Here is a 57671-nt window from a genome sequence, read left to right on the forward strand (position 1 = left end):
CACCTCGCTGATCCTGTTCGCCCAGGCCGACGTCTGGCTGATGGTCCCGCTGATCCTCTGGATCATCGGCTATGTCATCGCCCTCTGGTATTTCGTGCCCCAGACCAAGGAGCGTTCGGCCATTGCCTCCGAAGCCCGCTCGCAGCTCTCCGGGCGCATCGTCGACGGCTACACCAACATCTCCACGCTCAAGCTGTTCTCCCACTCGGCCCAGGAGGAGCAATATGCCCGCCAGGCCATGGAAGAGCAGACCGAAAAGGCCGAGCGCGCCGCTCGCCTGATCACCGCCATGGGCGTGACCATCGCCATCCTCAGCGGCTTCCTCATCGCCGGCACCACGGGCCTGGCCCTCTGGCTCTGGCACCAGGGCGTCATCTCCGTCGGGGCCATCGCCCTGGCCACCGGCCTGGTGATCCGCATCAACAGCATGTCCGGCTGGATCATGTGGGTGGTGAACGGCATCTTCGAGAACATCGGCATGGTGCAGGACGGCATGAGCACCATCGCCAAGCCGCGCCAGGTTGGCGACGCCCCGGACGCCAAGCCGTTGCAGGTGACCCGCGGCGCGGTGCTGTTCGAGGACATCGCCTTCCACTACGGCAAGGGCGCCGGCATCATCGAAGGCCTGACCCTCGACGTGGCCCCGGGCGAGAAGATCGGCCTGGTCGGCCCTTCGGGCGCCGGCAAGTCGACGCTGATCAACGTGCTCCTGCGCCTCTATGACCTGGAAGGCGGTCGCATCCTGGTCGACGGCCAGGACATCGCCCATGTCACCCAGGAAAGCCTGAGATGCCAGATCGGCGTGGTCACCCAGGACACTTCCCTGCTGCACCGCTCGATCCGCGAGAATCTGCTCTACGGCCGTCCCGAGGCTACTGATGAAGAGCTGCATGCCGCTCTGCGCAAGGCCAAGGCGGACGACTTCATTGCCCGCATCACCGACGCCCATGGCCGTACCGGGCTGGATGCCCAGGTGGGTGAACGCGGGGTCAAGCTCTCCGGCGGTCAGCGCCAGCGCATCGCCATCGCCCGTACCCTGCTCAAGGACGCGCCGATCCTGCTGCTGGACGAAGCCACCTCCGCCCTCGACTCCGAGGTGGAAGCGGCGATCCAGGAAAGCCTGGAAACCCTGATGGAAGGCAAGACGGTGATCGCCATCGCCCACCGGCTGTCGACCATCTCGCGCATGGATCGCCTGGTGGTCATGGAGCGCGGCCAGATCGTCGAGATGGGCTCCCACGACGAGCTGATCGCCTACAACGGCCTCTATGCCCGTCTATGGCGCCACCAGACCGGCGGCTTCGTCGGTCATGGCGTGCCGGGCAGGCAGCGGGTGCGCAGCAGCTCCAGCTGATGCTGCTGGTCCAGGCCCGGATAGAAGCCTTCGATCTTCTGCAGCCCACCCAGCCAGCTGCGCTTCTCCACCACGCACTCGAACACCGGGCAGGCGGCCTGCCCGGTCTTGCCGCAGTCCTGATAGTAGCCGAGGCGCTGGCTCTTCTGCGCCGTACCCTGGAACGGACCCTGGCGTTCCTGCAGCACATAGAAGTCGATATCCGCGGCGCTGCGATGATTCTCCCATTGGAACGCCAGGGTGCTGGGATAGAAGAGCACCAGCAGGCCCGCCAGCAGCACCCAGAGGATGCCGGCCGTCACCGGCAGCGGCAGCCGTGAACGGAAGCGGCGGCCACCGCGGATGATCAGCGCGGTCACCACCGTGACCAGCGCCAGGGCGATGCACAGCGACGGCAGGCCGGTGATGACCTGCCCCGCCACGCCAATGTCCAGGCCGCTGGGCGACGGTACCGTCCGATAGCCGATCTCCACGCGCTCCCAGCCGACCTGATTGCCGATCAGACCAACGAGACCGAAGACCGCGGCCAGGCCAAGGAGCACCCAGAAGGTACGGGGATTGCTGCTGCGCATAGGGATTCTCGTCCGGACAAAGACCGGGAGACTGCCTAAGCCCGCCGGCGAAGGCAAATCGGAATTCCGCCGGTTCCGGCGCCCGCGGCCGCAGGTTCGGCAAGCCGCTGTCGAGCTGATAGACTGCCGTCCCGCAGCCGTCACATACCGTGGCCCAACGCGAGTGGTTATCGTGGAAATTTTCAAAGAATTCGTTTTCGAAGCCGCACACTTCCTGCCCAATGTTCCGGCCGGGCACAAGTGCGGTCGTCTCCATGGGCATTCCTTCAAGGTAGGCCTGCACGTCGAGGGTCCCATCGATCCCCATACCGGCTGGGTGCGGGATTTCGCCGACATCAAGGCCGTCTTCAAACCCCTGTACGAGCGTCTCGACCATCATTATCTGAACGACATCCCGGGCCTCGAGAATCCCACCAGCGAAGTGCTCGCGCGCTGGATCTGGCAACAGCTCAAGCCTCTGCTACCCGAGCTCAGCCAGGTTCGCGTCCACGAGACCTGCACCTGCGGCTGCATCTACCGCGGCGACTAATTCGCCCCTCCCATTCAAGGTGGCGATGGCGGCAGTCATTTTTCTGCCATAATTCGCGCCTGCCAACTGTCGACGTATCCCCATGTTCGAACTTTTCAGCGGACTCCATGCCTGGGTCGCCATCAGCCTCGTCTTGGCCCTGGCCTTTGTGCTGGCCTTTGAATTCATCAACGGCTTTCACGACACCGCCAACGCCGTCGCCACGGTGATCTACACCAAGGCGATGCCACCGCACCTCGCGGTGTTCTTCTCCGGCATCTTCAATTTCCTCGGTGTGCTGCTCGGTGGTGTCGGCGTCGCCTACGCCATCGTCCACCTGCTGCCGGTCGAACTGCTGATCAACGTCAACACCGGCCATGGTCTGGCCATGGTGTTTTCGCTGCTCGCCGCGGCCATTACCTGGAACCTGGGCACCTGGTACTTCGGTATCCCCGCCTCCAGCTCCCATACCCTGATCGGCTCCATCCTCGGTGTCGGCGTGACCAACGCCCTGCTGACCGGCCTGCCGGTGAGCGAAGGCGTGAACTGGCAGAAGGCGATCGACATCGGCCTGTCGCTGATCTTTTCGCCGCTGGCCGGCTTCGCCGTCGCCGGCCTGCTGCTGCTCGCCCTCAAGCGCTGGCGGCCGCTGTCGAAGATGCACAAGACCCCGGAACAGCGCCGCGAAGTGGATGCCAAGAAGCACCCGCCCTTCTGGAATCGCCTGATGCTGGTCCTCTCGGCCATGGGCATGAGCTTCGTGCACGGCTCCAACGACGGCCAGAAAGGCATCGGCCTGATCATGCTGGTGCTGATCGGCATCGTCCCGGCCAAGTTCGTGCTGGACCTTGACAGCACCACCTACCAGATCGAGCGCACCCGCGATGCGGCCATCCACCTGGGCCAGTTCTACGAGCGCCAGGGCGACAACCTCAAGGACTTCCTCGCCGAAGTGCCCGGCAATCGCGACCTGCCCCAGGAATTCCGCTGCGCCCCGCACATGACCGTGCCGACCCTGCAGGCACTGCTGGCCGATCTGGAAGGCATCACCGACTACCGCGCCATGAGCGACGACCATCGCCAGCAGGTGCGCCGCTACCTGCTGTGCCTGGACGACACCGCCAAGAAGGTGAGCAAGCTGCCGGTGCTGACCGCGCGCGATCGCGACGACCTCAGCCGCCTGCGCAAGGACCTCACCAGCACCACCGAATACGCGCCCTTCTGGGTCATCATCGCGGTCGCCCTGGCGCTGGGCATCGGCACCATGGTCGGCTGGCGCCGCGTGGTGCTCACCGTGGGCGAGAAGATCGGTCGCCAGGGCATGACCTATGCGCAGGGCGTTAGCGCCCAGGTGACGGCCGTGGCCGCCATCGGCATGGCCAACGTCTTCGCCCTGCCCGTCTCCACCACCCACGTGCTGTCCTCGGGCGTCGCCGGCACCATGGTCGCCAACCGCAGCGGCCTGCAGGGCAGCACGGTGCGCAATATCCTCATGGCCTGGGTCCTGACCCTGCCAGCCTCCATGGCTCTCTCCGCCGGTCTGTTCTGGCTGGCCCACCTGTTCCTGTGACCCGTACCGACCGGGCGCCGCGCGAGCGGCGCCCGGTCGGACCCCTCGTCGGGAAAGCCCGAACAAGATAGCTATTGACGAGTCTACTGAAATGTGTCCCAGCAGAGACACCTTTCCGAGACAGCCGTACGGTGAACGTCAATGACTCCTGCGACCTACATCCTTCTCCTGGTACTTGGCTGGCTAGCCCTGGCGCTGGCCATACTCTGGGCCATGCTGCGTCTGGCACGCCGCGCCAGACCCGTGGCGACGTCCGCGCCCAGGGCGCTGCCCACGGCCATTCCCACCTCCCCCGTGAGTCCAGGCAAACACCTGGTCTGCTAGCACTGCGGACGTGACGAGGCCACCTCGACACCTGGGCAGTGCGTGGGGAAAAAGGAAGATTCTTATTGTTTGAAAGGAAGGGATTCGAACCGACGCGAATCAGGTGAGCAGGGTATTTTCCTGAGCGCTGCGGCTCATCTGCTCGAGGATCTGGTCTTGCTGCTGCGGGGTCAGGGTATCCCAGCAGTGATGCTTGACGAACAGCCCGGTGCCAAAGGCGACGTACAGCGACAGGGCGACGATGACGAGCGTTTCCAGCCCGACGATGGCCCAGGAACGACTCTTGGACGTGTTGTCCTTGGTTTTCATAACGACCTCATCAAATTAAGAGGGGCAATAGTTTAGTCCCTTAAGCAACTGCCGTGCAGCGCCAGCCGTCGAATGGTCAAGCCTCTTGACCTGAATCCCCAATGCGGCTGTGCGCTTCTGTCGGATTGATCGCGCCGGCAACATTTCCCCATGGCCCAGCCACGGCGGTGCGAATGCACGCCAGGCGCCGCGCTGGTATACTCCGCCGACTGACGGGTCGCTGCAGGCCCTGCCGGTTCCGCTGGCTGTATCGGCCGATCCCGCAATTTCCGCAGCGACGCTTTGTCGCATCGCACGTCCATCGCCGCCGCGCCTGTCGCGCGGCCCGATAACGCCTTCTTGGGGCGTCTATCGACTCAAGGGTCGATCCTCGCTCGCCCGGCTTCGCGCCACAGCTGTGATAAAGAGGAGTTAAAGCAAGACATGTCCACCACGTCGAAGATCATCTACACCCTGACCGACGAAGCGCCCGCCCTCGCGACCTATTCGCTGCTACCCATCGTCGAGGCCATCACCGCCTCCTCCGGCGTCGCCCTCGAAACCCGTGACATCTCCCTTGCCGGCCGCATCATCGCCCTCTTCCCCGAGTACCTGAAGGAAGAGCAGCGCATCTCCGACCACCTCGCCGAACTCGGCGAACTGGCCACCACTCCCGAAGCCAACATCATCAAGCTGCCCAACATCAGCGCCTCGGTACCGCAGCTCAAGGCCGCGATCAAGGAACTGCAGGGCCAGGGTTACGCCCTGCCGGACTATCCGGACGAGCCCAAGGACGACCAGGAAAAGGACGTCAAGGCGCGCTACGACAAGGTCAAGGGCAGCGCCGTGAACCCGGTCCTGCGCGAAGGCAACTCCGACCGCCGCGCACCGTTGTCGGTCAAGAACTACGCCCGCAAGCACCCCCATCGCATGGGTGCCTGGAGCGCCGACTCCAAGTCCCACGTCGCCCACATGGACGCCCATGACTTCTATGGCAGCGAGCGCTCGGCCACGATCGAGAATGCCGGCAGCCTGAAGATCGAACTGATCGGCAAGGACGGCAGCAGCAAGGTCCTGAAAGAGAAGACCGCGGTCAAGGCCGGCGAGATCGTCGATGCCTCGACCATGAGCCGCAAGGCCCTGCAGAGCTTCATCGCCGCCCAGATCGAAGACGCCAAGGCCAAGGGCGTGCTGTTCTCCGTGCACCTGAAGGCCACCATGATGAAGGTCTCCGACCCCATCATGTTCGGCATCATCGTCGGCGAGTTCTACAAGGACGTGCTGGCCAAGCACGAAGCCGCCCTGAAAGAAGCCGGCTTCGATCGCAACAACGGCATCGGCGACCTCTACGCCCGCCTGTCCAGCCTGCCGGAAGCCACCCAGGCCGCCATCAAGGCCGATTTCGACGCCCAGTACGCCCAGCGTCCGGCGCTGGCCATGGTCAACTCCGACAAGGGCATCACCAACCTGCACGTGCCGAGCGACGTCATCGTCGACGCCTCCATGCCGGCCATGATTCGTGACTCCGGCAAGATGTGGAACACCGAAGGCAACCTGCAGGACACCAAGGCCATCATCCCCGACCGCTGCTATGCCGGCGTCTACCAGGTGGTGATCGAGGACTGCAAGCAGCACGGCGCCTTCAATCCCAGCACCATGGGCAGCGTACCCAACGTCGGTCTGATGGCGCAGAAGGCCGAGGAATACGGTTCCCACGACAAGACCTTCCAGATCCCTACCGACGGCACCGTGCGCGTGACCGACGACCAGGGCAAGGTGGTCTTCGAGCATCCGGTCGAGGCCGGTGACATCTGGCGCATGTGCCAGACCAAGGACGCGCCGATCCAGGACTGGGTCAAGCTCGCCGTCAACCGTGCCCGCGCCAGCGGCACCCCGGCGATCTTCTGGCTGGACCAGAACCGCGCCCATGATGCTCAGGTCATCGCCAAGGTCGAGCGCTACCTCAAGGACCATGACACCAACGGCCTGGACATCCGCGTCCTGTCGCCCGAGGAAGCCACCCGCGTGTCCCTGGAGCGCATCCGCAAGGGCGAGGACACCATCTCGGTGACCGGCAACGTCCTGCGCGACTACCTGACCGACCTCTTCCCCATCATGGAACTGGGTACCAGCGCCAAGATGCTGTCCATCGTCCCGCTGATGAACGGCGGCGGCCTGTTCGAGACCGGTGCTGGCGGCTCCGCGCCCAAGCACGTCCAGCAGTTGGTGCAGGAAAACCACCTGCGCTGGGATTCCCTGGGCGAATTCCTGGCCCTAGCCGAATCCCTGAACCACCTGGGCGAAACCACCGGTAACGCCAAGGCCAAGATCCTCGCCAAGACTCTGGACCAGGCCAACGGCCAGTTCCTCGACAGCAACAAGTCGCCGTCGCGCAAGACCGGTGAACTGGACAACCGCGGCAGCCACTTCTACCTGGCGCTGTACTGGATCCAGGCCCTGGCCGAGCAGAGCGAAGACGCCGAGCTCAAGGCCCAGTTCGCGCCAGTGGCCAAGTCGCTGACCGCCGACGAAGCCAAGGTGGTCGCCGAGTTGAACGGCGTCCAGGGCCAGGCTGTGGACATCGGTGGCTACTACCACCCCGACCAGACCAAGACCAGCCAGGCCATGCGTCCGAGCGCCACGCTCAACGCCGCCCTGGCCCAGCTCAAGGGCTGAACCTGAGGGCTGCGCCCGCAGCCTGAATGGGTGATCACAGCGAACCCCGGCCCTGGCCGGGGTTCGCTGCATTTGGGACCGGCAAAGCTTAAGGCGTATACTGCGCGATTACCGATAGCGGAGTCCGAGATGGATTGGCACGCCCACGTCACCGTGGCCACCGTGGTGGAAGACGCCGGTCGCTTCCTGCTGGTGGAAGAAGAGAAGCAGGGTCGCCTGGTGCTCAACCAGCCGGCCGGGCACCTGGAGCCGGGCGAGAGCCTGATCGAGGCGGCGCACCGCGAGACCCTGGAAGAAACCGCCTGGCAGGTGGAGATCCAGGGCGTGATCGGCATCGGCCTCTATGTGGCGCCAGCCAATGGCGTCACCTACTACCGCACGGCCTTCCATGCCCGCCCCCTGGCCCACGAACCCGGGCGCGCCCTGGACGCCGACATCACCCGCGCGGTGTGGCTGACGCTCGACGAGATCCGCGCCGAACAGGCACGGCTGCGCAGCCCCCTGGTCCTGGACGCCATCGAGAAATATCTGGACGGCCACCGCTATCCCCTGTCGATGATCGTAGATATGAGAGGTTTTTGAAGTGAACGGCACCCGCGTCATCGTCGGCATGTCCGGCGGAGTGGATTCCTCGGTCTCGGCCCTCTTGCTCAAGGAGCAGGGCTATCAGGTCGAGGGCCTGTTCATGAAGAACTGGGACGAGGATGACGGCACCGAGTACTGCACCGCCAAGGAAGACCTGGCCGACGCCCAGGCGGTCTGCGACCGCATCGGCATCAAGTTGCACACGGCCAACTTCGCCGCCGAGTACTGGGACCACGTCTTCGAGCACTTCCTCGCCGAATACAAGGCTGGCCGGACGCCGAATCCGGACATCCTCTGCAACCGCGAGATCAAGTTCAAGGCCTTCCTCGACTACGCCCTGGCTCTGGGCGCCGAGCTGATCGCCACCGGCCATTACGTGCGTCGTCGCGATGTCGACGGCCAGACCCTGCTGCTCAAGGGCCTGGATGCCAACAAGGACCAGAGCTATTTCCTCCACGCCGTGGGCGGCGAGCAGCTGGCGCGCACCCTCTTCCCGGTGGGCGAACTGGAAAAGCCCGAGGTCCGCGCCATCGCCGAGCTGCATGGCCTGGCCACCGCGCGCAAGAAGGACTCCACCGGCATCTGCTTCATCGGCGAGCGCCGCTTCAGCGACTTCCTCAAGCAGTACCTGCCGGCTCAGCCGGGCGACATCGAGACCACCTCCGGCGAGGTCATCGGCCGCCACCACGGCCTGATGTACCACACCATCGGCCAGCGCCAGGGCCTGGGCATCGGCGGCATGAAGGACGCCGGCGACGATCCCTGGTACGTACTGAGCAAGGACCTGACGCGCAACGTGCTGATCGTTGGCCAGGGCAATGCCCACCCCTGGCTGTTCGCCGAGTCCCTGACCGTCGGCGAGATGTTCTGGGTCAATGACCTGGAGCTCGCCCAGCCGCGCCGCCTCACCGCCAAGGTTCGCTATCGCCAGCAGGACCAGCCCTGCCGGATCGAGCGCCAGGGCGCCGGCTACCGGGTGGTCTTCGACGAACCCCAGCGCGCCGTGACCCCCGGCCAGTCGGTGGTCTTCTACGACGGCGATGTCTGCCTGGGCGGCGGCGTGATCGAACACTACCAACCCGCTTGCGCCGAGGCGCCCGCCGCATGAATCGTACCCAGGAACAACTCATCGCCCTGGGCGGCGTCTTCCAGGCCGCCCTGCTGGTGGACCAGCTGGCGCGCACCGGCCAGGTCGCGGAAGAACCCCTGGCCTGCCTGCTTGGCAGCCTGCTGGTACGGGATCCGGGCAGCACGCTGGACGTCTATGGCGGCAGCGTCGCACCCCTGCGCGAGGGCCTGGGTGCCCTCTCCAGCACCCTGGAGCGCAATCCCAACAGCCTGCAGCGCGAGCCCCTGCGCTATGCCCTGGCGATGACCGCCCTGGAACGCAAGCTGGAGAAGCGCGGCGACCTGCTCGACCTCATCGGCCGGCGCCTCACCCAGATCCAGTCCCAGGTCGAACACTTCGGCGTGGCGCACGAGAACGTCATCGCCGCCTGCGGTGGCCTCTACGAGGACACCCTGAGCACCTTCAAGCAGCGCATCCAGGTGCACGGCGAAATGCGCTACCTGCAGCAGTCCGCCACCGCCTCGCGGGTACGCGCCCTGCTGCTGGCCGGCATCCGTTCCGCCCGCCTGTGGCGCCAGCTCGGCGGCCATCGCTGGCAGTTGGTGCTCAATCGCCGCAAGCTGCTCGACAACCTCTATCCCCTGCGCAACGGCTGATCCCGGACTGGCCGGCGGCGGTACTAAAGCGCCGGCCTTTGCGTGTAGAATTCCGCCCCTTTCTCCCCCGCTACCAAGAGAATGCCCATGCAGCTCTCCTCGCTCACCGCCGTATCGCCCATCGACGGCCGTTACGCCGGCAAGACCGCCGCCCTGCGCCCCATCTTCAGCGAATTCGGCCTGATCCGTTTCCGCGCCCAGGTCGAGGTCCGCTGGTTGCAGCGCCTGGCCGCCCACGCCGGCATTCCCGAGGTCGCTCCCTTCTCCGCCGAGGCCAATGCCCTGCTGGACAAGCTGGCCACCGAGTTCAGCGTCGAGCAGGCGCAGCGGGTCAAGGACATCGAGCGCACCACCAACCACGACGTCAAGGCCATCGAGTACCTGCTCAAGGAAGAGGTCGCCGACCTGCCGGAACTGGCTGCGGTGAGTGAATTCATCCACTTCGCCTGCACCTCCGAGGACATCAACAACCTGTCCCATGCGCTGATGCTGCGCGAAGGTCGTGACCAGGTGCTGCTGCCGCTGATGCGCCAGATCGCCGGCGAGATCCGTGCGCTGGCCCACCGCTTCGCCGACGTGCCCATGCTTTCGCGCACCCATGGCCAGCCCGCCTCCCCCACCACCCTGGGCAAGGAACTGGCCAACGTGGTCTATCGCCTGGAGCGCCAGATCGAGCAGATCGCCGCCGTCCGCCCGCTGGGCAAGATCAACGGCGCCGTGGGCAACTACAACGCCCACCTGTCCGCCTACCCGGACGTCGACTGGGAGGCCAATGCGCGCACCTTTATCGAAGGCGATCTCGGCCTGACCCTGAATCCCTACACCACCCAGATCGAGCCGCACGACTACATCGCCGAGCTGTTCGACGCCATCGCCCGTTTCAACACCATCCTGATCGACTTCGACAGGGACATCTGGGGCTACATCTCCCTCGGCTACTTCAAGCAGAAGACCGTGGCCGGCGAGATCGGCTCCTCGACCATGCCGCACAAGGTCAATCCCATCGACTTCGAGAACTCCGAAGGCAACCTGGGTATCGCCAACGCCATCCTCCAGCACCTGGCCAGCAAGCTGCCGATCTCCCGCTGGCAGCGCGACCTGACCGACTCCACCGTGCTGCGCAACCTCGGCACCGGCCTGGCCCACGGCGTGATCGCCTACGAAGCCACCCTCAAGGGCATCAGCAAGCTGGAACTCAACGCCGCCCGCATCGCCGAAGACCTGGACGCCTGCTGGGAAGTCCTGGCCGAGCCGGTGCAAACCGTGATGCGCCGCTATGGCGTGGCCAACCCCTACGAGAAGCTCAAGGAGCTGACCCGTGGCAAGGGCATCAGCGCCAGCGCCCTGCAGGATTTCATCGACGGCCTGGAGATCCCCGAGGCCGCCAAGGCCGAACTGCGCCAGCTGACCCCGGCCGGCTATATCGGCAACGCTGCCGAACAGGCCCGTCGGGTCTGAAGATCATCCTTTTTCTACGCCCGGCCTCGCCGGGCGTTTTTCATTGCGCGAGGTGTGCATGAACCCGGATCAACCCCTGCAACTGCTCGGCGGCCTGACCGCCCGAGAATTCCTCCGCGACTACTGGCAGCAGAAACCCCTGCTGATCCGCCAGGCCCTCCCGGACTTCCAGAATCCCCTGGAGCCCGACGAACTGGCCGGCCTGTCGCTGGAAGAGGAAATCGAATCCCGCCTGATCATCGGCCAGGACCAGACCTGGGAGCTGCGCCGCGGCCCGCTCCCGGAAGACACCTTCGCCGACCTGCCCGAGCGGGACTGGACCCTGCTGGTGCAATCGGTCGACCAATTCGTGCCCGAGGTGGCGGAGGTGCTGGAATCCTTCCGCTTCCTGCCCAACTGGCGCGTCGACGACATCATGGTCAGCTATGCCGCCCCCGGTGGCGGTGTCGGCCCCCACTACGATCACTATGACGTCTTCCTGCTGCAGGGCCATGGCCGCCGCCGCTGGCGCATCGGCCAGCAATGCACCGCCGACAGCCCGCTGATCGACGGCCTGGAGTTGAAGATCCTCGCCGATTTCCAGCAGACCGACGAATGGGTCCTGGAACCGGGTGACATGCTCTACCTGCCGCCGGGCCTGGCCCATGACGGCATCGCCGAAGACGAGTGCATGACCTACTCCATTGGCTTCCGCGCGCCCAGTGCCGGCGAAGTGCTTACCCACTTCACCGACTTCCTCGCCCAGTTCATCCCCGAGGACGAGCGCTACAGCGACGCCGGTTGCACGCCGGCCAGCGAGCATCCGGCGGAGATCCCGCCCGAGGCCATCAAGCGCCTGCGCGGCCTGATGGAACGCCACCTGAGCGATGATCGCCTGCTGCTGGCCTGGTTCGGCCAGCACATGACCGAGCCGCGGTACCCGGAGCGGGTCGCCGGGGAAAACCTCAGCGCCAAGCAGCTGCGCAAGGAACTCGACGAAGGCGCACTGCTGATGCGCAACCCCAGTGGCCGCATCGCCTGGAGCCGCCTGGAAGACGAGATGATGGTCTTTGCCAGCGGTCAGAGCCGCCTGCTGCCCATGCGACTGCAACCGCTGCTCGACCTGCTATGCTCGGCGGAGGTCCTGCACGAGGCCAATCTCGCGCCCTGGCTGCAGGACGACGATGCCATGCGCCTGATCCGCGAACTGCTCCAGCAGGGCAGTCTGATCTTCGCCGGAGAAGACGACGACGAGTGAGAGGGAGCCGCCGTGGACGAGTCCTTTGCCGATCTGACCCTGGGCATCCTGCCCGAACCCCAGCTCGGCCAGGACCTCGCCCTGCGCCTCGAAGGCCTGGACGCCCTGCGTGAGCACAGCGTCCGTCTCATCGCTCAAGCCAGTCGCCAGCTGTGCCTCCAGACGCCCGATCTGGAAGCGCCCCTCTACGACAACCTCGACGTCGAGGCGGCCATCAAGCACTTGCTGCTGGGCCATCCGCGGCATCAGGTACGCATCCTGATCAACGACAGCGCCAGTGCCGTGCGCCAGGGGCATCGACTCATCGCCCTGGCGCAGCGCCTGACCAGCAATCTGCTGATCCGGCGGCCACCGGCCGATCGGCAACCGGAAGGCAGCTGCCTGATCGTAGACGGCCAAGCCCTGCTGCGCCGCACGGGCAGCGCCCCCACCGGCTTCGTCCGCTATGGCGACCGTGCCGCCGTCAAGGTCCAGCAACAGGTCTTCGATCGTCTCTGGGCCATCAGCCAGCCGGATCAGGAATTGCGGAGGATGGTGCTGTGAAGGGCTTGCTGGCGCTCTTGCTGCTGTTGACGGCCACCGCCTGGGCCACGCCTCGTACCGAGGTCATTCCCCTGCAGTACCGCACCGCCGACGATCTCCTGCCCACCCTGCAAGCCGTCCTCGGCGGCGAAGGCAAGGTCAATGTCTATGGCAACCAGCTGATCGTTAACGCCGAGCCGGCCAAGCTCGCCGAGATCAAAAATCTGCTGGCCCAGCTGGATACCCAGCCGCGGCGCCTGCTCATCACCCTGGCTACCCGCGCCGGCAGTTCGGGTGCCAGTCAGGGATACTCGGTAAACGGCAACGGACGCTCGCCCCAGGTGCGCATCATCGAGGACAGCACCGACCAGCGAGAGGATGGCGCCCAGCGCGTCCAGGTCACCGAGGGCTATCCTGCCTTCATTCGCTTCGGCGAAGACGTCCCGGTCACCACCTACCAGACCTCCCCCTATGGGCAGAGCTACGCTCAGACCGATTACCGCCGTCTCGAACGGGGGTTTCAGGTCACCGCCCGTCTGAGCGGCAACCTGGTGCATCTGGACATCAGCAGCGTCGATGATCGCGCCGCGGCCATGCGCCCGGGCGCGGTGCAGACCCAGAGCGCTGCCACCCGCATCAGCGGTCCCCTCGGGCAATGGCTGGATCTAGGGGGCTTCCGGCAGCAGGTCGAGGGCGACCAAAACGGCCTTACGCGCTACTACTCGACCGAGGGTCATGATGACCGCCAGTTGAGCATTCGCGCCGACCTCATCGACTAACCAACCGGCGAACGGGAGAACTCTCGCGGCGCCTGGCAATCTAGGCTTCAGCAGAACATGAAAGTTTATTTGAGAATAATTCCTATATTCATTCTCAAATGAATCTGAAGTTCTGTTTAGTTTGATTCAAAGCAGTCCAATAGAATCTTTTTGGACCAATAAATTTACAGAATGAATCGATAGAGCATAAAATCTGTCTGTCTTGCGACACCGTGTCGCACTGATAGCGCCTGATACCCAATAATTAAGGATTCAAAGCATGTCTGAGTCGATCAGCCTACTGACCCACAACTGGAGCTTCGCGGTATTTCTCCTGGGCGTGGTTGGTCTGATCGCCTTCATGCTCGGAGTCTCGAGCCTGCTCGGCAGCAAAGCCGTGGGCCGTAGCAAGAACGATCCCTTCGAGTCCGGCATCGTCCCCACCGGGGGTGCCCGTCTCCGTCTCTCTGCCAAGTTCTACCTGGTCGCGATGCTCTTCGTGATCTTCGACGTCGAAGCCCTCTTTCTCTTCGCCTGGTCGGTGTCCATCCGTGAATCGGGATGGGCCGGCTTCGTGGAAGCCTCCATTTTCATAGCAATTCTGTTGGCGGGTCTTGTCTACCTGTGGCGAATCGGAGCGCTCGATTGGGCGCCTGCGAGCCGTCGCGAGCGGCAGGCGAAGTCGAAACAATGAGGCTTTGGCAATGCAATACAATCTCACCCGGATCGATCCCGATGCGGCAGTAGACCGCTATCCGGCCGGCCAACGGGAAACCGTTGCCGACCCTATGGAAAGTCAGGTCAACCGCAGCATCTTCATGGGCAAACTTGAGGATGTCCTGCGGGGCGCGGTCAACTGGGGGCGCAAGAATTCCCTCTGGCCCTACAACTTCGGCCTGTCCTGCTGCTATGTGGAAATGACCACCGCCTTCACGGCGCCCCACGACATCGCCCGCTTCGGCGCCGAAGTCATCCGGGCATCGCCGCGTCAGGCCGACTTCATGGTCATCGCCGGCACGCCTTTCATGAAGATGGCCCCGGTCATCCAGCGCCTGTACGAGCAGATGCTGGAACCCAAGTGGGTGATCTCCATGGGCGCCTGCGCAAACTCCGGCGGTATGTACGACATCTACTCGGTCGTTCAGGGCGTGGACAAGTTCCTGCCCGTCGACGTCTATGTGCCCGGCTGCCCGCCTCGCCCCGAAGCCTTCCTGCAGGGCCTGATGCTCCTGCAGGACTCCATCGGTGAAGAGCGCCGCCCCCTTTCCTGGGTGGTGGGCGACCAGGGTATCTATCGCGCCGAGATGCCTTCGCAGCGCGAGCAGAACCGCGAGCGCCGCATCCAGGTCACCAACCTGCGCAGCCCAGACGAAGTGTAAGTCCTCTTCGGGACCTGCACGCTGACGACGATCGATTAGCGACGGAACATCATGACCGCAGACACCGCTCTGTCCGCCTCTGCGCCCGCCCCTGCCGGCGATGCGTCGGTGGTTGGCGAACTCCAGGGCCAATTCGGCGCCGACGCCCTGACCCTGCAAGACACCCGTACCGGCATGCCGGTGATCTGGGTGGCGCGCGAAAGAATCATCGAAGTACTGCGCTTCCTGCGCAACCTGCCCCGCCCCTACGTCATGCTCTATGACCTGCATGGCGTGGACGAGCGCCTGCGGACTCACCGCCGCGGCCTGCCCAACGCGGACTTCACCGTCTTCTACCACCTGCTGTCCATCGACCGAAACAGCGATGTGATGCTCAAGGTGGCCCTGTCCGCCAATGACCTGCGCCTGCCCACCGCCACCGGCATCTACCCCAATGCCAACTGGTACGAGCGGGAAGTGCTGGACATGTACGGCATCCATTTCGACGGCCACCCGCTGCCCAAGCGCATGCTGATGGCCGACAACTGGCAGGGGCATCCGCTGCGCAAGGACTATCCGGCGCGGGCTACCGAATTCGATCCCTATGCGCTGAACGCCGCCAAGCAGGATCTCGAGCAGGAGACCCTGAGATTCAAGCCCGAAGAATGGGGCATGAAGGAACATGCGGAGAATTCCGACTACATGTTCCTCAACCTGGGTCCGAACCACCCTTCCGCCCACGGTGCCTTCCGCATCATCCTGCAGCTGGACGGCGAAGAGATCGTCGACTGCGTGCCGGAGATCGGCTACCACCACCGGGGCGCCGAGAAGATGGCCGAGCGCCAGTCCTGGCACAGCTACATCCCCTACACCGACCGGATCGATTATCTGGGTGGGGTGATGAACAACCTGCCCTACGTCCTTTCGGTGGAAAAGCTCGCCGGCATCAAGGTGCCGTCGCGGGTCGACTTCATCCGCGTGATGATGGCCGAGTTCTTCCGCATCAACAGCCACCTGCTGTACCTAGGCACCTATATTCAGGACGTCGGTGCCATGACCCCGGTGTTCTTTACCTTCACCGACCGTCAGCGTGCCTACAAGGTGATCGAGGCCATCACCGGCTTCCGCATGCACCCGGCCTGGTTCCGTATCGGCGGCGTCGCCCACGACCTGCCGCGTGGCTGGGACAAGCTGGTCCGCGAATTCCTCGACTGGATGCCCAAGCGCCTGGACGAGTACGAAAAGGCTGCGATGAAGAACAGCATCCTCATCGGCCGGACCAAGAACGTCGCCGTCTACAACACCAAGGAAGCCCTGGAGTGGGGTGTCACCGGCCCCAACCTGCGCGCCACCGGTCTCGATTTCGACCTGCGCAAGGCCCGTCCCTACTCCGGCTACGAGAACTTCGAATTCGAAGTGCCCATCGCCCACAACGGCGACTGCTACGACCGCGGCATGCTGCGCGTCGAGGAGATGCGCCAGAGTCTGCGCATCATCGAGCAGTGCCTGCAGCACATGCCCGAAGGCCCGTACAAGGCGGATCACCCGCTGACCACGCCGCCGCCCAAGGAGCGCACCCTGCAGCACATCGAGACCCTGATCACCCACTTCCTGCAAGTGTCCTGGGGTCCGGTGATGCCGGCCGGCGAAGCCTTCCAGATGATCGAGGCGACCAAGGGCGCCAACAGCTATTACCTGACGAGCGATGGCAGCACCATGAGCTACCGCACCCGCATCCGGACGCCGAGCTTCCCGCACCTGCAGCAGATCCCGGCCGTCATTCGCGGCAGCATGGTGTCCGACCTGATTGCCTACCTGGGCAGTATCGACTTCGTCATGGCCGACGTGGACCGCTGAGTATGAGCACCGAAACCCTGATCCAAACCGACCGTTTCGTCCTGAGCGAAACCGAGCGCTCGGCCATCGAGCACGAGATGCATCACTACGAGGACCCGCGCGCGGCGTCCATCGAAGCCCTGAAGATCGTCCAGAAGGAACGTGGCTGGGTGCCGGATGGCGCCATCTATGCCATCGGCGAGGTGCTGGGCATTCCCGCCAGCGACGTCGAGGGCGTGGCGACCTTCTACAGCCAGATCTTCCGCGTGCCGGTCGGTCGCCACATCATCCGCGTGTGCGACAGCATGACCTGCTACATCGGCGGCCACGAATCCGTGGTCGGCGAGATCCAGCGCCAGCTGGGCATCGGCCTGGGCCAGACCACCACCGACAGCCGCTTCACCCTGCTGCCGGTCTGCTGCCTGGGCAATTGCGACAAGGCCCCGGCGCTGATGATCGACGACGACACCCATGGCGATGTCCAACCTGCGGGCGTGGCCAAACTGCTGGAGGGATACGCATGAGACTGACCTCCTTCGGGCCTGCCAACAGCATCGCCCGTACTCCCGAGACCCATCCCCTGACCTGGCGCCTGCGTGAAGACGGCGCCCCGGTCTGGCTGGAGGAATACCAGGCGAAGGACGGCTACGCCGCGGCGCGCAAGGCGCTGACCGAGCTGGCGCCGGACGCCATCGTCCAGGAAGTCAAGGACTCCGGCCTCAAGGGCCGCGGCGGTGCGGGCTTCCCCACCGGCGTGAAGTGGGGCCTGATGCCCAAGGACGAATCCCTCGATATCCGCTACCTGCTGTGCAACGCGGACGAGATGGAGCCCAACACCTGGAAGGACCGCCTGCTCATGGAGCAGCTGCCCCACCTGCTGGTGGAAGGCATGCTGATCAGCGCCCGGGCGCTCAAGGCCTACCGTGGCTACATCTTCCTGCGTGGCGAATACGTCGACGCCGCCGCCAACCTGCGGCGGGCGGTGGAAGAAGCCAAGGCCGCCGGTCTGCTCGGCAAGAACATCCTGGGCAGCGGCTTCGACTTCGAGCTGTTCGTCCACACCGGCGCCGGTCGCTACATCTGTGGCGAAGAGACCGCGCTGATCAACTCCCTGGAAGGCCGCCGCGCCAACCCGCGCTCCAAGCCGCCCTTCCCCGCCGCCGTCGGCGTCTGGGGCAAGCCCACCTGCGTCAACAACGTCGAGACCCTGTGCAACGTGCCGGGCATCGTCGCGGGTGGCGTGGACTGGTACAAGAGCCTGGCCTGCGAAGGCAGCGAAGACATGGGCACCAAGCTCATGGGCTTCTCCGGCAAGGTGAAGAACCCCGGCGTCTGGGAACTGCCCTTCGGCATCACCGCCCAGGAGCTGTTCGAAGACTATGCCGGCGGCATGCGCGACGGCTTCACGCTGAAATGCTGGCAGCCCGGTGGCGCCGGTACCGGCTTCCTGCTGCCCGAGCACCTCTCGGCGCAGATGTACGCCGGCGGCATCGGCAAGGTCGGCACCCGCATGGGCACCGGCCTAGCCCTGGCCGTGGACGACAGCGTCAACATGGTCTCGCTGCTGCGCAACATGGAAGAGTTCTTCGCGCGCGAATCCTGCGGCTGGTGCACCCCCTGCCGCGACGGCCTGCCCTGGAGCGTCAAACTCCTGCGCAGCCTGGAGAAGGGCGAAGGCCAGCAGGGCGATCTCGATACCCTGCTGCAACTGGTCAACTTCCTCGGCCCGGGCAAGACCTTCTGTGCCCACGCCCCTGGCGCCGTCGAGCCCCTGGGTAGTGCCATCAAGTATTTCCGCGAGGAGTTCGAGGCCGGTGTGCGCAAGGCGCCCAGCGAGCCTCGTCCGACTGCTTCCGCGACCGTGATCTGAGGACCGGTCCTTCGGGACCGCTCCCATCGCTTTCTGGCCGGGCTCGACCCGGCCGGCGCTGCCACTGGCGACCGCCAGGGCAGCGCGAACGTTTTCCCATTAGCCAGACCCGCCCTGCGCGGGTGAGAAGAAAACCCTATGGCCACTATCCATGTAGACGGCAAGACGTACGAGGTCGACGGGGCGGACAACCTCCTCGAAGCCTGCCTGTCCCTGGGGCTCGACATCCCCTATTTCTGCTGGCACCCGGCGCTGGGCAGTGTCGGCGCCTGCCGCCAGTGCGCGGTAAAGCAGTTCGCCGACGAGAATGACACCCGCGGGCGCCTGGTCATGTCCTGCATGACCCCGTCCAGCGACAAGACCTACATCTCCATCGAAGACGCCGAAGCCAAGGAATTCCGCAGCTCGGTCATCGAATGGCTGATGACCAACCATCCCCACGACTGTCCGGTCTGCGAAGAAGGTGGCCACTGCCACCTGCAGGACATGACGGTGATGACCGGTCACAACAAGCGCCGTTATCGCTTCACCAAGCGTACCCACCAGAACCAGGACCTCGGCCCGTTCGTCGCTCACGAGATGAACCGCTGCATCGCCTGCTATCGCTGCGTGCGCTACTACAAGGACTACGCCGGCGGAACCGACCTGGGCGTCTACGGTGCCCACGACAACGTCTATTTCGGCCGCGTCGAGGACGGTACCCTGGAGAGCGAATTTTCCGGCAACCTGACCGAGGTCTGCCCCACCGGGGTGTTCACCGACAAGACCCACTCCGAGCGCTACAACCGCAAGTGGGACATGCAGTTTGCCCCGAGCATCTGCCATGGCTGCTCCTCGGGCTGCAACATCAGCCCCGGCGAGCGCTATGGCGAATTGCGCCGCATCGAGAACCGCTTCAACGGCTCGGTCAACCAGTACTTCCTCTGCGACCGTGGCCGCTTCGGCTATGGCTATGTCAATCGCAAGGATCGTCCGCGCCAGGCCCTGCTGAAGGACGGCAGCCTGGAGACCGGCATCGACGCCGCCCTGGATCGTGCCGCCCTGCTGCTGCGCGGCAAGAAGGTGATCGGCATCGGTTCGCCGCGTGCCAGCCTGGAAAGCAACCACGCCCTGCGCGAGCTGGTCGGCGCCGACAACTTCTCCAGCGGCATGAGCGCCCGTGACCTGGCCAACGTGCGCCTGGTGCTGCAGGTGCTCAAGGACAGCCCCCTGCCCGTCCCCACCCTGCGCGCCATGGAGAAGCACGATGCCGTCTTCGTCCTCGGCGAGGATCTGACCCAGACCGCGGCCCGCCTGGCGCTGTCCCTGCGGCAGTCGGTCAAGGGCAAGCCCGAGGCCATGGCCGCGGCGCAGAAGATCCAGCCCTGGCTGAACGCCGCCGTGCAGAACATCGGCCAGAGCGAGCGCAATCCGCTGTTCATCGCCAGCGTCGCCGCCACCCGCCTGGACGACGTCGCCGACGCCCGCCTGCATGGTTCGCCGCTGCAACTGGCCCGCTTCGGCCATGCCGTGGCCCATGCCATCGACGCCAGCGCCCCGGCCGTCGACGGCCTGAGCGACGAAGTCGCCGAGCAGGCGCGCCTGCTGGGCGAAACCCTGCTGGCGGCCGAACGCCCGCTGGTGGTGTCCGGTACCTCCCTGGGTGAACCGGCGCTGATCGAGGCCGCCGCCAACCTGGCCAAGGCCCTGGCCGCCAAGGGCAAGGCCGGCTCCCTGAGCCTGGTGGTGCCCGAAGCCAACAGCCTGGGCCTGGCGCTCTACGGCGGCGAGTCCGTCGAAGACGCCTTCGCCGCCCTGGAAAACGGCCAGGCCGACGCCCTGGTGGTGCTGGAGAACGACCTCTATCGCCGCGCCCCTGCCGAGCAGGTGGATCAGGCCCTGGCCCGCGCCCAGGTGCTGGTGGTGCTGGATCACCAGCGTACCGCCACCGCCCAGCGCGCCGACCTGGTGCTGCCGGCGGCTAGCTTCGCCGAAGGCGACGGTACCCTGGTCAGCCAGGAAGGTCGCGCCCAGCGCTTCTTCCAAGTCTATGAGCCGAGCTACTACGACCCCTCCAGCCTGATCCGCGAGGGCTGGCGCTGGCTGCACGCCCTGCGCAACACCCTGGACAACCGTCCGGTGGACTGGACCCAGCTGGACCACGTCACCGACGCCGTGGCCACCGCTGCGCCGCAGCTGGACGGTATCCGCGATGCTGCGCCCAACGCCAGCTTCCGGGTGAAGGGTCTCAAGCTCGCCCGCGAACCGCATCGCTACAGCGGCCGCACCTCCATGCGCGCCAACCTCAGCGTGCACGAGCCGCGTGCGCCCCAGGATGCCGACACCGCCTTCGCCTTCTCCATGGAAGGCTATGCCGGCAGCGTCGAACCGCGTCAGCAGATTCCCTTCGCCTGGTCCCCGGGCTGGAACTCGCCCCAGGCCTGGAACAAGTTCCAGGACGAGGTGGGTGGTCACCTGCGCGCCGGCGATCCGGGCGTGCGTCTGATCGAGTCCCAGGGCGATCGCCTGACCTGGTTCGCCGTGCCGACCGCTGCCGTACGCAGTGCCGAGTCCGGCTTCCAGGCCGTGCCGCTGTACCACCTGTTCGGTAGCGAAGAGACCTCTTCCCGTGCCGAACCGGTACGCGAGCGCATCCCGGCCGCCTATGTGGCGCTGGCCAAGGCTGATGCCGACCGCCTGGGCGTCAACGAAGGCGCCCTGCTGCGCCTGCAGGTCGCTGGTCAGGAATTGCGCCTGCCGCTGCAGATCAAGCCCGAGCTGTCGGCGGGTCTGGTCGGCCTGCCCGCCGGCTTCGAAGGGATTCCGGTGGACTTCGCCGGCCTCAGCGTGGAAGGACTGCAGGAGGCCGCGGCATGACCTGGCTCACCCCCACCCTCATCGCCGTGGTGATCGGCATCCTCAAGGCCATCGTCATCCTCCTGGCGGTGGTCATCTGCGGGGCGCTGCTGAGCTTCGTCGAACGGCGTCTGCTGGGACTCTGGCAGGACCGTCACGGCCCCAACCGGGTCGGTCCCTTCGGCGCCTTCCAGCTTGGCGCCGACATGCTGAAGATGTTCTTCAAGGAGGACTGGACGCCGCCGTTCGCCGACAAGATGATCTTCGCCCTGGCGCCGGTGATCGCCATGGGCTCGCTGCTGGTGGCCTTCTCGGTCATTCCGATCACCCCCACCTGGGGCGTGGCTGACCTGAACGTCGGCCTGCTGTTCTTCTTCGCCATGGCCGGCGTCAACGTCTATGCGGTGCTCTTCGCCGGCTGGGCGAGCAACAACAAGTTCTCGCTGCTGGGCGCCATGCGCGCCTCGGCCCAGACCCTCTCCTACGAGGTGTTCATGGGTCTGTCGGTGATGGGCATCGTCGCGGTGACCGGTTCCTTCAACATGAGGGATATCGTCGAGGCGCAGCATCAGGGCTGGTGGTTCATCATTCCCCAGTTCTTCGGCTTCTGCACCTTCTTCATCGCCGGCATCGCCGTTACCCACCGTCACCCCTTCGATCAGCCGGAGGCCGAGCAGGAGCTCGCTGACGGTTACCACATCGAATACGCGGGCATGAAGTGGGGCATGTTCTTCGTCGGCGAGTACATCGGCATCGTGCTGATCTCGGCGCTGCTGGTGACCCTGTTCTTCGGCGGCTGGCACGGTCCCTTCCTGGACACCTTGCCCTGGCTGTCGTTTTTCTGGTTCGCCCTGAAGACCGCCTTCTTCATCATGATCTTCATCCTGCTGCGCGCGTCCATTCCGCGTCCGCGCTACGACCAGGTAATGGCCTTCAGCTGGAAGTTCTGCCTGCCCCTGACCCTGATCAACCTGCTGGTGACCGGCGCGGTGGTGCTCTATAGCGCCTCGCCGGCCATCGGCCAGTGAGGTATTCGTCATGATCAAGGAAATCTTGCACGTCCTGCATGGCACCTACACCCAGTTGCGCAGCATCGTGATGGTCTTCGGCCACGCCTTCCGCAAGCGCGACACCCTGCAATACCCCGAGGAACCCGTGTACCTGCCGCCGCGCTACCGGGGCCGCATCGTGCTCACCCGTGACCCCGACGGCCAGGAGCGCTGCGTGGCGTGCAACCTGTGCGCCGTGGCCTGCCCGGTCGGCTGCATCTCCCTGCAGAAGACCGAAGCCGAAGACGGTCGCTGGTACCCGGAGTTCTTCCGCATCAACTTCTCGCGTTGCATCTTCTGCGGCATGTGCGAGGAGGCCTGCCCCACCACCGCCATCCAGCTGACCCCGGATTTCGAAATGTCCGAATTCAAGCGCCAGGAGCTGGTGTACGAGAAGCAGGACCTGCTGATCTCGGGTCCGGGCAAGTATCCGGAATACAACTTCTACCGCGTGGCCGGCATGGCCATCGCGGGCAAGCCCAAGGGTGCCGCGCAGAGCGAGGCAGAGCCGATCAACGTGAAGAGCCTGCTGCCCTAAGGAGCTGTCGTGGAATTCGCCTTCTATTTCTCCGCCGGGGTGGCCGTCCTGGCCACCTTCCGGGTGATCACCAACACCAATCCGGTGCATGCGCTGCTGTACCTGATCATCTCGCTGCTGGCCGTGTCCATGGTGTTCTTTGCCCTGGGCGCGCCCTTCGCCGGCGCCCTGGAGATCATCGTCTACGCCGGCGCCATCATGGTGCTGTTCGTCTTCGTGGTGATGATGCTCAACCTCGGGCCGGTCGTCGCCGAGCAGGAACGCAAGTGGCTGACCCCCAAGATCTGGATAGCTCCGTCGATCCTCGCCGGTGCGCTGCTGGTGGAACTGCTGGTGGTGCTCGCGCGCACCCCGGGCGGCGCTGCCATCGGTCATACCTCGGTGGAAGCCAAGGCCGTGGGCATCAGCCTGTTCGGACCCTATCTGCTGGCGGTCGAACTGGCCTCCATGCTGCTCTTGGGTGCCCTGGTCGCGGCCTATCACCTGGGTCGCAGCGACGTCAAAGACGGGATCGGCGAGTGAGTCGCCAAGGACTGGAGAACAGCCAATGAACGCCATACCTCTGGAACACGGCCTGGCCCTCGCCGGCGCCCTGTTCGCCCTTGGCCTGGTGGGCCTGATGGTCCGCCGCAACATTCTCTTCGTGCTCATGAGTCTGGAAATCATGATGAACGCCGCCGCCCTGGCCTTCGTGGTCGCGGGTAGCCGTTGGGGCGCTCCCGACGGCCAGGTGATGTTCATCCTGGTGCTGAGCCTGGCCGCCGCCGAGGCCAGTATCGGCCTGGCGATCCTGCTGCAGCTCTATCGCCGCTTCCACACCCTCGACGTCGATGCCGCCAGCGAGATGCACGGATGAACCTGCTACCCCTCACCTTCGCCTTTCCCCTGGTCGGCTATTTCCTGCTGGCCTTCTCCCGCGGTCGGCTGTCGGAGAATCTTTCCGCGCTGATCGGCGTGGGTTCGGTGGGCCTGGCGGCGCTGGTCGCCGCCTGGGTCGGCTGGAACTTCCACGTCGCCCCGCCCGCCGACGGCCACCTGACCATCGTCCTCTGGCAGTGGATGAACGTGGAGGGCTTCGCGCCCAACATGGCTCTCTACCTGGATGGCCTGTCGCTGACCATGCTCGGCGTGGTCACCGGCGTCGGCTTCCTGATCCACCTGTTCGCGTCCTGGTACATGCGCGGTGAAGAGGGCTATTCGCGCTTCTTCGCCTACACCAACCTGTTCATCTTCAGCATGTTGCTGCTGGTTCTCGGCGACAACCTGCTGCTGCTGTACTTCGGTTGGGAAGGCGTGGGCCTGTGCAGCTACCTGCTGATCGGCTTCTACTACAGCGAGCGCGCCAACGGCAACGCGGCGCTGAAGGCGTTCATCGTCACCCGCGTCGGCGACGTCTTCATGGCCTTCGGTCTGTTCATCCTGTTCATGACCCTGGGCACCCTGGACATCCAGGAGCTGCTGCAGAAGGCGCCGGACGTCTTCGCCAGTGGTGATCCGCTGATCGTGCTGGCCACCCTGGCGCTGCTCGGCGGCGCGGTCGGCAAGTCGGCCCAGCTGCCGCTGCAGACCTGGCTGGCGGACGCCATGGCCGGCCCCACCCCGGTCTCCGCACTGATCCACGCGGCGACCATGGTGACCGCGGGCGTCTACCTGATAGCCCGGACCCACGGCCTGTTCCTGCTGGCGCCGGAAATCCTCCACCTGGTCGGCATCATCGGTGCCGTGACCCTGGTGCTGGCCGGTTTCGCCGCCCTGGTGCAGACCGACATCAAGCGCATCCTGGCCTATTCGACCATGAGCCAGATCGGCTATATGTTCCTGGCCCTGGGTGTCGGCGCCTGGCAGCCGGCGATCTTCCACCTGATGATCCATGCCTTCTTCAAGGCGCTGCTGTTCCTCGCCTCGGGTTCGGTGATCCTGGCCTGCCACCACGAGCAGAACATCTTCAAAATGGGCGGCCTGTGGAAGAAGATCCCCCTGGCCTACGCCAGCTTCGTGGTGGGTGGTTCGGCCCTGGCGGCGCTGCCGCTGGTGACCGCCGGCTTCTACTCCAAGGACGAGATCCTCTGGGAAGCCATGGCCAGCGGTCATACCTACCTGCTCTACGCAGGCCTGGCCGGTGCCTTCCTGACCTCGATCTACACCTTCCGCCTGATCTTCATCACCTTCCATGGCGAGGCGCACACCGAGGCCCATGCCGGCCACGGCATCGCCCACAACCTGCCGCTGGCGGTACTGCTGGTGCTCTCGACCTTTGTCGGCGCGATGATCGTGCCGCCGCTGGCCGGGGTGCTGCCGGAATCCATCGGCCACGCCGGTGGCGAAGCCAAGCACTCCCTGGAGATCACCTCCGGGGCCATCGCCATCGCCGGTATCCTGCTGGCCGCCCTGCTCTTCCTTGGCAAGCGTTCCTTCGTGAACGGCCTGGCCAAGAGTGCGCCGGGTCGCTTCTTCGGGACCTGGTGGTATCACGCCTGGGGCTTCGACTGGCTGTACGACCTGATCTTCGTCAAGCCGTACCTGCTGCTGACCCGCCTGCTGCGTCGCGATCCCTTCGACCAGGCCATCGGCCTGATCCCGATGCTGGCGCGCGGCGGCAACCTGGCACTGAGCATCACCGAGAACGGCCGTCTGCGCTGGTACGCGGCTTCCATCGTGGGAGGCGCCGTGCTGTTGCTCGGCGCGCTGCTGCTGGCCTGACCCCCTGACTAAGGATAAGTACACGTCATGCTTCTGCCCTGGCTAATCCTGATCCCCTTCATCGGCGGCCTGCTCTGTTTCCTCACGGAAAAGACCGGCCCGCTGGTGCCCCGCTGGATCGCCCTGTTCACCATGCTGCTGGAGCTGGTGCTCGGCCTCTGGCTGTGGGCCCACGGCGACTACAGCCTGGCTCCGGCCCCTGGCGCCGAAACCGCCTGGACCGCGGAATTCCAGATGAACTGGATTCCGCGCTTCGGCATCAGCCTGCACTTCGGTCTCGATGGCCTGTCGCTGCTGATGATTCTGCTCACCGGCCTGCTCGGTGTGCTGGCGGTGACCTGCTCCTGGCGCGAAGTACAGCGCCACGTCGGCTTCTTCCACCTCAACCTGCTGTGGATCATCGGTGGCGTGGTGGGGGTGTTCCTGGCCCTGGACCTGTTCCTGTTCTTCTTCTTCTGGGAAATGATGCTGGTGCCGATGTACTTCCTGATCGCGCTGTGGGGCCATAGCTCCGCGGACGGCAAGAAGAGCCGCATCACCGCTGCCACCAAGTTCTTCATCTTCACCCAGGCCAGCGGCCTGATCATGCTGGTGGCGATCGTTGCCCTGGTGCTGGTGAACTACGGTGCCACCGGCGTCCTGACCTTCGACTACGAAGACCTGCTGCAACTGCAGCTGGATCCCAAGCTGGAATACCTGCTGATGCTGGGCTTCTTCATCGCCTTCGCGGTGAAGCTGCCGGTGGTGCCGCTGCACTCCTGGCTGCCCGATGCCCACGCCCAGGCGCCGACCGCCGGTTCCGTCGACCTCGCCGGCATCCTGCTCAAGACCGCCGCCTACGGCCTGCTGCGCTTCGCCATCCCGCTGTTCCCCAACGCCTCGGCGGAATTCGCGCCGATCGCCATGTGGCTGGGCATCATCGGCATCTTCTACGGCGCCATCCTGTCGTTCGCCCAGACCGACATCAAGCGCCTGGTGGCCTACTCCAGCGTTTCGCACATGGGCTTCGTGCTGATCGGCATCTACTCCGGCAGCCCCCAGGCGCTGCAGGGCGTGGTGGTGCAGATGATCGCCCACGGCCTCTCCGCCGCCGGTCTGTTCATCCTCTGCGGCCAGCTCTATGAGCGCATGCACACCCGTGACATGCGCCAGATGGGCGGGCTCTGGGCGCGGGTGCCCTACCTGCCGGCCCTGAGTCTGTTCTTCGCCTCGGCCTCGCTGGGTCTGCCGGGTACCGGCAACTTCGTCGGCGAATTCCTGATCCTGCTGGGCGCCTTCCCGGTGGTGCCGATGATCACCGTCATCGCCACCTTCGGCCTGGTGTTCGCCTCGGTCTATTCGCTGATCATGATCCACCGCGCCTACTTCGGTCCGGCCAAGGCCGAAGGCGCCCTGCCGGGTCTGAACGCACGGGAGCTGTCGATGCTGCTGCTGCTTGGCGTGCTGCTGGTGCTGCTCGGCGTCTATCCGCAGCCGGTGCTGGATACCTCGGCCGCGAGCATGGCCGGTGTCCAGCAGTGGCTCGGCGAAGCCTTCTCCTCTCTCGTTTCCGCCCGGTAAGAGCGCCATGACCTTTACCTACGAACACTTCATCGCCCTCCTGCCGATCATCATCACCGGCTTCACCGCCGTGGTGGTGATGCTGGGCATCGCCTGGCGGCGGGATCACACCATCATCCCGACCCTGGGCGTGATCGGTCTCAACCTGGCCCTGCTGTCCTGCATCCCGGCCCTCGGCGTCGGTGCCATCGACGTCACCCCGCTGCTGCGCATCGACGGCTTCAGCTGCTTCTACATGGCACTGATCCTGATCGCCACCCTGGCCTGCATGACCCTGTCGCATGCCTATATGGAAGGCTATCCGGGCAACCGTGAAGAGCTGTACCTGCTGCTGCTGATCTCTGCCACCGGTGGTCTGGTGCTGGTGGCGGCGCAGAACGTCGCCGGCCTGTTCATCGGCCTGGAACTGCTGTCGGTACCTGTCTACGGCCTGGTGGCCTACAGCTACTTCAATCGCCGTTCCCTGGAAGCCGGCATGAAGTACCTGGTGCTGTCCGCCGCCGGCTCGGCCATCCTGCTGTTCGGCATGGCCCTGCTCTACGCCCAGTCCGGCAGTCTGAACTTCGCCGACATCGGCATGCAGATGGACGCCCCGGCGAGCACTGGCCTGCTGATGGAAATCGGCCTCGGCATGCTGATCGTCGGCCTTGGCTTCAAGCTGTCGCTGGTGCCCTTCCACCTCTGGACCCCGGACGTCTACGAAGGCTCCCCGGCTCCGGTCGGTGCCTTCCTGGCCACCGCCAGCAAGGTTGCCGTCTTCGCCGTGCTGGTGCGGGTGTTCCAGACCATGCCCATGGCCACCGAGGACGGCTGGCTGCACGATGCCATCGCCTTCATCGCCATCGCCTCCATGCTGGTGGGCAACCTGCTGGCGCTGATGCAGAGCAACCTCAAGCGTCTGCTGGGTTATTCCTCCATCTCCCACTTCGGCTATCTGCTGGTGGCAGTGGCCTCGGGCGAAGGCCTGTCGATGGAAGCCGTGGCGGTCTACCTGGTGACCTACGTCTTCACCAGCCTGGGCGCTTTCGGCGTGATCACCCTGATGTCCAGCCCGAGCAACGGTCAGCGTGACGCCGATGCCCTGTTCGAGTACCGCGGCCTGTTCTGGCGCCGTCCGTACCTGACCGCGGCGCTGACGGTGATGATGCTGTCCCTGGCCGGCATTCCGCTCACCGCCGGTTTCATCGGCAAGTTCTACGTCATCACCGTGGGCGTGGAAGCGGGCATGTGGTGGCAGACCGCGGCCATCGTGCTGGGCAGCGCCATCGGCCTGTTCTACTACCTGCGCGTGATGGTCACCCTGTACCTGACCGAGCAGGGCCTGCAGCGCCACGATGCGCCAATGAACTGGGGTCAGCGCGCCGGTGGCGTGATGCTGATCGCCATTTCCATCGCGACCTTCATCCTTGGCGTCTATCCGCAGCCGCTGCTGCAACTGGCGCAGCTGACGGTGTTCTGATCCAGAGCGTCGCCCACGATCCCCGCCTCGGCGGGGATCGTCGTTTCTGGGGTCACGGCTTGTTTGAAAAGTCGCCGAGCGAAGGTCAGGCAAGGCAAAAATCCGTGAGGAAGCGCAGTTTACGAGTGGTAAATGAGCATTCCGAACGGATTTTTAACGCTGCATGACCGAGCGCAGGCACTTTTCAGACAAAGCCGCCGCCCTTGGCAGGGTCGCGCCCCGACCGCTACCCTCGACGCCCCACCCTGCTTCCCTGTCCCTTCCTGGAGACCCTTTTCTCCCATGCCTGCGTTGAAACCTCTCACCCTCGCCATCGGCCTGCTGCTCGGCAGCCAGGCCTTCGCCGCCCCGGTTTTCGACGTCACCGAACTGGGTGACCCGGCCACCGCCTGCAGTGACCTCGACATCTTCGTCAATGAAAAATGGGTCGCGGCCAATCCGATCCCGCCGGACAAGTCACGCTGGGGTTCCTTCATGGCCCTGGGGGAAAAATCGCTCAACGACCAGCACGCCATCCTGCAGCGCGCCGCCCGCACCGCGGATCGCGCGGCAGCGGGCTCGGTGGAGCAGAAGATCGGCTGGCTGTATCGCTCGGGCATGGACGAGGCCGCCATCGAGCGCGCCGGCTATCGGCCGATCCAGGCGCAACTGGCGACCATCGACGGGTTGCGCACCACGGCTGATGTCGTGAAGTACCTCCAACAGAGCTTCGCCCGTGGCGACATGCAGGTGTTCTCCTTCGGCTCCGGCGCCGACTATCAGAACGCCAAGCAGCAGATCGCCTACGCCTACCAGGGCGGCCTGGGCCTGCCCACGCCCGACTATTACACCGAAGCCGACTACGCCAAGCTGCGCCAGGCCTATCTCGGCCACATCGCCCGGCTGCTGGTGCTGACCGGAGTGCCCAAGGCCAAGGCGGCCGCCCAGGCCGAACTGGTGCTGGCCTTCGAAAGTCGCCTGGCGCGGGCTTCCGTCAAGCCGGTGGAGCTGCGCAATCCGGAGAACCAGTATCACTACCTGAGCTTCGCCGAAGCCAACAAGGTCACGCCGCATTTCGACTGGCAGGCCTTCTTCGCCAGCCAGGGCGTCACCGGCCAGCAGGGCTTTTCGCTGTCCCAGCCGGGCTTCTTCGCCGAATTCGACCGGATGCTGGCCGAGACTCCCGTCGAGCAGTGGCAGGCCTATCTGCGTGCCCATGTGATCGACGACGCCGCGCCGCTGCTGTCCAGGCCTTTCCAGCAGGAAAGCTTCGAATTCAACCAGAAGACCCTGAGTGGCCAGCAGCAGCAGAGCGAACGCTGGAAACGGGTGCTGCGCGCGGTCAACGGCGCCATGGGCGAAGGTCTCGGCCAGCTCTATGTGCAGGAGCATTTCTCGCCCCAGGCCAAGGCGCGGGCCCAGGAGCTGGTGGACAACGTGATGCTGGCGCTCAAGGCGCGCATCGAGCAGCTCGACTGGATGAGTCCGGAGACCAAGCAGAAGGCGCTGGCCAAGTGGGACAGCTTCCTGCCCAAGATCGGCTATCCCGAGCGCTGGCGCGACTGGAGCGGCCTGACGCTCAAGCCGCAGGGCTTCTATGCCAACCTGGAAGCCGCCTCGCGCTTCAACTATCGCCATGACCTGGACAAGATCGGCAAGCCCACCGACCGCCAGGAATGGGGCATGTACCCGCAGACGGTGAATGCCTACTACAGCCCCACCGACAACACCATCAACTTCCCCGCCGCCATCCTGCAGCCGCCGTTCTTCTATCCGGACGGCGACGACGCCATCAACTACGGCGGCATCGGCGCGGTGATCGGTCACGAGGCCAGCCATGGCTTCGACGACCAGGGCAGCAAGTTCGATGGCGCCGGCAACCAGGTGGACTGGTGGACGCAAGCCGATCGCCAGGCCTTCGAAGCCCGCACCGGCAAACTGGTGGAGCAGTTCGACAACTACCAGCCGCTGCCGGATCATCCGGAGCTGCACGTCAACGGCAAGCTCACCCTGGGCGAGAACATCGGTGATCTCGGCGGCATCAATGCGGCCTACGACGCCCTGCAACTGGCCCTGGCCAAGAAGCCGGAGGAAGCCAACCGGAAGATCGATGGCTATACCCAGCAGCAGCGCTTCTTCCTCAACTGGGCGCGGGTCTGGCGCGGTTCGATCCGTGAAGAGCAGGCGCGCCTGTTCCTCAACACCGATCCCCATGCGCCCATGAGATTCCGCGCCCTTGGCGCGCCGTCCAACATGCCGTCCTTCGCCAAGGCGTTCAGCTGCAAGGCGGGTGATGCCATGGTCCGGCCGGACGAGAAACGCGTGGAAATCTGGTGAGGAATCAGGGGCGTCCGGTGGGCGGGTATCGCTTTTGCATTGCCCGTCTTCTTTCCTCTCCGGCGCCCCCTACATGCCTCTAGAACTCGCCTTCGCCGAAGCCACTGCGACCGGTCCGCGCAAGGAAAACCAGGACGCCTTGCGCAGTGTCCAGCCCAGCGCGGCGCTGGCGGCGACCAAGGGGCATCTGTTCGCCCTCGCCGATGGCGTCAGCGGCTGTCCCGACGGTGGTCTGGCCGCCCGCGCCACCCTCCAGGCCCTGGCCCAGGATTACTATTCCACCCCGGAGACCTGGCCGGTGGCCCAGGCCCTGGAGCGGTTGCTGCTGGCGCAGAATCGCTGGCTGCAGGCCGCCGGCAATGGCCAGCCACTGCTGACCACCCTCACCGCCCTGGTGATCCGCGGGCGGCGCTATACCCTGGCCCACGTCGGCGACTGCCGCGCCTACCGCTGGCACGGCGACCGGCTGAGCTGCCTCACCGTCGACCACGTCTGGCAGCAGGCCGGCATGCAGCATGTGCTGACCCGCGCCCTGGGGCTGGAGAACCACCTGGTGGTGGACTTTCGCGAAGGCGAGCTGGAAGCCGGCGAAACCCTGCTCCTGGTGAGCGACGGCGTCTGGGCCGCGCTGGGTGAAGACAGCATGAGGCGCATCCTGGTCGATGGCGTCGCGGAGCTGGAGGCCGCTGCCCAGGCCCTGGTGGCCGGCGCCCTGCATGCCGGTGGCCAGGACAACGCCAGCGCCCTGCTGGTACGGGTCGACCGCCTCCCTGATGTGTCCCTGGCCGATACCCTGGCCAGCGCCGATACCTGGCCGCCGTTGCCGGCGCTCAAGCCCGGCCAGCACTTCGAAGGCTGGACGGTGGTGGAGCGTCTGGCCGAGTCGCGGCAATCACTGCTCTACCGGGTCAAGGACGAGGGCGGTCGTCCCTGGCTGCTCAAGACCCTGCCCGCGGCGCTGCAATTCGACACCCTGGCCGGTCATGCCCTGCTCATGGAGGAGTGGTTCCTGCGCCGGGTCGCCGGGCGCGCCTTCGTCGAGGTCCATCCGTTGCCGCGGCGGGCGCATCTCTACTTCGTGCAACGGGAATATGCCGGTCGCACCCTGGCGCAGCAGCTACGTAGCGAAGGCCCCCTGGCCCTGGCCGACTGGCTGGACGTCGCCTCCCGCCTGCTGCGGGCCCTCGGCCAGCTGCACAGACGCAACATCCTCCACCGCGACATCAAGCCGGACAACCTGCATCGCGGCCAGGATGGCGAATTGCGCCTGCTGGACTTCGGCCTGGCCTACTGTCCGCAGCTGTCCGAGGATCTGCATGACAGCCCGGGCACTCCCAGCTACCGGGCGCCAGAGTCCTTCGAGGGCGCCGAGCCCAGTCCGGCCCAGGATCTCTATTCGACCGGGGTGACCCTCTATCAGCTGCTCACCGGTGGCTATCCCTACGGCGAGGTCGAGCCCTTCCAGCGGCCACGTTTCGGTGCGCCGGCCAGTGCCCTGCGCCGGCGTCCGGATGTACCGGCCTGGCTCGACGACTGGCTGCAGCGCGCCGTGGCGGTCGACCCCGCCGACCGCTTCGAAACCGCCGAGGAAGCCCTGTTGCTGCTGGAGCAGGGCGAGCGCCAACCCCTGGCCCGCCCGCTGCCGCTGCTGCAGCGCGATCCCCTGCGCACCTGGCAGATCGTGGCCGCCTGCTCGCTGCTGCTGAATCTGCTGCTGGTGCTGCTCTGGCTCTATCGGCACTGAAGACGTCGCGGCGCCATGCCCTGCTTTACAGCACGCTGCGCCCAAAAGGGGCAGCCAGCTACCTCTTTACAGCGGTAAACCGCCGAAAAGAGCGGATCCGCGCCTTGGCATGAAGTCTGCAATTCCACAATACACATAGGTCTTTCTTCAACGGCGAGGAAAGACCCTCCGGACAAAGGCGTCCCAGCTGCTTGCAGCGGGACGCCTTTTTTTTGCGTTACAGTCGCCACCCTGGAATCGAGAGGTCACTACATGAGCGGGAAAGTCTGGTTGATCGGTGCCGGCCCCGGCGATCCCGAGCTGCTGACCCTCAAGGCGGTGCGCGCCCTGGGCGAAGCCGAGGTGGTGATGATCGATGACCTGGTCAATCCGGCGGTGCTCGAACACTGCCCTACCGCCCGGGTGATCCGCGTCGGCAAGCGCGGCGGCTGCCGCTCCACGCCCCAGGCCTTCATCCACCGACTGATGCTGCGCTATGCTCGCCAGGGCCGTTGCGTGGCCCGGCTCAAGGGCGGCGATCCCTGCATCTTCGGTCGTGCCGGCGAGGAAGCCGAATGGCTGGCCGCCCGTGGCGTCGCCAGCGAGATCGTCAACGGCATCACCGCCGGCCTGGCCGGTGCCACCGCCTGCGGCATCTCCCTGACCCTGAGAGGCGTGGCCCGTGGCGTGACCCTGGTCACCGCCCATACCCAGGACGACACGGCGCCCAACTGGGCCGCCCTGGCCGCCACCGGCACCACCCTGGTGGTCTACATGGGCGTGGCCCGCCTGGCCGAGATCCAGCAGGGCCTGCTGGACGGCGGTCTCGCGCTGACCACACCGGTGGCCATGATCGAGAACGCCTCCCTGCCGGACCAGCGCGAGTGCCGCTCGACCCTGCAACACCTGCAGGTGGACGCCGCCCTCTTCCAGCTGCGTAGTCCGGCGATCCTGGTGATCGGCGAGGTAGTTGGCCAGGCCGCCCTGCAACAGGCCCTGAGCTTCGCCGCCCAGGCCTGAGCGGCGAACTCCGGAGCCCGGCCGCCGTTCCTATGGGTATTCCCCTGCAGAGCGGCGCCCATGGACCTCGTCATCGCCCGACCGGACGGCCTCTATTGCCCGCCCGGTGACTTCTACATCGATCCCTGGCATCCGGTGGAACGTTCGGTCATCACCCACGGCCACGGCGACCATGCGCGGGTGGGCAACGGCCACTATCTCGCCACCTCCGGCAGCGCCGGCATCCTGCGCGCCCGGCTGGGTGCCGACATCAACCTCCAGACCCTGGAATACGGCGAGGTCATCGATCACCACGGGGTCAAGCTGAGCTTCCACCCGGCCGGCCATGTGCTGGGCTCGGCCCAGGTACGCCTGGAATACCGTGGCGAGGTCTGGGTGGCCTCGGGTGACTACAAGGTCGAACCCGATGGCACCTGCACCCCCTTCGAGCCGGTGCGCTGCCACACCTTCATCACCGAATCCACCTTCGGCCTGCCGATCTATCGCTGGCGCCCCCAGGCGGAGATCTTCGCCGAGGTCAACGCCTGGTGGCGCGCCAACCAGGCCCAGGGGTTGGCCAGCGTGCTGTACAGCTATGCCTTCGGCAAGGCGCAACGGCTCCTGCACGGCCTGGATCCGGAGATCGGTCCCATCCTCGCCCATGGCGCGGTGGAGCCCCTGAACCGGGTCTATCGCGAAGCCGGCATCCGCATCCCGGAAACCCACTACGCCGGCGACTTCAAGAAGAGCGACCCCACGCTGCGCCAGGCACTGATCATCGCGCCACCCTCCGCCGGCGGCAGCACCTGGATCCGCCGTTTCGGCGAGCACAGCGACGCCTTCGCCAGCGGCTGGATGATGCTGCGCGGCACCCGCCGGCGACGCGGGGTGGATCGCGGCTTCGTGCTCTCCGACCACGCCGACTGGCCAGGCCTGCTGTGGGCCATCGAGCAAACCGGCGCCGAACGGGTCATGGTCACCCATGGCTCGGTCGCCACCCTGGTGCGCTACCTGCGCGACCAGGGCCTGGACGCCCAGGGCTTCACCACCGAATACGGTGAGGAAGACGATACCCCCGTCGCCGCGGAGGCCCAGGCATGAAGGCCTTCGCCGAACTCTATGGGCGTCTCGACGCCACCACCTCCAGCAATGCCAAGCTTGCGGCGCTGGTGGACTACTTCGGCAGCGCCCCGGCGGCGGATGCCGCCTGGGCGGTGTACTTCCTCGCCGGCGGCCGCCCCCGTCGGCTGGTACCCACCCGGCAGCTGCGCGAATTGACGATGACCCTCTCCGGGCTGCCCGAGTGGCTGTTCGAAGAAAGCTACCAGGCGGTGGGCGACCTGGCCGAAACCATGGCATTGCTGATTCCCACCGCCGATGCCGCCAATGCCGAGGGCCTGGCCTTCTGGCTGGAGGAGTACCTGCTGCCCCTGCGCGGCCTGCCACCGGAGGAACTGGCCGAGCGCCTGCCGCCGCTCTGGGACCAGCTGGATCGACAGAGCCTGATGGTCTGCATCAAGCTGATCACCGGCGAATTCCGCGTCGGTGTCTCCAAGCTGCTGGTGACCCGCGCCCTCGCCACTCTGGCGGACCTGGACCCCAAGCGCGTCGCCCAGCGCCTGGTGGGCTACACCGATCTGTCCCACCGCCCCACCGCCGGGGGCTATGCCCGCCTGGTCGCCCCGGAAAGTCCGGACGAGCATGCCCAGCGCGGCGGCCAGCCCTATCCCTTCTTTCTCGCCCACGCCCTGCAACTGCCGGTGGAGCAATTCGAGGCGCAACTGGGGCCGGCCGAGGACTGGCAGGTGGAATGGAAGTGGGATGGCATCCGTGCCCAGCTGGTCAAGCGCGACGGTCGCCTGTGGATCTGGTCGCGGGGTGAGGATCTGGTCACCGATCGCTTTCCCGAACTGCATCCCCTTGCGGAATCGCTACCCGATGGCACCGTCATCGATGGCGAGATCGTGGTCTGGAAGGAAGACGCCGCGCCCGATGCCCTGCTCAGCAGCGAGGAGGTCAGCGAGCAGCAGGACGGCCGCGATCCGGCCGCGCCCATCCCCTTCGGCGTGCAGCCCTTCGCGCTGCTGCAGCAACGCATCGGGCGCAAGACCCTGGGCAAGAAGATCCTCGAAGACGTACCGGTCATCCTGCTCGCCTACGACCTGCTGGAATGGCAGGGCCATGACCTGCGCAGCCAGCCGCAACGCCAGCGCCGCGCCGAACTGGAAGGGGTAGTAGCGCGCTGCGCCAGTCCGCTGCTGCGCCCCTCGCCGCTGCTGCACGGCAAAGACTGGCAGGACCTCGCCCGCCAGCGCGAGGCTTCGCGCACCCTGGGGGTCGAAGGGATGATGCTCAAGGCCCAGGATTCGCTGTATGGCGTCGGCCGCACCAAGGACATGGGCACCTGGTGGAAATGGAAGGTCGATCCCTTCTCGGTGGATGCGGTACTCATCTACGCCCAGCGCGGCCATGGGCGGCGTGCCAGTCTCTATTCTGACTACACCTTCGCCGTCTGGGACGGCCCGCCGGAGAGCAGCGAACGCACCCTGGTGCCCTTCGCCAAGGCCTACTCCGGCCTCACCGACGAAGAGATGCGCAAGGTGGACGCCATCGTCCGGCGCACCACGGTGGAGAAATTCGGTCCGGTACGCAGCGTCGAGCCGACCCTGGTATTCGAGCTGGGTTTCGAGGGCATTGCCCTGTCCAAGCGCCACAAGAGCGGTGTCGCCGTGCGCTTTCCACGGATGCTGCGCTGGCGTCACGACAAGCCGGTGGCCGAAGCCGACACCCTCGATATCCTGCAGAATCTGCTGGCCTAGCGATGGCTGGCCAGACAGCGCCGCCGGTGACCGATGGCGCCTTGGGCGCGCCGCGGGAACCGCGCTGGGCCCTGGCGCTCGCCTGCCTGCCGGCCCTGGCGGCGATCCTGCTCACCGGCGGGTGGACCGGGGCCTGGCTCCCCTGCGTGGTGGCCCTGGGTGGCGCCTATACCGTCGGCTTCGGCGCCTACAAGAGCTTTGCCGCCGAGCCCCTGGCGCCCATGCTGGTGGCGGCGCTGGGCATGGCCTTTTCCGCCGTGGTCGGCTCCCTGCTGGGTCAGCAGCTGCTGGCGCTGGTCCTGGCCGGCGCCCTCTGGGCGGCCTGCTGCGCCTGGCTGTTCGCCGTTGGCAATGGCCCCTGGTGGATCACCCAGCAATGGACGGTGGCCCTGCTGGTAGCCGGCGGCTTTCCCGGTGACCTGCACCAGGCCCTGCTGCGAGGTGGCCTGGTGCTCGGCGGCGGACTGCTGCAACTGCTGTTCTTCGCCCTCGTACAAAAGGCCCTCTATCGCTCCCAATGGCGGCTGCGCACCGGTTCCCTCAAGGCCCATCTCAGGGAGGTGGTGGTGCTGTTCGAAGACAGATTTCGGCTCGGCCGCTACGGCTTCTATGCCGCCGCCGTGGTCGCCCTCTGCCAGACCCTGACCGGCCTGCTCGATTACGGCCACGGCTACTGGGCGCCGATGACCGCCCTGCTGGTGCTCAAGCCGCGGCTGGGCGATACCTGGCGGCGCGGCCTGGGTCGGCTGGGCGGCACCCTGGCCGGTTGCCTGCTGGCGGGCGCGGTGGTCTGGCTCGACAACACGCCCGCCGTCCTGGCCACTGCCTGCCTGCTGTGTGCGGCGGGCGCCTATCTGCTGCAGGACGGTCGCTACCCGCTGCAGACGCTGTTCATCACCGGCACCACGGTGCTGATGGTCGCCCTGGCCGGCGCCCCCGAGGCGAGCATCGCCCGTGAGCGGATCGGCAGCACCCTGCTCGGCGGTACGGTCGCCCTGCTCTTTCTGGCGCTGGAAGCCGGCGTCGCGCGAATCCTCGCGCGGTTTCAGCGGCGCAGCCGGTTGCGCCAGGCGAACACCAGCAAAGCCAACAGGGCGCCCAGGTAGCTGCCATCGTGCATCCAGGCCGCCAGCAGGAATCCTCTGCGGTCCTGCACGCAGTCCGGTACCCGCAGGACGCTGCCCAGCTCCAGGGCAAGCCAGCCCAGGCCCAGCCCCAGCACGGCGCAACCCAGCGCCCCGAGCAGCACGGCTGCCCTGCCGCGCCACAGATAGCGGTCACCGCCAGGACGTCCGCGCGCCAGCCAGAGCAGCGCCAGGCCCAGCGGCAGTCCTGCCGCCGCGCCGGCCTGCAGGCCGACCCGGGCCACTCGCCAGCGGGGCGCCAGCTCGCTATCGAGCAGCCCGAATTGCGCAAATTTCAGGCAATCGAAGTAATCCGGCCCCAGGCCGTAGCTGAGCTGGTCATGCAGCGCCCCATAGAGCGCGGCCAGGAGGACCAGCGCCAGCAACCTGCCCAGGCTCCGCGCCACCGGCTAGCCCAGTGCCTTATGGCAGCCGGGCAGGCCGCTCACCCTTACCCACGCGCGGACCTGGCGGCACCGGTAGCCGCTCGGCGCCGGAATCCTGCGGGGGGTCATCTTCTTTTCGCCATCGCTCATCCGGCTTCACTCCCGTTTCCTTTGCACACAGCTGCACTCCGTGACTGCTACCGAACAGATACGATGTCCTATCGAAGCGGACCTTCTGCTACCTTTCTGCCCACCTTTGGCGCATGCGTATTTTTTTAGACCCAAAGCGGTGCGTTCGTCCGCGCCGGGCAGGAAAGCCGCGCCTTTCCGGTGCATAATGCGCGCCGCTCGGCGGGGTCGGCTGCTACAGGATGTAACCAACGCGGCAACCGCGTACAGATTTGGGACGATCTTCGCCGACTGGTAAGCTTATTGCTCCCGCGAGGGCACGGGCGTCGTACTGGCGCCATGATTTCATCCACATTCGCACTAGGATCCGACATGAAAAAAAGCTGGCTGACTCTCTCTGCGCTCGCCCTGTGTCTGGCCGCCGGTTCGGCGATGGCCAAGGAATGGAAAGAGATCCGCTTCGGTGTGGATACCACCTATCCGCCCTTCGAATCCCAGGCCGCCGATGGCAGCTTCGTCGGCTTCGACATCGAACTGGGCAACGCCATCTGCGAAAAGCTGGAGGTGAAGTGCAAGTGGGTGGTGAGTGACTTCGACGGCCTGATTCCCGGCCTGCGCGCGCGCAAGTTCGACGGCATCCTGTCCTCGCTGACCAAGACCCCGGCGCGTGCCGAACAGATCGACTTCTCCGACCTGCTCTGGTCGGGCCCCTCCTCCATGGTCACCAAGGAAGGCGCCAACCTGCAGGCCACCGCGGAAAGCCTGAAGGGCAAGACCGTGGGCGTGCAGCAGGGCACCATCCAGGAAACCTTCGCCAAGCAGAAGCTGGCGCCCAACGGCGTCAACGTCCAGAGCTACCAGAACCAGGATCAGGTCTATGCCGACCTGGTGTCCGGTCGTATCGACGTCGCCATGCAGGACATGCTGCAGGCCGAAGGTGGCTTCATGAAGTCGCCGCAGGGCAAGGGCTACACCAACACCGCCATCCATGACGAGTTGCTGCCGGCCGATACCGCCATCGGTATCCGCAAGGGCAACGACGAGTTCAAGACCTTCGTCAACAAGGGTATCGCGGCCATCCACGCCGACGGCACCTACGACAAGATCCAGAAGAAGTACTTCGGCGACCTGAACCTCTACGATCCCAAGTAAGGTCGGTTCGGCAAACGCCTCCGGTGCCACCGGGGGCGTTTTACGTATGACCGCCGGCGCCCACCGCGCCGGCGGCCTCACCAGGCGATTTTCCCAAGACGCATGCAGCAGAATTCCTTCGACTCCTTCTTGCAGTCCATCGGACTGGGCACGCTCAGCCTGCATGGCTACGGCCCGCTGATCCTGGAAGGCACCCTGACGACCCTCAAGCTCGCCGGCTTCGCGCTGATCGTGGCGGTCATCCTCGGCCTGCTCGGCGCCTCGGCCAAGCTATCGCGCCTCGCGCCCCTGCGCTTCATTGCCCAGAGCTACACCACCCTGATCCGTGGCGTGCCCGATCTGGTCCTGATGCTGCTGATCTTCTACAGCCTGCAGAACTGGCTGGGCGCCCTCACCGACTACATGGGCTGGGATTACATCGACATCGATCCCATGGCCGCCGGTATCGCCACCCTCGGCTTCATCTACGGCGCCTACTTCACCGAGACCTTTCGCGGCGCCATCCTCGCCGTGCCGCGCGGTCAGGGCGAAGCCGCCCTGGCCTACGGGCTGAGCCGCTGGCAGACCTTCACCCTGATCACCTTTCCGCAGATGATGAGATTCGCCCTGCCCGGCATCGGCAACAACTGGCAGGTGCTGCTCAAGGCCACCGCGCTGGTCTCCATCATCGGCCTGGCCGATCTGGTCCGTGCCTCCCAGGAGGCCGGCAAGGGCACCTTCAAGCTGTTCTACTTCCTGATCGTCGCCGGCGTCATCTATCTGCTCATCACCGCCGTGACCAACGCCATCCTCGGGGCCCTGGAACGGCGCTATCACGTCGGCGTGCGGGAGGCCAAGCGATGATCGAACTCCTGCAGCAATACTGGAAACCCCTGCTGTGGACCGATGGCTACCACATCACCGGCCTGGCCATGACCCTCTGGCTGCTGGTGGCCTCGGTGGTGATCGGCTTCATCGTATCGGTGCCGCTGTCGGTGGCCCGGGTCTCGGAGCGCCGCTGGCTGCGCTGGCCGATCGGCCTCTACACCTACGTCTTCCGCGGCACCCCGCTCTATCTGCAGTTGCTGATCTGCTACACCGGCATCTACAGCCTGGGCTTCGTGCGCGACCAGCCGATGCTGGGCAGCTTCTTCCGCGACGGCCTGAACTGCACCATCCTGGCCTTCGCCCTGAATACCTGCGCCTACACCACCGAGATCTTCGCCGGGGCCATCCGCAACACCCCCCACGGCGAGGTCGAGGCGGCCAAGGCCTACGGCCTGGATGGCTGGCGCCTGTACGTGCACGTCATCCTGCCCTCGGCGCTGCGCCGCTCGCTGCCCTTCTACAGCAACGAAGTCATCATGATGCTGCACTCCACCACCCTGGCCTTCACCGCCACGGTGCCGGACCTGCTCAAGATCGCCCGCGACGCCAACACCGCCACCTTCCTGACCTTCCAGGCCTTCGGCCTGGCCGCGTTGCTGTACCTGGCGGTGTCCTTCATCCTGATCGGCCTGTTCCGCCTGGCGGAGCGCCGCTGGCTGGCCTTCCTCGGCCCGACCCACTGACCCAAGCGGCCGCGCCCGGCGCGGCCCCGGAGTTGTCATGCGCCATCTCACCCATCCGCTGGTCGCCCCGGTCCCGGGCACCGAGCGCTGCATCCACAGCTTCCACTTCGGTCCCGCCGACAGTGGCCGCAAGGTCTATATCCAGGCCTCGCTGCATGCCGACGAATTGCCCGGCATGCTCACCGCCTGGCACCTCAAGCAGCGCCTCCGGGCGCTGGAAGCCGCCGGCGAGCTCTTGGCGGAGGTGGTCCTGGTACCGGTGGCGAACCCCATCGGCCAGGATCAGCAGGTCGCCGACGTCCACCTCGGTCGCTACGAGCTGGAAAGCGGGCAGAACTTCAATCGCCGCTTCCGCGACATGACCGCCCAGGTCGAAGCCGCCATCGCCGAACGCCTCGGTGACGACGTGAGCGCCAACCAGGCCCTGGTGCGCGAGGCCTTCCGCACCGCCCTGGCCGGGGAATCCGCCACCACCCAGCTCGACAGTCAGCGCCTGACCCTGCAGCGCCTGGCCTGCGACGCCGAGGTGGTGCTCGATCTGCACTGCGATTTCGATGCCGTGGCCCACCTCTACACCACGCCGGAAGCCTGGCCCCAGGTCGAGCCGCTGGCGCGCTATTTCGGTTCCGAAGCCAGCCTGCTCGCCACCGATTCGGGCGGCCAGTCCTTTGATGAATGCTTCACCCTGCTCTGGTGGAATCTCAACCAGCGCTTTGGCGAGCGTCTGCCCCTGGGCAGCCTGTCGGTGACCCTGGAGCTGCGCGGTCAGCTGGACGTGCGTGACGAACTCGCCGCGGCGGATGCCGAGGCCATCGTCAACTACCTGCGTCACCAGGGCTTCCTGGGCGGCACCGCCGCCCCCCTGCCGCCGCTGCTGCAGCCGGCCACGCCGCTGGCGGCCGTGGAGCCCGTGGCGACCACCCAGGGTGGCGTGCTGGTGCTCAAGGCCCAGGTGGGCGAACGCATCGCGGTCGGCCAGGTGCTGGCGCAGGTCGTGGACCCCATCAGCGATCGTGTCGAAGAGGTCCGCAGCGCGGTCGCCGGCATCCTCTATGCGCGCTCCAATCGCCGCATGGCCACCGCCGGCATGGTGGTCGCCCACGTGGCGGGCACCGAGGCCTATCGCAGCGGCTACCTGCTCTCGCCGTGACCCCTACCCCTTTTCAGCTGTGGAATTCCTATCCATGTACAAACTGACCGTCGAAGGCCTGCACAAGCGTTACGGCGACCACGAAGTGCTCAAGGGCGTCTCGCTCAAGGCCAAGACCGGCGATGTGGTCAGCCTGATCGGCGCCAGTGGCTCGGGCAAGAGCACCTTCCTGCGCTGCATCAACTTCCTCGAGCAGCCCAATGCCGTGACCATGACCCTGGATGGCGAGACCATCCGCATGGCCGAGGATCGCGGCGCCGTCCGGGTGGCCGACGCGGGCCAGCTGCAGAATCTGCGCACCCGCCTGGCCATGGTCTTCCAGCACTTCAATCTCTGGAGTCACCTGAGCGTGCTGGACAACATCACCCTGGCGCCGCGCAAGGCGCTGGGCATCAGCAAGGCGGAAGCCGAAGCGCGCGCGCGCAAGTACCTGGACAAGGTCGGTCTGCAAGCGCGGGTCGCCGATCAGTATCCGGCCTTCCTTTCCGGCGGCCAGCAGCAGCGGGTGGCCATCGCCCGCGCACTGGCGATGGAGCCGGAGATCATGCTGTTCGACGAGCCCACTTCGGCGCTCGACCCGGAGCTGGTCGGCGAGGTGCTGAAGGTGATCCGCGCACTGGCGGAAGAAGGCCGCACCATGCTCATGGTGACCCACGAGATGGCGTTCGCCCGCGAGGTGTCTTCTCAGGTGCTGTTCCTGCACCAGGGGGTGGTGGAGGAAGAAGGTCCGCCGAGCGAAATGCTGGTGAGCCCGCGTAGCGAGCGCCTGCGCCAGTTCCTCAGCGGCAACCTCAAGTAAGCCTGGGTCCCCGCCCGGGGGACCGCGCGCGAACCGGTCGGCTCCAGCCGGCCGGATTCGCGTCCGTCAAGGCTGGTGGCGCTTAGCGGCGCTGCTGCTGGCGACGACGCTGGGCAGCCAGTTGCTCGCGCTCACGGCTGGGAATCGGGATGGCCTTGACCAGACCGAGTCGCGCGAGCAGGTCCACCATCAGAGCTTGTATACGGTCGTTCATGGAAACTCCTCGAGCCAGCGCTCAATCAGGGACAGCCATAGTGGGCAGACCTTGCTGCCCTCCTCCACAATATTGAGTCTTTCTGGTTCGATTCAATCCACCAACGTGCGGTTGTTCGTCGCAACAGGGCGGCGCTTTGTCAAAAAGTGTGTCTTTTGCCCAAAGACAATGCCGGGGCCGCTCCGACGCCCGCCTGGTCAGGCGCTGCCGATTGTTATCGGAACCCATATCAAATCTGTCTGTCTTGATACTGCTATCGAGTTCAATTCTCGATCTGGAAACTGACGAATGGTGAAAATATGCCATCGTCGTTGGTTATCATCGCGGGACGATAACGGGTTAGCCGCGGTTTCTCATCCAATAACAACGATGTCATCAGGGTGCTCGCACCTCGATGTTCTCCCTGCTTGTTGTTATCCCCATCACATTCTTTCTCCAGTTAGCGTGACCGGCACGGCAGGAGTGCTCCCATGACCAGATCCTTACCTCTCTTCATCGCGCTCGGGCTGCTGGCCAGTCCGGCGCTGGCGGCCACCTGGGGCATGCAGCGCGAAGTAGGGGATTTCGATCTGAAGATGGGCACGGCCCCGTCACGTAGCATGGCTCAGGGTCTGGTCGCGCCCAACTCCGCCGGCATGGGCGGGGGCTTCGATCTCACCCACGACAGCGGCCTGTATTTCGGCCAGTGGACGACCAACAACGCCTCGTCCGCGGATGCGCCGTTGCTGGAGATGGACACCTACGCGGGCTACAAGCACCGCTTCGCGCCTGGCTATGGCTATGAGCTGGGCGTGATCAACTACAGCAACCTGATCCAGAATGTCGATCCCAGCCGCGAGCTGTATTCCGGGATGACCGTCTATGGCAAGCGCCTGGGCGCGGCCTTCGCCAATGACCCGGGGCGCCACAACGCCTCGCTCTATGCCGATCTGGGGACGCTGCCGCTGATCGAGACCGGGGTCTCGCTCAAGTACACCAACTATGTACTGGATGTGCCCTCGACCCTCGACAGCGGCGGCATGGTGCGCAGTTTCAACGACTGGTCGGTGAATCTGAGTCGCAAGTGGGTGAATACCCTGTTCAACCTGACCTACAGCGGCACCAGCCTGAGAGGCGCCGACTGCTCGGTGTATTCGGGCCACAACACCTACTGCGACAGTGCCCTCATGCTCAAGGCCTCGCACCCCTTCTTCTAGTCTTTACTGCCGCAGCAGGCTGCGCCCGATGCCGACTTGGGGTCGTTCCCGTCCCAGTTGCTGCAGGGCCTGGCGCGCCCGCACCTGCTCCCCGGCCTCCAGCTCGACCAGCCAGCTGACCCTGGTTCCCACCCGCGCGGCGATGGGCACCCCGTCGCGATAGAGCAGGCGATTGCCGGCCACGGCGGGTACCTTGGCGCCGGGCAGCAGGGTACCGACCAGATTGAGCGGATCCAGCGCCGAGACGCACACCCACAGATCCTCCGCCGGGCGCTGGCGCCACTCGCGCAGGGGGGCGATGGCGGCCGGATCGGCGAATTGCTCGCCGGAGAGCCCGGCAATGAAGCGGCCACCGCGGATCTCACCGCGGGCTTCCAGGCGATGGCAGGCACGCAGGAGGTCACGCCAGGGCGGCAAGACGGCGCTCTCGCGCTGCAGCAGTTGCCAGCAGAGCACGCCATAGCGGCGCAGCAGCAGCCCGACCAGGCGCTCCAGCAGCGCATCCGGCAGTCGCGCTTCGCCCGGCGCCTCGGCGGACCGCAAGGCGACCCAACGGCCGGCATCCTCCATCCCGCCATAGAGCGCCATGCGCCCACGGCGCGAACCACTGCGACCGCTGCCGCGCTTGGCTGCCGGCTGCAGCAGGGCGCGCAGACCGGCGAAGCTGTCGGCGTTGACCGCACCGGCCCCCACCAGCTCGCCCAATGCCGTCTCCAACTCGCTGCGCAGCAGGCGCGCCGCGCCGAGCAGCTCATCGAAGAAGGAGGCACCGCGTTGCGTCAGCACCTCCAGCACCCGCTGTGCCTTGGGTGACAGCATCTCGCTGCCGGTGGGATCGGTCAGGCCGTTCCAGTCGGCCAGGTGCCGCCGCGGCAGCAGGACGATGGGCGAACCCTTGACCGGTCCGCTACCGCCACGCCCCGCCTGGGGCAGGCGCAGCCAGACCACGCGCCCGGCGCGGCAGAGGTCATCGAGGTAGGTGAACTGATAGTCCGGCAGGCGACTGGGCAGGATCTCGCCTTCCCAGCCGGCGGCGGCGACCTCGAAGCCTTCCAGCAGGCCGATCACCTGCTCCAGGCCCTCGTTGCCTCTCAGGCTCGCCGGACCGGCCAGCTGCTGGTGCTCCAGCAGGAATCTCAGGTAGTCGGCCAGGGCCACCGGCTCGATGGCCTTGCGTAGCCGCCCCAGGGTGTAGCGATGAATCCGCGCCAGCAGGTGCCGCTCGCACCATTCCACAGCCTTGCCTGCCGTGGTGAAGCGCCCCTGCAGGACATAGCCCTCGCCCTCCAGGGCCAGCAGCGCCGGCGTGAGCTGCGCTGCTGGCAACCCGAGGCTGGCGGCCAGCTCCTCCTGGCCTACCGGACCCAGCGCGGTGAGGCGCCCGCGCAGCACCTCGACCAGGGCCGCCTCGGCATCCGCGGGCGCCGCGAAACCTGGCGGCGCACTGAGCACCGGCTCCGTGGCGGCGCCTGGAAACAGCACCTGGAACAACGGCAGTCGCTCGGCCGCGATCCAGAGGGTCGCCGCCGGCAGCCGCAACCGCCCTGCCCGCCCGGCCTTGACCAACTGGCGAGCCTGGGTCTGGTGGGGGGCCAGCTCCGCCTCGGTGAGAAAGCCGACGCCGAGCAGGGCTTCGTGCAGGTCATCGGCGCTCTCCAGCCGCGGCCAGGCCTCCGCCCGAACCAGGTCGATGGCCGCCGGATCCAGGGCGCCCAGCTCGTCCGGATCGGCGCCGCCGAAACGGCGATTCTGCACCGCCAGGGTCCGCCGCTCTTCGACGGGAGCGTCGTCCAGATAGGCATAGGGTTTGGCCGTGAGCACCTCGGCAGCCAGTGGCGAAGGTCCGGGCAGGTCGCGGCTCAGCAGGGTCAGTTGGCCACCGGTGATACGTTCCAGCAGGGCCAGCCAGCCACGGCTGTCGAGGGATTCGTGCAGGCAGTCGTCGAGGGTCTGGCGGACCAGCGGATGATCCGGCACCTGGCGCTCGCCGGCGAGATTTTCCAGGCAGGCGACCTGCTCGGGAAAGACCGTGGCCAGGAGGTCTTCGCTGCGCATGCGCTGCACCTGGGTGGCCACCTTGCGCCCGGCGCTGAAGCGCGGCAGGGCCAGGGCCGTGGTGGCATTCCAGCGCCAGCGCACGGCGAACAGCGGGGCGTCGAGCAGCGCCTGGATCAGCACGGTCTCGGCGGTGGCCGGATGCAGGTAGCGCCAGACCTCGTCGAGCATGAAGCTGTGGCTGGTTGCCAGCGAGAGAATCAGGGCGTTCTCGGTGGCTGCCGCCTGCAGCTCGACATTGAAATTGCGGCAGAATCTCTTGCGCAGGGCCAGGCCCCAGGCGCGGTTGATACGGCTGCCGAAGGGCGCATGGATGATCAGCTGCATACCGCCGGCCTGGTCGAAAAAACGCTCCATCACCAGGGTCTGCTGGGTCGGCAAGGCGCCCAGCGCCTGGCGTGCCCGACCGAGATAGTCCACCAGCTGGCGCGCCGCGCCCTCCTCCAGCGCATAGGCCGCGCCGAGGCGGGCGATGGCCGGTTCCGGAGGTTCGCCGGCCGCGGGCAGCAGGGGTTGGAGTTCCGCGCGCAACCGCGCCAGGCCGGCCGACAGCTCATCGCTGCGCCCCGGCGCCTCGCCGTGCCAGAAGGGGATATTGGGCGGCTGTCCCCTGGCATCCTCCACCCGCACCTTGCTGCCTTCGATCTTGACGATGCGGTAGGCGGTGTTGCCCAGCTGGAAGACGTCGCCCACCAGGCTTTCGAAGGCGAAGTCCTCGTTGACGCTGCCGACGGTATGGCCCTGGGGTTCGAGCAGCACGCTGAAATCGCCGCTCTCCGGGATGGTACCGCCGCTCATCACCGCAGTCGCCTTGCCGCCCCGGCGGCCACGCAGGAGACCGTTGACCGCGTCCCGATGAACATAGGCGGCGCGCGGACCGCGGCGATCCGTATAGCCCTGGCTGAGCATCTCCACCACGGCCCGATAATCGGCCTCGCTCAGCGCCGCATAGGGCTCGGCCTGGCGCAGCACGGCCAGCAGGCCCGCTTCCGACCACTCCTGGCAGGCGACCTCGGCCACCAGCTGCTGGGCCAGGACGTCCAGGGGCGCCACGGGGATGTGCAGGGTATCCAGCTCACCGCGACGCACGCAGTCGAGCAGCGCCACGCACTCCACCAGGTCGTCCCGCGAGGTGGGAAACAGCCGTCCCTTGGGCAGGCCGCCGACCTGGTGGTTGGCCCGACCGACCCGTTGCAGAAAGGCGGCGATGGAACCCGGCGAGCCGATCTGGCAGACCAGGTCGACCTCGCCGATGTCGATGCCCAGCTCCAGGGAAGCGGTCGCCAGCAGCAGGCGCAATTCGCCGCGCTTGAGGCGCTGCTCGGCGTCCAGTCGCTGCTCCCGGGCCAGGCTGCCGTGGTGGGCGGCGACCTGGGTGCTGCCGAGGCGATCCGACAGCTGGCGCGCCATGCGCTCGGCCAGGCGACGGGTGTTGACGAACACCAGGGTGGTGCGGTGCGCCTCGGCCAGTTCGGCCAGGCGGTCGCAGACCAGCTCCCAGGCCTGGGTGGACAGCAGGGCCTCCAGGGGAATGGGCGGCACTTCCAGCGCCAGGTCGCGGGCGCGCTGGTGGCCGATGTCGATCACCGTACAGGGGCGGGGCTGGCCCTGGGCATCGCGCCCGACCAGAAAGGCGGCCACGGCGGCCAGCGGCTTCTGGGTGGCGGACAGACCGATGCGCTGCAGCGGCTGCCCGGTGAGGGCTTCCAGGCGCGCCAGGCTCAGGGTCAGGTGGCTGCCGCGCTTGCCATCGGCGATGGCATGGATCTCGTCGACGATGACGCCGCGCACGCTGGCCAGCATTCGTCGCCCGGAATCCGAACCCAGCAGCACATAGAGGGATTCGGGCGTGGTGACCAGCAGGTGCGGCGGCCGCCGGCGCATGGCCGCCCGCTCCTTTTGCGGGGTATCGCCGGTACGCACCGCCGTGCGCAATGCCAGCGGCGGCAACCCCCGCGCGTCCAGCGCCGCGCCGATGCCGGCCAGGGGTTCTTCGAGATTGAGGCGGATGTCGTTGGACAGGGCCTTGAGCGGGGACACATAGAGCCAGAGACAGGCCTCGGGCAGGCCGTCTGCCTGCAACGCCTCCTGGACCAGGCCATCCAGCACGGCGAAGAAGGCGGTCAGCGTCTTGCCCGAGCCGGTGGGGGCCGCCACCAGCACCGAGGCGCCGGCGCGAATGGCCGGCCAGGCCTGCAGCTGCGCCTCGGTCGGGGCGGGAAAGCGCGTCGTGAACCAGCTGCGCGGCGCGTCGTGAAAGTCCGCCAGGACGGCGGCAGGCGAGTTCGAGGTCATGCGCTCAATATGGGAGTGGCTAGCAGGGGCCACAACCCAAGCCGACCGGTGGCGAACAAGAGCCTGTTTGAAGTCTAGCGAGCTAGAGCCAAACAAGACGAAGAGACCTGAGGAAGCGGACCGAGCTCGCGTGCGAGTTTACGAGTGGTAAATGAGCATTCCGACCGGGCTGGCGATCCAGGGTGTATTCAACGCCGTTTGGCCGACGCGCAGCAGACTTTCAACAGGCTCTCAGGCGATGCGATTGCGCAATTCGCCCCCCTCCAGCATGGCTTCGAGGTTGGCCAGCATCACCTGTTGCTGGGCCTGCTGGGCCGAGGCCGCATTGGCCGCGACATGGGGGCTGAGCACCAGGTTGGGCTGCTGGCGCAGGCGTTCGGGCACCTCGGGTTCGCGGGCGAAGACATCCAGCGCCGCGCCGGCGATCACTCCCTGCTCCAGGGCCTCGGCCAGGGCCTCTTCGTCGACCACGCTGCCGCGAGAGATATTGACCAGATGGCCCTCCGCACCAAGCGCGGCCAGGACCCCGGCATCCACCGCGCCCACGGTCTCGGCGCTGGCGCGGACCGCCACCACCAGCACATCGCTCCAGCGCGCCAGCTCCAGCAGACTGCCGTGATAGGCATAGTCCAGCCCCTCCCGCGGCGAGCGATTGAAGTAGCCGATCTCCATGTCGAAGGCCTCACCGCGGCGGGCGATGCGCCGACCGATCTCGCCCAGGCCATAGATGCCCAGGCGCCGCCCGGCCAGGCCCGGGACCTGGGGCATGCGCTCGACGGCATTGCCCTGCCAGCGACCGCTGCGGACGAAGGCATCGCCCTGCAACAGGCGACGGGCGCTGGCCAGGATCAGGCCAAAGGTGAATTCCGCCACGGCGGTGGCGTTGGCGTCACCGCCGGTGGTCACGGCGATGCCGCGCTCGCGACAGGCCGCCAGCTCCACGCCCTCGTAGCCGGTGCCATAGCAGGCCACCAGGCGCAACGCCGGGAGCGCGTCGAGCAAGGCCGCGCGAGTCGGCAGGCCGCCAATGGTCAGCAGGGCCACCGCCTCCTCGGCACCGACAGGCAAGGCCGCAGGATCGGCTGAAGGAAAGGGACCCAGTACCCGGTAGTGAGCCTCGAGTTGGTCAACCAGTCCCTGGGGCAATTGCGGGGCCATCAGCAGCGTCGGTTTCATCTTGTAATACTTTCCCTGGCCAAAAACCCCAGCGTCGCCAGCGGGAGGCCTGGTCGTCAACCATTCTCTTTAGGCCGCCGCTCTCGACCCTGTTCGCCCAGGTCTCGATCTCGATCCAAGTCCTTGATAGGACGAGGTTTTCGCGCAACTTGTCGACCTGGCATCAGGTCCGATCGGCGTTCGCCAAACCACAGAGGGATTTTTGGGTATGAGTAGAGTTTTTCGCCAGGCCGGCACCGCCGCCTGCCTCGCCCTGCTTGCCGGCAGCCTGCCACTGAACGCCGTGGCGCTGGAATTCAGCGGCTACGGCCGGGTAGGTGTCGGTGGCGCTGCGGAAGGCGGCAAGCAGAGCTGCTTCCAGCTGCCCGGGGCACCCGCCAAGTACCGCCTGGGTAATGAATGCGAGACCTACTGGGAACTCGAACTGCACCAGACCCTGTACAAGGGCGTCGATGGCACCGAACTCAAGGTGCACGGCATGGCCAGCCTTTACAACGTCTATGACCAGACCCCCACCTTCAGTGGCGACAACGGCAACGTCCGCCTGCCGCAGATCTGGACCAGTCTCAGCTTGCCGGCGCTCAATGGCGGCGGACTTTGGGCCGGTCGCCGCTACTACAAGCGTCACGACATCCATATCAACGACTTCTACTACTGGAATCCGAGCGGCACCGGTTTCGGCGTGGAGGACTACGGCCTGGGCGACAGCGGGCTGCGACTGAGCTACGCCTTCAGTCGCGAAGACAACGTCGACCAGCCGGACAAGGCCAATCGCCACGACCTGAACCTGGGCGGCATCAAGACCAATCCCGGTGGCGAGATCGAACTGGGGCTGTCCTATATCCAGCGCGCCGGCCAGGTGCAGAACGCCCACAGCGGCTGGTCGGCCACCGCCGAGCACAAGCAGTCGCAGTTCTTTGGCGGGGTCAATGTCTTCACCGTGCAATACGGCCGCGGTCCGGGCACCGGTCTGGGCGCCACCGGCAGCCTGACCGCCGACCGGGATTACGAAAGCCTGCGCGTACTCGAATCGCCGCGCTGGCAGCTCACCCCGCGCTTCGGCGGCCAGTTGCTGGCGCTCTACCAGCGCGACCGGGCGCCGGGCGATGGCGGCCAGACCTGGTATTCCTTTGGCGTGCGGCCCAGCTATGCCTTCACCCGGCTGTTCAAGCTGCAGGTGGAGTTCGGCCACGACCAGATCCACCCCGACAGTGGTGCAACCCGCACGCTGAACAAGGTCACCGTGGCGCCGACCCTGGCGCTGGGCGGCATGGGGCTGATGGATCGGCCGGAGATCCGCCTCTACTGGACCTACGCCAGTTGGAACCGCGGCGCCCAGGACGCTGCCGTGGCCGGCACGGCGCTGTCCGACAGCGGTGCCTTCGGCGATGCCCGCCACGGCAACAACTTCGGTGTGCAGCTGGAAACCTGGTGGTAGAGAGCGGCAAGCGAGACCGCCCGTCATAACCGGGCGAACTAAACTTATGGCGTCCGGTCGGTTTCCTGACAACCAAAAGGCCGACCAGGGAGAACGCCATGAATCCTCTCGCCCGCGAGCTGCCCGCAGCGAGTGACACCGCCACCACCCTGCTCGACCGCTTCCAGCGCGTGCGCAGGGCCAGCGAGGCCCTGTGCGCCCCGCTCACCGTCGAGGATTACGTCATCCAGAGCATGGCCGACGTCAGTCCGCCGAAATGGCACCTGGCCCACGTCACTTGGTTCTTCGAGGCTTTCATCCTCAAGCCCTTCCTCAAGGGTTACCAGACGCCCAATCCGGCTTACGACTACCTGTTCAACTCCTATTACGAGACCCATGGCAAGCCCTTTCCCCGGGCGGCCCGCGGGCACCTGTCGCGACCGGGCGTGGACGACGTCTATCGCTTTCGTGCGGCGGTGGACACCGCCATGGCCGAACTGCTCAGCGCGCCGCCCGCCGAACACGCCGTCGAGATCGCCCGACGCCTGGAGCTGGGTCTGCACCACGAGCAGCAGCACCAGGAATTGCTGCTCATGGACATCAAGCACATCCTCGCGCAGAACCCGCTGCACCCGGTCTATCGCGCCGACCTGGCCAAGGGGCCCACAGCGCCGATAGCGCCCCTGGGCTGGGAAAGCCATCCAGGCGGCGTCCGGCATGTCGGCCATGGCGGCGACGGCTTCGCCTTCGATTGCGAGACGCCGGTCCACCGCCAGTTCGTCGATGACTTCCAGCTGGCCGATCGGCTGGTCACCAATGGCGAATACCTGGCCTTCATCGAAGACAATGGCTACGGCCGCAGCGATCTCTGGCTGTCCGACGGCGCCGCGGCCATCCGCAGCCTCGGCTGGCAGGCGCCGCTGTACTGGCAGAAGCTCGATGGCGTCTGGCATCACTTCACCCTGGGCGGCCTGACTCCGGTGGATCAGGCTGCACCGGTCTGCCACCTGAGCTTCTACGAAGCCGATGCCTACGCCAGCTGGGCCGGCGCCCGGCTGCCCACCGAGGCGGAATGGGAGACCGTGGCGGCGCGCCAGCCGATCCAGGGAAACTTCGTCGAGCAGGATCACCTGCAGCCGGTCGCCAACGCGGGCCAGGGCATGCGCCAGCTGTTCGGCGATGTCTGGGAATGGACCGGCAGCGCTTTCCGCCCCTACCCTGGCTTCAAACCGCTGCCGGGCAGCCTGGGCGAATACAACGGCAAGTTCATGTCCGGCCAGATGGTCCTGCGCGGTGGCTGCTGCGCCACGCCCCAGGACCATGTGCGCGCCTCCTATCGCAACTTCTTCTATCCCACCATGCGCTGGCAGTTTTCCGGCCTGCGCCTGGCCAGAGAGGTCTGACCCATGGCCCTAGCCGTGCGCTTCTTCGATCAGCAACCGGTGAGCGTCGCCGACAGCTCGCTGCGGGACGATGTGCTCCAGGGCTTTGCCCAGACCCCGAAGGCGTTGTCGCCGAAATATTTCTACGATCAGCGCGGCTCCGAGCTGTTCGAGGCCATCACCCGGCAGCCCGAGTACTATCCCACCCGTACCGAAGAGGCCATCCTCGCCACGGCGGCCGGTGAGATCGCGCGCCTGGCCGGACGCGACGCCGCCCTGGTCGAACTGGGCAGCGGAGCCAGTCGCAAGGTGCGCCTGCTGCTGGAAGCCATGCACCCGGCCGGCTATCTGGGCATCGACATCTCCCGGGACTTCCTGCTCAGCAGCACCCAGCGGCTGGCAGCCGACTACCCTTGGCTGGACGTCAGCGCCGCCTGCGCCGACTTCAGTCGACCCATGACCCTGCCCGACAGTCTCGACGGCCTGCGTCCCATCGCCTTCTTTCCGGGCTCGAGCATCGGCAACTTCACCCCGGAAGAAGCCGGCGTCTTCCTGCGCAACCTGCACCGGATGCTGCCGGCCACCGGGGGCCTGCTGATCGGGGTGGACCTGATCAAGGACCGGTCGCGGCTGGATGCGGCTTACAACGACGCCGCCGGGGTGACCGCCGATTTCAATCTCAACCTGCTGGAACGCATCCGCCGCGAGCTGGACACCGATCTCGATCCGCAGCGCTTCCGGCACCTGGCCTTCTTCAACAAAGAACAGGCGCGCATCGAGATGCACCTGGTCAGCACCCGCGACCAGACCGTACGTCTCGAAGGTCGCCGCTTCGCCTTCCGTGAAGGCGAACGTCTGCATACCGAGAATTCCTACAAGTACAGCCTGGAGAGTTTTCGTGCGCTGGCCGAAGACGCCGGTTTCAGACAGGTGCGGGTGTGGACCGACCCCCAGGCGCTGTTCGCCGTCTTCTACTTCGCGGCCTGAGCCTTTCGACAGATAAATGACGACTGACAGAGTGTGAGGCGAGTGGTGAGGGAACTCTCGACCCGATCACGCTCTAAGTAGCAATCTGCTACTACAGCGCACCGAGACGTTGCTATGGAGCCTGCTCCACTCACTGCGGCCAATGAACGCCAGCGTCTTGCACTGCTGCGCGATCTCGCCTTGATCGACCGTCCCTCCGACCGTGCCTTCCAGGATCTCACCGAGCTCTGCGCGCGGCTGTTCGATGTCCCCTACGCCATGATCTGCTTTCTAGACGGCCAGCAGGTTCATTGTCGAGCCACCGTGGGCTGCGCGCCCCTGACCGTGCCGCGCACCCAGTCGTTCTGCCAGCACCTGCAGGAAACCAGCCTGCCGCTGCAGGTGGAAGACGCGCGCAACGACGCCCGCTTCGCCGACCTCCAGGTGGTCACCAGCGCGCCCCATATCCGCTATTACCTGGGCGCACCGCTGCGCACGACCGAAGGGCTGATGCTCGGCAGCCTCTGCCTGTTCGATTCGGCACCCCGTGCCGCCCTGCCCCAGGATCGGCTGATCGCGCTGCAGCAACTGGCGGCCCTTGCCAGCCAGCACATCGAACTGCTGCGCACCGAAGCCTTCTGGGACCCGGTCACCCAGTTGCCGAATGGCCAGCGCTTCATCGAGGATGCCGAAGCCCTGACCCGTTCCGGGACCCGCGTGGTGGCCGTGGCGGCCGATCTGTTCGCCCAGAGCTATCTCAACGATTTCATCAAGGCCATGGGCCAGGCCCACTTCGATGGCCTGCAGCGCGCCATCAAGCAGCACCTGCGCCGTCTGCTGCCGGTCGAGCTACCCCTGTATCGCCTGGGGCCGGCCCGCTTCGGCTTTCTGCTGCACGACGCCGACGAGACCGCGCAACAGGCGCTGCTCGAACGCCTGCAGGAGGAATTGACCGGGGTGCTCGACTACAACGGCATTCCCATCCAGACCCGCCTGGGCCTGGGAATCATGTCCCTGACCGACGATCACCCCACCGACTGGCTGCGCGCCCTGATCGCCACCGCCGACGATGCCCGCGCCGAGATGCGCGGCTGCCGGCATTTCGATCCGCAGCACGATGCCGCCTACCGCCGCGCCTTCGCCCTGCTCAGCGCCCTGCCCCAGGCGCTGCGCGCCGAGGATCAGCTGAGCCTGGTCTACCAGCCGCGCATCGATCTGGCCACCGGTCGCTGCCACAGCGTCGAGGCACTGCTGCGCTGGCAGCATCCGCACCTGGGGTCGGTCAGTCCGGCGGAATTCATTCCACTGGCGGAAAAGACCGCGCTGATCACCGCCCTGAGTCGCTGGGTGATGCAGCAGGCCATCAGCCAGGCCTATACCTGGCAGCGGGAAGGTCGGAGTCTGGGCGTGGCGATCAACATCTCCGCCCATGACCTGAACGATCCGGACTTCACCGAGCAGACCACCGAGTTGCTGCAGCGCTATCCGGTCAATCCCAGGCGCCTGGAACTGGAGGTCACCGAGAATGCCCTGCTGGGTGACGTGGCGCTGATCCATCGCCAGCTGGCCGCCCTGCGCGAGCTGGGCATCGGCATCGCCATCGACGACTTCGGTACCGGCTACAACAACCTCTCGCACCTGCGCGAGTTGCCGGCCGACACCATCAAGATCGATCGCAGCTTCGTGCGCGAACTGACCCATCGCACCAAGGACCGGCTGATCGTCAGTTCGCTGATCGAACTGTCCCACCAGCTGGGCTTTCGCATCACCGCCGAAGGCATCGAGACCGCCGAGGCCCTGGCCAGCCTGCTGGCCATGGGCTGCGACGAAGGCCAGGGCTTCTGGATCGGCAAGCCCATGCCCGAACCGGAGTTGCAGGCCTGGCTGCTGATCCAGCAACCGGATCTGCAACGCTCGACCCGTCGCGCACCGGTCTTCCAGCTGTTCGACAACACCGCCAAGCACTGAGCCCGCCCTGCCCCGCGGTCTCGCCGCGGGGTGGCGCCTCAGGCCTGGCGCGGGATCACTCCTGGGTGCGCTTGCGCGGCGGCGCGAAGCCGTCGGCCGAAGTCGGCACCAGGGCGCCGGGGCGGCGCTCGGACTTGGGTTTGGCCTTGGTCTTGGCCTTGCCGTCCTTCTTGCCCTCGGTCTTTTTCTTCTTCACGCCGGCAGCCTTGCCCGACGCCTTGAGCTTTTTCGGGCCGTTGTAGCTGGCCTTGAGACCCGGCAGGTGACGGCGCTCGAATCTCAGCTTGAGATAGCGCTCGATGCTGGACATCAGATTCCAGTCGCCATGGGTGACGAAGGAGATCGCCGTACCCGCCTCGCCGGCGCGCCCGGTGCGGCCGATGCGGTGGACGTATTCGTCGCCACTGCGCGGCAGGTCGTAGTTGATCACCAGGTCGAGGCCTTCGACGTCCAGGCCGCGGGCAGCCACGTCGGTGGCGATCAGCACCTTGACCGCGCCGCTCTGCAGCCGCTCCACCGCCAGCTTGCGGTCCTTGGTGTCCTTGTCGCCGTGCAGCACGAAGACCTTGAGGCCCTCGGCCACCAGGCGGCCGGTGAGGCGATCGGCCTGCACCTTGGTGTTGGTGAAGACGATGGCCTTGCGATAGGTCTCGTTGGCCAGCAGCCACTGCAGCAGGCGCTCCTTGTGCGGGGGCTCGTCGGCCAGGATCACCTGCTGCACCACGGCTTCGTTCAGTTCGCCAGTGCGGTCCAGCATGAGATTCTGCGGCTCGCGCAGGACCTGCTCGACCACCTGACGCAGGCTGTTGCCACCGCTGGTCGCGGAGAACAGCAGGGTCTGGCGACCCTCCCGCTCGCAGCTCGCGGCGATCTGCAGCACGTCCTCGGAAAAGCCCATGTCGAGCATGCGGTCGGCTTCGTCGAGTACCAGCATCTCGATGTCTTTCAGGTTCACGTTGCCGGCGTTACGCTGCTCCAGCAGGCGACCGGGGGTGGCCACCAGGATCTCCGGATTCTTGCGCAGGCCGGCGGCCTGGACCCGGAAGTCCTCGCCACCGATCACCAGGCCGGCCTTGAGAAAGGTGAACTGGCCGAAGCGTTCGATTTCCTTGGCGGTCTGCTGGGCCAGCTCGCGGGTCGGCAGCAGGATCAGCGCGCGGGCGCCGGAGCGGGGCTTGGGATCCTTGAGCAGGCGATCCAGCAGCGGCAGCAGGAAGGCGGCGGTCTTGCCGCTGCCGGTGCGGGCGGTGACGCGCAGGTCATGACCTGCCAGGGCCGGGCCCACGGCAGCGGCCTGGACCGGAGTGGGCGTCTTGAAGCCCAGGGTGTCGAGGGCCTTGAGCAGGCGCTCGTGCAGAGCGAGTTCGGTAAACACGGGTAGACCTCGGTAAAGAAAGGGCGGCCGCCGCGGGCGACCGCAGGTGATCAGGGGACCAGACGGCTGCGGAACAGCGCCTGGTGCTCGCGGCACTGGGCGGCGGCCAGCAGGAAGACGCCATGGCCGCCGCGCTCGAATTCGAGCCAGGTGAAATCGACTTCCGGATAGAGCGCCTCGACGTGGACCTGGCTGTTGCCCACCTCCACGACGAGGATGCCCTGCTCGGTGAGGTGATCGGCGGCCTCGGCCAGCATCCGCCGCACCAGGTCCAGGCCGTCGTCGCCACAGGCCAGGCCCAGGGCCGGTTCGTGCTGGTATTCGGCCGGCATGTCGGCGAAGTCCTCGGCATCCACATAGGGCGGATTGCTGACGATCAGGTCGAAACGCTGCCCTGGCAGTCCGGCGAAGCCGTCGCCCTGGACGGTATAGACGCGATCCTCCAGGTCGTGGCGCTCGATGTTCTGCCAGGCCACTTCGAGGGCGTCGTAGGACAGATCGCCCAGGGCCACCTCGGCCTCGGGGAAGGCATAGGCGCAGGCGATGCCGATGCAGCCCGAGCCGGTACAGAGATCGAGGATGCGCGCCGGCGCGGCCGGCAGCCAGGGCGCGAACTGCGCGTCGATCAGCTCGCCGATGGGCGAGCGCGGCACCAGCACCCGCTCGTCGACGGTGAACGGCAGGCCGCAGAACCAGGC

At 66.2% G+C, this 57671-nt stretch carries 48 protein-coding genes (2 of these 48 cut by a window edge); 40 read left to right on the top strand and 8 right to left on the bottom strand.

What is annotated here, in order from left to right; genetic code table 11:
• Nucleotides 1-1354, top strand: partial view of an ABC transporter ATP-binding protein gene (locus tag QE444_RS16760; protein ID WP_280306478.1) — the 3' portion only. It extends 518 nt beyond the left edge of the window; only the last 1354 of its 1872 coding nucleotides appear in the window; the start codon falls outside the window, past its left edge; its stop codon occupies nt 1352-1354.
• Here the strand turns inward: QE444_RS16760 and QE444_RS16765 are convergent.
• Complete coding sequence (locus QE444_RS16765; protein ID WP_280306476.1) at nt 1309-1926, bottom strand: hypothetical protein; 618 nt, start codon at nt 1924-1926, stop codon at nt 1309-1311. The genes QE444_RS16760 and QE444_RS16765 overlap by 46 nt on opposite strands.
• A 172-nt stretch (nt 1927-2098) precedes the next feature.
• Between QE444_RS16765 and queD the strand changes: the two genes are divergently transcribed.
• Together queD and QE444_RS16775 are read left to right on the top strand one after the other, a co-directional pair.
• Nucleotides 2099-2455, top strand: coding sequence for a 6-carboxytetrahydropterin synthase QueD (gene queD, locus QE444_RS16770; protein WP_273862240.1), 357 nt, complete (start codon nt 2099-2101; stop codon nt 2453-2455).
• A gap of 82 nt (nt 2456-2537) precedes the next feature.
• A complete protein-coding gene (locus tag QE444_RS16775) occupies nt 2538-4004 on the top strand; it encodes an inorganic phosphate transporter (RefSeq protein ID WP_133861038.1) in 1467 nt (488 codons plus the stop codon).
• Nucleotides 4005-4427: 423 nt separating this feature from the next.
• Here the strand turns inward: QE444_RS16775 and QE444_RS16780 are convergent, their stop codons facing one another.
• Nucleotides 4428-4637, bottom strand: coding sequence for a hypothetical protein (locus QE444_RS16780; protein ID WP_273862241.1), 210 nt, complete (start codon nt 4635-4637; stop codon nt 4428-4430).
• A 423-nt stretch (nt 4638-5060) separates the two neighbouring features.
• On the opposite strand from QE444_RS16780, the gene QE444_RS16785 reads away from it, so the two are divergent.
• The 27 genes from QE444_RS16785 (at nt 5061) to QE444_RS16915 (ending at nt 37745) form a co-directional block, all read left to right on the top strand.
• A complete protein-coding gene (locus QE444_RS16785; protein WP_273862242.1) occupies nt 5061-7292 on the top strand; it encodes an NADP-dependent isocitrate dehydrogenase in 2232 nt (743 codons plus the stop codon).
• A gap of 129 nt (nt 7293-7421) precedes the next feature.
• A complete protein-coding gene (locus QE444_RS16790; RefSeq protein ID WP_280306471.1) occupies nt 7422-7874 on the top strand; it encodes an NUDIX hydrolase in 453 nt (150 codons plus the stop codon).
• Between the two features lie 28 nt (nt 7875-7902).
• Complete coding sequence (mnmA, locus tag QE444_RS16795) at nt 7903-8985, top strand: tRNA 2-thiouridine(34) synthase MnmA (protein ID WP_405046476.1); 1083 nt, start codon at nt 7903-7905, stop codon at nt 8983-8985.
• Nucleotides 8982-9602 (top strand): high frequency lysogenization protein HflD, encoded by a 621-nt coding sequence (gene hflD, locus QE444_RS16800; protein WP_273806045.1) that lies wholly within the window; start codon nt 8982-8984, stop codon nt 9600-9602. Before mnmA ends, hflD begins: the two co-directional genes overlap by 4 nt.
• 87 nt (nt 9603-9689) lie before the next feature.
• Entirely contained in the window at nt 9690-11060 is a 1371-nt protein-coding gene (gene purB / locus QE444_RS16805; protein WP_309740141.1) for an adenylosuccinate lyase, read from the top strand.
• A 58-nt stretch (nt 11061-11118) separates the two neighbouring features.
• Nucleotides 11119-12297, top strand: a complete 1179-nt coding sequence (locus QE444_RS16810) for a cupin domain-containing protein (RefSeq protein ID WP_309740145.1) — start codon at nt 11119-11121, stop codon at nt 12295-12297.
• A 12-nt stretch (nt 12298-12309) separates the two neighbouring features.
• Nucleotides 12310-12840, top strand: coding sequence for a histone acetyltransferase HPA2 (locus QE444_RS16815; RefSeq protein WP_309740146.1), 531 nt, complete (start codon nt 12310-12312; stop codon nt 12838-12840).
• Nucleotides 12837-13598: a secretin N-terminal domain-containing protein gene (locus QE444_RS16820; protein WP_309740148.1), complete on the top strand. Its 762-nt coding sequence runs from the start codon at nt 12837-12839 to the stop codon at nt 13596-13598. The genes QE444_RS16815 and QE444_RS16820 overlap by 4 nt, the downstream gene beginning before the upstream one ends.
• Before the next feature lie 259 nt (nt 13599-13857).
• Complete coding sequence (locus QE444_RS16825) at nt 13858-14271, top strand: NADH-quinone oxidoreductase subunit A (RefSeq protein WP_007158885.1); 414 nt, start codon at nt 13858-13860, stop codon at nt 14269-14271.
• A gap of 10 nt (nt 14272-14281) precedes the next feature.
• Entirely contained in the window at nt 14282-14956 is a 675-nt protein-coding gene (locus QE444_RS16830; protein ID WP_059315327.1) for an NADH-quinone oxidoreductase subunit B family protein, read from the top strand.
• Between the two features lie 51 nt (nt 14957-15007).
• On the top strand, nt 15008-16792 hold the full coding sequence (gene nuoC, locus QE444_RS16835) for an NADH-quinone oxidoreductase subunit C/D (protein ID WP_309740159.1): 1785 nt from the start codon (nt 15008-15010) through the stop codon (nt 16790-16792).
• A 2-nt stretch (nt 16793-16794) separates the two neighbouring features.
• Nucleotides 16795-17295, top strand: coding sequence for an NADH-quinone oxidoreductase subunit NuoE (gene nuoE / locus QE444_RS16840; RefSeq protein WP_187979635.1), 501 nt, complete (start codon nt 16795-16797; stop codon nt 17293-17295).
• On the top strand, nt 17292-18641 hold the full coding sequence (gene nuoF, locus QE444_RS16845; RefSeq protein ID WP_273862249.1) for an NADH-quinone oxidoreductase subunit NuoF: 1350 nt from the start codon (nt 17292-17294) through the stop codon (nt 18639-18641). Before nuoE ends, nuoF begins: the two co-directional genes overlap by 4 nt.
• A 138-nt stretch (nt 18642-18779) precedes the next feature.
• The gene (nuoG, locus tag QE444_RS16850; RefSeq protein WP_309740162.1) at nt 18780-21497 is read left to right on the top strand and encodes an NADH-quinone oxidoreductase subunit NuoG; all 2718 of its coding nucleotides are present in this window, start codon (nt 18780-18782) and stop codon (nt 21495-21497) included.
• The gene (gene nuoH, locus QE444_RS16855; RefSeq protein ID WP_133861053.1) at nt 21494-22504 is read left to right on the top strand and encodes an NADH-quinone oxidoreductase subunit NuoH; all 1011 of its coding nucleotides are present in this window, start codon (nt 21494-21496) and stop codon (nt 22502-22504) included. Before nuoG ends, nuoH begins: the two co-directional genes overlap by 4 nt.
• A gap of 10 nt (nt 22505-22514) precedes the next feature.
• Nucleotides 22515-23063 carry an NADH-quinone oxidoreductase subunit NuoI gene (gene nuoI, locus QE444_RS16860; RefSeq protein WP_017642306.1) on the top strand — a complete coding sequence of 183 codons (549 nt, stop codon included), beginning with the start codon at nt 22515-22517 and terminating at the stop codon, nt 23061-23063.
• A gap of 9 nt (nt 23064-23072) precedes the next feature.
• Nucleotides 23073-23585, top strand: a complete 513-nt coding sequence (gene nuoJ / locus QE444_RS16865; RefSeq protein ID WP_133861054.1) for an NADH-quinone oxidoreductase subunit J — start codon at nt 23073-23075, stop codon at nt 23583-23585.
• Between the two features lie 25 nt (nt 23586-23610).
• Entirely contained in the window at nt 23611-23919 is a 309-nt protein-coding gene (nuoK, locus tag QE444_RS16870) for an NADH-quinone oxidoreductase subunit NuoK (RefSeq protein WP_007158894.1), read from the top strand.
• A complete protein-coding gene (gene nuoL, locus QE444_RS16875) occupies nt 23916-25763 on the top strand; it encodes an NADH-quinone oxidoreductase subunit L (RefSeq protein ID WP_273806035.1) in 1848 nt (615 codons plus the stop codon). The genes nuoK and nuoL overlap by 4 nt, the downstream gene beginning before the upstream one ends.
• A gap of 27 nt (nt 25764-25790) precedes the next feature.
• Entirely contained in the window at nt 25791-27323 is a 1533-nt protein-coding gene (gene nuoM, locus QE444_RS16880) for an NADH-quinone oxidoreductase subunit M (RefSeq protein ID WP_133861056.1), read from the top strand.
• 7 nt (nt 27324-27330) lie between these two features.
• Nucleotides 27331-28782 carry an NADH-quinone oxidoreductase subunit NuoN gene (gene nuoN, locus QE444_RS16885; RefSeq protein ID WP_208691645.1) on the top strand — a complete coding sequence of 484 codons (1452 nt, stop codon included), beginning with the start codon at nt 27331-27333 and terminating at the stop codon, nt 28780-28782.
• 282 nt (nt 28783-29064) lie between these two features.
• On the top strand, nt 29065-31098 hold the full coding sequence (locus tag QE444_RS16890; RefSeq protein ID WP_309740169.1) for a M13 family metallopeptidase: 2034 nt from the start codon (nt 29065-29067) through the stop codon (nt 31096-31098).
• Between the two features lie 73 nt (nt 31099-31171).
• On the top strand, nt 31172-32842 hold the full coding sequence (locus QE444_RS16895; protein ID WP_309740171.1) for a bifunctional protein-serine/threonine kinase/phosphatase: 1671 nt from the start codon (nt 31172-31174) through the stop codon (nt 32840-32842).
• Between the two features lie 252 nt (nt 32843-33094).
• A complete protein-coding gene (gene cobA, locus QE444_RS16900) occupies nt 33095-33841 on the top strand; it encodes a uroporphyrinogen-III C-methyltransferase (protein WP_208691648.1) in 747 nt (248 codons plus the stop codon).
• A gap of 60 nt (nt 33842-33901) precedes the next feature.
• Nucleotides 33902-34921, top strand: a complete 1020-nt coding sequence (locus tag QE444_RS16905; protein ID WP_208691649.1) for a ligase-associated DNA damage response exonuclease — start codon at nt 33902-33904, stop codon at nt 34919-34921.
• Nucleotides 34918-36639, top strand: a complete 1722-nt coding sequence (locus tag QE444_RS16910) for an ATP-dependent DNA ligase (RefSeq protein ID WP_309740174.1) — start codon at nt 34918-34920, stop codon at nt 36637-36639. The genes QE444_RS16905 and QE444_RS16910 overlap by 4 nt, the downstream gene beginning before the upstream one ends.
• Nucleotides 36640-36641: 2 nt before the next feature.
• Entirely contained in the window at nt 36642-37745 is a 1104-nt protein-coding gene (locus QE444_RS16915; protein ID WP_309740177.1) for an FUSC family protein, read from the top strand.
• Here QE444_RS16915 and QE444_RS16920 read toward each other — a convergent pair.
• Nucleotides 37685-38149 (bottom strand): hypothetical protein, encoded by a 465-nt coding sequence (locus tag QE444_RS16920; protein WP_309740180.1) that lies wholly within the window; start codon nt 38147-38149, stop codon nt 37685-37687. The genes QE444_RS16915 and QE444_RS16920 overlap by 61 nt on opposite strands.
• A gap of 501 nt (nt 38150-38650) precedes the next feature.
• On the opposite strand from QE444_RS16920, the gene QE444_RS16925 reads away from it, so the two are divergent.
• The 5 genes from QE444_RS16925 (at nt 38651) to QE444_RS16945 (ending at nt 42929) form a co-directional block, all read left to right on the top strand.
• Nucleotides 38651-39430, top strand: coding sequence for a transporter substrate-binding domain-containing protein (locus QE444_RS16925; RefSeq protein WP_007158910.1), 780 nt, complete (start codon nt 38651-38653; stop codon nt 39428-39430).
• A gap of 102 nt (nt 39431-39532) precedes the next feature.
• Entirely contained in the window at nt 39533-40273 is a 741-nt protein-coding gene (locus tag QE444_RS16930; protein ID WP_133861065.1) for an ABC transporter permease, read from the top strand.
• Nucleotides 40270-40980, top strand: coding sequence for an ABC transporter permease (locus QE444_RS16935; RefSeq protein WP_208691653.1), 711 nt, complete (start codon nt 40270-40272; stop codon nt 40978-40980). The genes QE444_RS16930 and QE444_RS16935 overlap by 4 nt, the downstream gene beginning before the upstream one ends.
• A gap of 37 nt (nt 40981-41017) precedes the next feature.
• Nucleotides 41018-42130, top strand: a complete 1113-nt coding sequence (locus tag QE444_RS16940) for a succinylglutamate desuccinylase/aspartoacylase family protein (protein ID WP_282285933.1) — start codon at nt 41018-41020, stop codon at nt 42128-42130.
• Nucleotides 42131-42164: 34 nt separating this feature from the next.
• Nucleotides 42165-42929 (top strand): ATP-binding cassette domain-containing protein, encoded by a 765-nt coding sequence (locus QE444_RS16945; RefSeq protein ID WP_309740184.1) that lies wholly within the window; start codon nt 42165-42167, stop codon nt 42927-42929.
• Between the two features lie 82 nt (nt 42930-43011).
• On the opposite strand, the gene QE444_RS16950 is transcribed toward QE444_RS16945, so the two are convergent.
• Nucleotides 43012-43143: a hypothetical protein gene (locus QE444_RS16950; protein ID WP_309740186.1), complete on the bottom strand. Its 132-nt coding sequence runs from the start codon at nt 43141-43143 to the stop codon at nt 43012-43014.
• A gap of 470 nt (nt 43144-43613) precedes the next feature.
• Here QE444_RS16950 and QE444_RS16955 point away from each other — a divergent pair, with 470 nt between their 5' ends.
• Complete coding sequence (locus QE444_RS16955) at nt 43614-44339, top strand: TorF family putative porin (RefSeq protein ID WP_208691656.1); 726 nt, start codon at nt 43614-43616, stop codon at nt 44337-44339.
• Between the two features lie 3 nt (nt 44340-44342).
• Here the strand turns inward: QE444_RS16955 and QE444_RS16960 are convergent, their stop codons facing one another.
• Nucleotides 44343-48689, bottom strand: a complete 4347-nt coding sequence (locus tag QE444_RS16960; protein ID WP_309740190.1) for a DEAD/DEAH box helicase — start codon at nt 48687-48689, stop codon at nt 44343-44345.
• Between the two features lie 231 nt (nt 48690-48920).
• Nucleotides 48921-49865 (bottom strand): NAD(P)-dependent oxidoreductase, encoded by a 945-nt coding sequence (locus QE444_RS16965; protein ID WP_309740191.1) that lies wholly within the window; start codon nt 49863-49865, stop codon nt 48921-48923.
• A gap of 208 nt (nt 49866-50073) precedes the next feature.
• Between QE444_RS16965 and QE444_RS16970 the strand changes: the two genes are divergently transcribed.
• The 4 genes from QE444_RS16970 to QE444_RS16985 all read left to right on the top strand — a co-directional run bounded on the left by QE444_RS16970 (nt 50074) and on the right by QE444_RS16985 (nt 55598).
• Nucleotides 50074-51303 (top strand): carbohydrate porin, encoded by a 1230-nt coding sequence (locus QE444_RS16970; protein WP_280306427.1) that lies wholly within the window; start codon nt 50074-50076, stop codon nt 51301-51303.
• A 98-nt stretch (nt 51304-51401) separates the two neighbouring features.
• Nucleotides 51402-52685, top strand: a complete 1284-nt coding sequence (gene egtB / locus QE444_RS16975) for an ergothioneine biosynthesis protein EgtB (protein ID WP_273862263.1) — start codon at nt 51402-51404, stop codon at nt 52683-52685.
• Nucleotides 52686-52688: 3 nt separating this feature from the next.
• Nucleotides 52689-53651 carry an L-histidine N(alpha)-methyltransferase gene (gene egtD, locus QE444_RS16980; RefSeq protein ID WP_309740195.1) on the top strand — a complete coding sequence of 321 codons (963 nt, stop codon included), beginning with the start codon at nt 52689-52691 and terminating at the stop codon, nt 53649-53651.
• 114 nt (nt 53652-53765) lie between these two features.
• Entirely contained in the window at nt 53766-55598 is a 1833-nt protein-coding gene (locus tag QE444_RS16985) for a bifunctional diguanylate cyclase/phosphodiesterase (RefSeq protein WP_133861074.1), read from the top strand.
• A 55-nt stretch (nt 55599-55653) separates the two neighbouring features.
• On the opposite strand, the gene QE444_RS16990 is transcribed toward QE444_RS16985, so the two are convergent.
• Together QE444_RS16990 and prmB are read right to left on the bottom strand one after the other, a co-directional pair.
• Complete coding sequence (locus QE444_RS16990) at nt 55654-56973, bottom strand: DEAD/DEAH box helicase (RefSeq protein WP_158893063.1); 1320 nt, start codon at nt 56971-56973, stop codon at nt 55654-55656.
• Between the two features lie 50 nt (nt 56974-57023).
• Nucleotides 57024-57671 carry the 3' portion of a 50S ribosomal protein L3 N(5)-glutamine methyltransferase gene (gene prmB, locus QE444_RS16995; protein WP_273862266.1) on the bottom strand. Its footprint extends 267 nt past the window's final position, so 648 of the gene's 915 nt are visible here — the last part of the coding sequence; its start codon lies off the right edge, out of view; the stop codon is at nt 57024-57026.

The sequence above is a fragment of the Pseudomonas sp. SORGH_AS_0199 genome (genome assembly GCF_031453735.1).
Taxonomy (GTDB): Bacteria; Pseudomonadota; Gammaproteobacteria; order Pseudomonadales; family Pseudomonadaceae; genus Chryseomonas; species Chryseomonas aestiva.

Excerpts from the sequence above, each read along its gene's own strand:
- QE444_RS16765 (WP_280306476.1), bottom strand. The coding sequence starts at position 1,926 with ATGCGCAGCAGCAATCCCCGTACCTTCTGGGTGCTCCTTGGCCTGGCC.
- QE444_RS16775 (WP_133861038.1), top strand. The coding sequence starts at position 2,538 with ATGTTCGAACTTTTCAGCGGACTCCATGCCTGGGTCGCCATCAGCCTC.
- QE444_RS16780 (WP_273862241.1), bottom strand. The coding sequence starts at position 4,637 with ATGAAAACCAAGGACAACACGTCCAAGAGTCGTTCCTGGGCCATCGTC.
- QE444_RS16785 (WP_273862242.1), top strand. The coding sequence starts at position 5,061 with ATGTCCACCACGTCGAAGATCATCTACACCCTGACCGACGAAGCGCCC.
- QE444_RS16790 (WP_280306471.1), top strand. The coding sequence starts at position 7,422 with ATGGATTGGCACGCCCACGTCACCGTGGCCACCGTGGTGGAAGACGCC.
- mnmA (WP_405046476.1), top strand. The coding sequence starts at position 7,903 with ATGTCCGGCGGAGTGGATTCCTCGGTCTCGGCCCTCTTGCTCAAGGAG.
- hflD (WP_273806045.1), top strand. The coding sequence starts at position 8,982 with ATGAATCGTACCCAGGAACAACTCATCGCCCTGGGCGGCGTCTTCCAG.
- purB (WP_309740141.1), top strand. The coding sequence starts at position 9,690 with ATGCAGCTCTCCTCGCTCACCGCCGTATCGCCCATCGACGGCCGTTAC.
- QE444_RS16810 (WP_309740145.1), top strand. The coding sequence starts at position 11,119 with ATGAACCCGGATCAACCCCTGCAACTGCTCGGCGGCCTGACCGCCCGA.
- QE444_RS16825 (WP_007158885.1), top strand. The coding sequence starts at position 13,858 with ATGTCTGAGTCGATCAGCCTACTGACCCACAACTGGAGCTTCGCGGTA.
- QE444_RS16830 (WP_059315327.1), top strand. The coding sequence starts at position 14,282 with ATGCAATACAATCTCACCCGGATCGATCCCGATGCGGCAGTAGACCGC.
- nuoC (WP_309740159.1), top strand. The coding sequence starts at position 15,008 with ATGACCGCAGACACCGCTCTGTCCGCCTCTGCGCCCGCCCCTGCCGGC.
- nuoE (WP_187979635.1), top strand. The coding sequence starts at position 16,795 with ATGAGCACCGAAACCCTGATCCAAACCGACCGTTTCGTCCTGAGCGAA.
- nuoF (WP_273862249.1), top strand. The coding sequence starts at position 17,292 with ATGAGACTGACCTCCTTCGGGCCTGCCAACAGCATCGCCCGTACTCCC.
- nuoG (WP_309740162.1), top strand. The coding sequence starts at position 18,780 with ATGGCCACTATCCATGTAGACGGCAAGACGTACGAGGTCGACGGGGCG.
- nuoH (WP_133861053.1), top strand. The coding sequence starts at position 21,494 with ATGACCTGGCTCACCCCCACCCTCATCGCCGTGGTGATCGGCATCCTC.
- nuoI (WP_017642306.1), top strand. The coding sequence starts at position 22,515 with ATGATCAAGGAAATCTTGCACGTCCTGCATGGCACCTACACCCAGTTG.
- nuoK (WP_007158894.1), top strand. The coding sequence starts at position 23,611 with ATGAACGCCATACCTCTGGAACACGGCCTGGCCCTCGCCGGCGCCCTG.
- nuoL (WP_273806035.1), top strand. The coding sequence starts at position 23,916 with ATGAACCTGCTACCCCTCACCTTCGCCTTTCCCCTGGTCGGCTATTTC.
- nuoM (WP_133861056.1), top strand. The coding sequence starts at position 25,791 with ATGCTTCTGCCCTGGCTAATCCTGATCCCCTTCATCGGCGGCCTGCTC.
- nuoN (WP_208691645.1), top strand. The coding sequence starts at position 27,331 with ATGACCTTTACCTACGAACACTTCATCGCCCTCCTGCCGATCATCATC.
- QE444_RS16890 (WP_309740169.1), top strand. The coding sequence starts at position 29,065 with ATGCCTGCGTTGAAACCTCTCACCCTCGCCATCGGCCTGCTGCTCGGC.
- QE444_RS16895 (WP_309740171.1), top strand. The coding sequence starts at position 31,172 with ATGCCTCTAGAACTCGCCTTCGCCGAAGCCACTGCGACCGGTCCGCGC.
- cobA (WP_208691648.1), top strand. The coding sequence starts at position 33,095 with ATGAGCGGGAAAGTCTGGTTGATCGGTGCCGGCCCCGGCGATCCCGAG.
- QE444_RS16905 (WP_208691649.1), top strand. The coding sequence starts at position 33,902 with ATGGACCTCGTCATCGCCCGACCGGACGGCCTCTATTGCCCGCCCGGT.
- QE444_RS16910 (WP_309740174.1), top strand. The coding sequence starts at position 34,918 with ATGAAGGCCTTCGCCGAACTCTATGGGCGTCTCGACGCCACCACCTCC.
- QE444_RS16915 (WP_309740177.1), top strand. The coding sequence starts at position 36,642 with ATGGCTGGCCAGACAGCGCCGCCGGTGACCGATGGCGCCTTGGGCGCG.
- QE444_RS16925 (WP_007158910.1), top strand. The coding sequence starts at position 38,651 with ATGAAAAAAAGCTGGCTGACTCTCTCTGCGCTCGCCCTGTGTCTGGCC.
- QE444_RS16930 (WP_133861065.1), top strand. The coding sequence starts at position 39,533 with ATGCAGCAGAATTCCTTCGACTCCTTCTTGCAGTCCATCGGACTGGGC.
- QE444_RS16935 (WP_208691653.1), top strand. The coding sequence starts at position 40,270 with ATGATCGAACTCCTGCAGCAATACTGGAAACCCCTGCTGTGGACCGAT.
- QE444_RS16940 (WP_282285933.1), top strand. The coding sequence starts at position 41,018 with ATGCGCCATCTCACCCATCCGCTGGTCGCCCCGGTCCCGGGCACCGAG.
- QE444_RS16945 (WP_309740184.1), top strand. The coding sequence starts at position 42,165 with ATGTACAAACTGACCGTCGAAGGCCTGCACAAGCGTTACGGCGACCAC.
- QE444_RS16950 (WP_309740186.1), bottom strand. The coding sequence starts at position 43,143 with ATGAACGACCGTATACAAGCTCTGATGGTGGACCTGCTCGCGCGACTC.
- QE444_RS16955 (WP_208691656.1), top strand. The coding sequence starts at position 43,614 with ATGACCAGATCCTTACCTCTCTTCATCGCGCTCGGGCTGCTGGCCAGT.
- QE444_RS16960 (WP_309740190.1), bottom strand. The coding sequence starts at position 48,689 with ATGACCTCGAACTCGCCTGCCGCCGTCCTGGCGGACTTTCACGACGCG.
- QE444_RS16965 (WP_309740191.1), bottom strand. The coding sequence starts at position 49,865 with ATGAAACCGACGCTGCTGATGGCCCCGCAATTGCCCCAGGGACTGGTT.
- QE444_RS16970 (WP_280306427.1), top strand. The coding sequence starts at position 50,074 with ATGAGTAGAGTTTTTCGCCAGGCCGGCACCGCCGCCTGCCTCGCCCTG.
- egtB (WP_273862263.1), top strand. The coding sequence starts at position 51,402 with ATGAATCCTCTCGCCCGCGAGCTGCCCGCAGCGAGTGACACCGCCACC.
- egtD (WP_309740195.1), top strand. The coding sequence starts at position 52,689 with ATGGCCCTAGCCGTGCGCTTCTTCGATCAGCAACCGGTGAGCGTCGCC.
- QE444_RS16985 (WP_133861074.1), top strand. The coding sequence starts at position 53,766 with ATGGAGCCTGCTCCACTCACTGCGGCCAATGAACGCCAGCGTCTTGCA.